Origin of the sequence: Rubricoccus marinus (genome assembly GCF_002257665.1) — a bacterium.
GTDB classification, from domain to species: domain Bacteria; phylum Bacteroidota; class Rhodothermia; order Rhodothermales; family Rubricoccaceae; genus Rubricoccus; species Rubricoccus marinus.
Genome location: NZ_MQWB01000011.1, coordinates 1 through 57671, shown reverse-complemented (window position 1 = coordinate 57671; position 57671 = coordinate 1). Strand labels below are relative to the sequence as shown.

The window sequence follows — 57671 nt, the reverse complement described above, 5'->3', positions numbered from 1 at the left end:
GCCGCGTCACCTCGGGCGTCACCATTGCCCCCCGTCCCGACAGCGACTCACAGAGCGTGGTCTTCCCCGAGGACGTCGTCCCCGTAATCAGGCACCAGTTCGTGTCACGTCGGTCCACAGAAGGCATGAGAGTTCAGCGGTCAGCTCATCGAAGGCCAGCGCGTGGCTGTCCCTCTCCGCAGAGCGAACCTACCATTGCCTGTCAGGGATCGTATCGGAAGAGGAGAGCCTGGCCACACGACGAGAAGCGATGCGCCGCTTGCTCTGATGCCTGCGTGGGCGGCAGCGGCCGCCAGACGTGGTAAGGGGGGGGGCGGTCAGGCCCTGCCGGACCTGGCGGGTCTCCCTGCCGGTCCGCTGGCCGCACACCGGCAGGAGGGGCGGGGTGGTGGCAGCGGTTTTCAGCAAGCTAGGCGACGGCCGGACAGCGTCAAGGTCGTCGCCCCCGTGCTCGCGCTGCGACGACCAAATCGGAAGACCGATTTGCCCGACGGTCCCTCCGCGCGAGGGCGCTCCACCTTGACTCAACCGCGCGGGCGAGCCGCGCTGTCCGGCCTTACGCCTGCTGGCAAGGATCAAGCCGCTGGCTAGCGGGGGCCACTCGGGTCCTCGGGCACAGCGGCCCTCACGATCCCAAGAGGTCCCGTTATGCCCCGCACGTACTCCCGTCCGCACTACGCTCAGGCCCGTACCTGGTACCGGTTCGCCTGCTGGCTCCGGCGCGCGTCCTGCCCCCAGTTCCATCCGCACCTCATGAAGGAAGACGCCCTGCGTGAGAGCTTCCGGCTCGGTAGCCGGTCAATCATTCTCCCATCGCGCCTCCAAGACTGCGAGGCCGCTGGGCTGGCCCGGCTCGCGGCCCGAGCTTCTGGCGGAGACACGTACCCGGAACTGGTTGCCAGAATCGCCCAGGTCGATCCCGATGATCCGACGGCCGACGAGGTCCACCTCTTCCTCGAAGTCGCCGACCGGACGGGCACGCACACCCGGAAGCACCTGCTCGGCAAGCTGCCGCCGGAGGACGCCCTGTGGGTGGCCCCTCTGATCCGGCTGGAGTCGGACGCCTACGGGACCGGCACCGTCCTTCGGTACCACGTGACCGGAGGCATCCCGGCCGACGATGGCCGGGCCGAGGAGGTCCACATTGCGATCAGCCGGGCGCACCAAGCGGCGGCGGCCTGGCTCGATTGGGCCGACGACCGGAAGGCCTGGGCGGAGGCCCACGCCGTCGCCGACGAGAGCCCGTACGCCTACCGGGCCACGTACCGAGACACCGTCGCGCCCGGCTCCTTCGGAGCCTCGGACTACGGAAGCCTCCTCTACACGACCGATGCGTACTCCGAAACGGACTGGGGCGATGCGTAGCCCCCATCCTCAGCCCGGCGACCGCGTGGTCGCCGGGCTTCTTTTTTTTGCCGCAACAGGAGGGGGGCAACAGGGAGCACAAGGCACCCCCGCCGACCGCGAGTGCGCGTCGGCCGACGGGGGCGCTCCCACCGCGGGCGACGTGAGACCGTGCGGAGCGACCCGCAGGCCGAGCGTCTGCTGAGTCATCATGGCGACCCCGAACCCGGATGGACTGACGCACCCAGGCGGCGTCACGGCCCTCAATCTCCGCGTGCTTCGCGACATCGAGGCCAGGATGTCCGAAGGCGGCGACCGCTACGATGGCGCGCCCGTCGTGCCCCAGCCCGCGCTCGACCGCCGCGAGCGGTACCACGCGAGCCGCCTCGCCGCGCGCGGTCGTCTCCGCCGCGTCGAGACCGACGCGCCGTGGTTCGCCCGTCGAACCGTGCTGTACGGCTCGGTGCCTGAGCCTCTGGCAGATCGCCCTCATTCCGTCGTTCGAGAGCCTGCCCACGCGCTCCGCCAGTCTGAGGCGCACGTCGAGGGCACCGTCCACGGCGCCTACCGCGACGCGCTGTTCTCCGGCGTCCCGCTCTACACCACCCGGCTCGTGCGCGAGCGGACGTTCACGTTCCCGACGCGCGACCAGGTCCGCTCACCCGCCGACGCCGCGGCGGTCCTCGCCGAGTACTTCTCCGACCGCGACCGCGAGGAGTTCGTCGTCGCCTTCCTCGACACGGCCAACACGCTGACTGGGCTCCACGTGGCGTCCGTCGGCGGGCTCGCAGCGAGCATCGTCGAGCCGAGGCAGGTGTTCAAGGCCGCCGTGCTGGCGAACGCAGCGGCCATCCTCCTCGCGCACAACCACCCCTCGGGCAACCCGGAGCCCAGCCGGGAGGACGTGGCCGTCACGCGCCAGCTCGTCGAGGCGGGCAAGGTCATGGGCATACCCGTCCACGATCACCTCATCATCGTCCCGTCTACGGGGACGACGGACCTGAGCGACGACGGGGCGCCGTCCTACACGAGCCTGGCCGAGCGTGGGCTGGTGTAGGGGGCTGAGACGAGGCCGCCGGGCTCTCCCGGCGCGGGGGCGTCGAGGGACGAACGCCCCCACGCCGGGGGACCCCTCCGAACCAGCCTCTCCACTGCAATGGCTGCACCCGCTCCCGCGAGCACGCGCTCGCGCGCCGCCCGCTTCCCGCTCGGTCACGTCGTCGCTACGCCCGGCGCGCTCGACCTCGTCCGCACGCACGGGCTCGACGTGATCGCCCTCGTCGGTCGCCACGCGGGTGGCGACTGGGGCGACGTCTCCGAGCACGACGCCCAGGCCAACGACCGCTCGGTCGAAGGCGGGACCCGAGTCCTCTCGGCCTACGAGACCAAGGGCGGCAAGCTCTGGGTCCTCACCGAGGCCGACCGCTCCGCCACGACGGTGCTTCTCCCCTCGGACTACTGACCCATGCGCCCGCCCCTCCAGGCACTCCTCCAGCACATCGAACCGCACGACTGCCATGACCCGTATCGCCATCCTCCTCGCTCTCACGCTCGTCTCGCTCCTGGCCGCGCCCACCGCCGCCGCGCAGCGCGACCAGCCCTACAACCTCACGGGTGCCACCATCCAAGAGTGGCAGGACAAGCCTCTCACGTGGCGCAGCTACGGCGGCGGCACGCTCTCGGCCACCGCCACGATCTACGGCAACGCAAGCCGCCACGACAGTGACGAGCGGTCGTACAGCGTCGTTCTGGTCCAGGGCGAGGGCAACCGCGCGCCCATCACCGAAGACGCGAAGTACCTCGCCGAGATCATCGGCCGCGACCTCGGTGTGTCGCCCACCCGGCTGGCCTTCCTCTTCCGCTTCGCCGTCGAGGGCACCGACCGACCGCTCACGATCCGGGCCACGTTCCGGCTCTCGTCGTCGGGCAACCTCGTCTCGCCGTCGTGGCGGGTCCTCTCGACCGAGGAGGTCGAGGACTACACCGACCGCCAGCTCCGGTAGCCGCTATGAGGAGGCACACCCAGAAAGTCACGTGGAGCCGGTTCGTCTACGCGCTCACCCGCGCCTGCCGGAGGTTCTCGCGTCGCTACGAGCACACCCCGGCGCAGGCCCGCGCCTTCGTGGCCACGCTCGCGCTCCCGGCGCTGCGCGCTCGCGCGCTCGCCGCCGCCGATGCGTGCGGCTACGCGGACCCGGCCGACCATCTCTTCGTCATCGAGGCCGTCGCCTTCGTCCTGGCCGAGCGGTTCGACGTCTGGCATCGGGCCGAGTCCGCACACCCCAACGTGGCCGAGGGCGACCCCGACAACCCGCTCGTGGCCGCGGTCTACCGCCACCGTCCGGGCCGAGAAGGGGAGACGGAGAGCCTGTACATCGCCACCTTCACCGCGGCCGTGAGCGGCTATGGATGGGGACGGAGCCGCATGGGAGAACTGGTGGGCTTCCGCGCCGTCGAGCCCGACCTGGAGCTCGACCCGCGCCGCATCGGGTACGTCAACAACAGCCCTCGGACCCGCGCCAGCCGGGGGTTCTTCGCCCGGACGTGGATCAAGGCGCTCCTCCCACCTGAGGCACGCCGCGCCGTAGGGCAGGCGCGGCGAGCGCGCCGCCAGCGCAAGGCCGTGCTCGCCGGGCTCCCGTCCCGTCTCGTCCGACTCGACGGCCAACCCGGGCGGCCGACGCACAGCGTCCAGCCTGAGGGGCACGTCGAGCCGCTGCCTACGGGCTTCCACGCCACCACCAAGCGGGACCTGTTCCTCGCCTCCCTCGACCCGGCGACGCTCGCCCTCATCGAGCACTACGTCGGCCCGAGCGACTTCTGGCGGATCGCGACGGGCGACCTCTACCCCGACGAGCTCGCGGCCACGCTGCGCGTGCCGACCACGGGACCGGGAGGCATCGAGGAGCCGGGCGGGATCGCCCGGCACCGAGCGCTCGCGCGTCGCCGTGCTGACCGCCAGCGCCGCGAGGCCCACGGCCAGACCGATTTGTTCGTGTAGCCGCGTCACTGACGCCGCAGGCGAGAGCCTCTGGCGCGAGATCGACCGGGTCCATCTCGGTCGCACAGACACCGGCTCCGCCCGGCGCGCCACTCCGCGTCCCCCTCCGCTCGGCTCTGTCCGCTCGCCAGGACCGAGAACGGTCCACTCGCTCCCGACGCCTCCCGTCGGGGTCCGCTTCGGACCCGCCCGGCTCCGCCTCCCCGGCATCATGATCCCCAGCCGCAGGCCGACGGCGGCCAGCGGCTGCCCCTGTCGGGGAAAGGGGAACTGCACAGGCCCTCGCCCCTCGATCCGCTCAGCCGAGGCCGACGGAGCCTGCGGGCAGCACCGAGAGGCGCCTGCCCGCAGGCTCCACCGACCCACCCAGCATGGCCCACGGCTCCATGAGCTCTACCCCAGACGTCCCCCTCGCCGATCTCCCTGAACGGTACCGACCGCTCCTCACGCGCTTCGACGCCGTCCGGCCCGACTGCGCCCGCGTCGCCCGGCTCGCGGTCGCCCGAGGCGAGAGGACAGGCAAGCCGTACGACCTCGCGTTTCTCCGGACTCTCGTCGAGCGCGCCGAGCGCCAGACGCCCGCCGACCCGTCCCGGCGCTCGCCGGTCGAGCCCGAGCCCTACACCGAGGCCGACCTCCGCCGCCACGTCGAAGGGACCTTCCGCCGCTCGGAAGGACTGTGGGACGCCTTGCGCGAGGCCGAGCCCCACGTCGTCCCCGCCGTGCTGGAACTGGTCGCCCGGCTCGTCGGCCGCCTGGCGTCGTGGGGGCTCCACGGCCGCGACGTGCGCGCCTCGACGCGCGGACCCGAGGGCGAGCAGCCACCCAGCGACTACGGCCGCGCCGTCGGTCGGCTCACGACCGGCGCCGCCCGGCTGGCGAAGGACCTCGCCGATCGGGACGCTGGTCGCGACCCCGAGGGCACCGCGCGCCGTCTGGCCCGCGACCAGGCCGCGTTCGCGAGCGCCGTCGAGGCCGCGCGCAGGCTTCTGAGTGGTGGCCCGCTCGTGCTCCCGACGCCGCCGCCCGAGCGCGTTGGCGACTACCGCTCTTGGTGGGCCGTCACCGGAGGCCCCGGCACACCACGCGGAAAGCGGTTCGGCATCAAGCACGGCTCCGTCTCGAAGCGCTTCGCCGACCGTGACAACGTGCTCGGTCCCTTCCCAACGAAGCGGGCGGCCACCGACGCGGCGAAGCGCGCCGTCGCTACCCCGGAGGACCGCCGGGTCGGCCTGTTCGCAGTCCGCTAGATCGGTACTCGTACAGCGTGCGCCGCCATCGTGCGGCGCAGCCTTTTCCAGCGACGGATGCTCTGACGATCCCCACCAGGGGCTCCGGCTCACATCGCACCAGCGAACCTGCCCATCCGCTCGGATTCGAGCTCCCGTCGATCCGCTTCGAGCCGCTCGCGCCCTTCGACGACCGCGGCCTCCCACTCGCGAACCGCCCTTTTTTGATGCTCGAGAGCCTCGTTTTCGTGCTTTAGCGCTTCTTGCCGCGCCTCTAGCGCACGGCGCTCCGCTTCCAGCGCCGACCGCGCTTGGGTCAGGTCGGCCCACCCTGCGGTGTCGTCCGACCCTACGACCGCTCGAGTCGCCGCCCGCCCCTCTAAGGTTGGTGCGTACGTCACGCCGTCGTCGTTCTCCGCCCGAGCGAGCATTTCATGCCGGGCCAGCGCCTCCAGCGCCTCGTTCGCCGACGCTAGGCGGCCGGGGTAGAACCCCGCCTCCCGCACGTCCGACGCGGTGAACGGGCCACGCCGACGGCAGGCCCATGCCATCACGGCACGCCACCGCTTCCGGCGTGCGCCCGAGAGCGCACCCACGTCCCGAGCCGCGTTGTTCGACCGGAGGTACACCCCAATCACACGACCTAGCTCGAGCACTTTCACGGCGAACCGAGCGTCCGTCGACAGCCCCGACAGAAGCACGGGTCCGAGCCCAGCCCCCGACAACGCCGTGCGCAGAGCATCCAGGAGCCCGTTGAGGGACTCCCGGTCCCCGGCCCCCATCCAGTTGAGTGCCAGGCGTGTGCTCTCGTGGACCAGCGCGTCGGCCGTCGAGTCTGCTACGTCCCCCTCCCGCAACGCGGAAAGGATATCGCCGACGGTCGCTCCCACGACCGCAGGGTCAGAGGGGAGCTCCAGAACGCGCTCAGAGAGCGAAGGGGCGGGGGCCTGCGGGGTGGTGAGAGCTTCCATGAGTTGAGGGGGCAAGGGTGCCAATACGAACAGCGGACAGGTATCGTATGGGCTCCACCCGTTTTTATCGTACACGCAGCGTAAGGTACGGATGTTTCATCGTACAGTCAGCGTAAAACTTAAATTGCCTCGCTAGAGCCCCCTTCTCGACCTACCGAGCGCCCCCGCTGAACCAGTCGAGCGTAGGGAGGGGGACCTCCACCAGCACCCGGCCGCTGTCGGGAGGGGCGCTCACTCGCGAGGTCTCCGCTTCGTCTCGTCCCTCATGGCCAGACGGGAAACGGGCGTGCCCGCCTGCGTCCTCCGGCTCAGTGGTCAGTCCGCCGACCCGGTACGGGAGGGACCAAAACGCGACATCGACGCCATCATCCGCCACCCACGCCGCGTTCACGTAGTAAGTCGCCGTCTCGTGGTGGCGGCCGGACTCCTCGGCCTGCCCCCAAAACCACGCCGCTGCGCTCCCATTCATCGAGGGGATCACCACGTGGTCGGCCGACCGGTACGCCTTCGTTCGGATGTCGCCGAAAGGCCCATCTGCTCCCAGTACGAGCGCGTCCTTGCAGATCAAGACCGAGAACGCCCCCACAGGCGTGGGTACCACCCGGACCCGCCCACCTGGCTGGATGTGCTCTCGGACGGCTGTGCAGCTCTCCGCTTCTGCCCGCTGCTGGATGTCGCCGCCCAACCCCGCCGGTCCGGTCGTGATCGGCTCCGTCTTCTCGACGGTGCACACCGGGACCGCCACCCCCTCGACGACGGCCCACACGGGGGACCCGTTCGCTACGGCGTCGGCGTCGCGCTCTGAGGCCACGTGGAAGCTCCCGGCCACCACGAGGCAGAGCGAACCGGGCGTGGACTCGATCGCGTCCCGGAGCGCTGTCCTGCCGGCCTCGTCCACGGCCAATTCGGGGAATGCCAGCACGTGGACACCCCGCTCGACGGCCCAGGCGACCGCCTCGCGCAGCGGAGCACACTCCCCGGACGGATCGTCCACGGACATCCCCCGGAAGCCAAGCGTGTCGAGGTCGACTACCTCTGTGGCCTCGAACGCCGTCGGCCCGCTGCCCGGAAGTGCACAGAGGCCCACTCGCAACGCCCCGTCGAGCAGGGCGGACCCGAAGGCCTCTGTCACCGCCCTCTCCTCGACCCACTCCTCGCGGTGGAGCACCCCGCGAGCGAGATGAGGGAACGGCTCTTGAATCGTGAACGGGCGGCGGGGCCGCGAGGCGACCGCCCCCCACCACCGCTGGCCGACGAGCCGAATCCGCTCGCCCTCGCCGTCTACGGGTTGGAGCGGCTGGCCTCCAAAGTGGATGTCGAGGGCGTGAAGAACCGCCTGGAGGTGGACCACGCGCCCTCGCTCGTCCAGGTCCCCTTCGCGTTCCGCCCACCAGGCCAGCGCTTCGGTCACCGCTCCCTTCCCCTGGATTCGCTCCCGCACCTCGACAGACAACTCATCTCGGTCGGGGTCCGGCTCCATCGACAGCATCGTCGGATCGTCCTCCGCCAGCGCCCGCCAGGCGTTGAGGAGAGGGTCGAGCTGGGAGAGGACCGTGGGCATGCGCTTTTGGAGTGGTGCAAGCTACCGGCCACTGACCCACCATACCCGGGGTCGCTCCACACCGACTGCAGCAGCGGCCCCAAGGGGGGCGCAGAGTCGGGCAGGGGAGAGGGCCTCGGGCGACCCCGCGTTTACCTACGATCACCACTCGTTATCCTGCCGCCTCGATCCACCTCACGTCGACTTCGGCCATCGGCTGCCCGCCCGGCCCCATCAACGGGAACGTCGCAGGCTTCACCAGCCCGCTCACGTCCGCCAGTCGGACCCGGTAGCGCGCCACCACATCGTCCTCAGCCACGTCGTCGTCGTAGACCTCGATCCACATCACGTCCTCCATTCCGACCCGAACGCCAGAGACCGCCCACGGCAGCGGGTACTGGCTCGGGACCGCGTTCGCCACTACCGAGCCGTTGTAGAGGACGGCCCCGTTCTCGGCTCGGATCACGACGAATGGGTCCGCTCCACCGCTCAGGTCCCATGCCGAGCCGTCCGGCTTCGACGGAGGAAGCGTGAGGAGCGTCACTGCGGTCACGTCTCCGCCTGAGTACGTCGGGAAGGCTTCGTCGAGCGCTTCTGCAAGTCCGGCGCAGCCGGAAAGGGGGAGAGCAAATAGGGACAGCAGGGCGAGAAGACGCATCGGGGAGAGGTGAGATAGGTGTGGGTTAGGGTTCGACAGGTTGCCGCAGTTCTTAAACCCTGGGGGCTCTCGTCACCCTGAGCTCCCTCGTGTCACTCCCGAACCTGTCACCGCACGGTGCATGACCATGAACTGCCGCGCCAGCCCCTCGTCTTCGGAGACGATCTCCTGACCATCGAGCCCCAGCCGCACGTAGTCCATGTTGACCCACCCCGCGTTCAGCACCTCGTCGCCGTACACCTCACCAAGCGCCGCAGCCAGATCCGCCGGGTCCAGGTACGCCGAGGCCGACTCGTATGCGTCGCGGTCGTACTTCGCGGGGTACGGCTCCGTCTCGTTCATCTCCTGCGTCATCGGCACCTGGGCGCGCAGCAGGGGAACTGACTCTCCGGGTGCTGCGGTCAGCCTCTGGCGGATGTAGGCCGCGACCTCCTCCTTCGACCGGTGCCGCGCCCAGGTCCGGTACCGACTCCCCGCATTCACTCCCGTGGCGAGGTGCGGCGCCTGATCGGCGGACTCCGAGATCACCCGGTCAGCGACGAGCGACTCGAGGCGGGCGAGCGCTGGCTCATCGATTAGCGGACCCTTCTCGCCAGCCGACTCGGGTCGGAACGCCCGCAGTGCTGACATCGCTTCCTCAACACTCGGGTAGGCCTGCTCCGGGACAAGGCATCGTCATCACCTGCCAGCACGTCGAGGCGGGCAAGGTCATGGGCATCCCCGTCCACGCCACCTCATCCTGAGGGACCACGAACTCCCGAGCCTTGCGGAGCGCGGCCTGTTGCAAGCGTAGGTCTCATGGTGCGAGAAAGCTCCCATCGTCTGTCCGTGCGAACCCGTCCACATCCGATTCTCGGAGGATGTGGTGGGCGCCCGGTCTGAACCTGGCTAGACGTCCCCGGACCACGAAAGGGAGAACAGCTCTCGAGGGGTCAGGGCCCGGCCGAACCCGGAGTCCAGGACTGTACACGGGCAGGTCCCATAGTCGCCGCCGCACCCATGGCACTCGATCCCGTCGATCAGCCATGCCAGGGTGACGCCGAGGGCCCCCGTCTCCAGCGCCTCGGCGAGGACGCTCCACCCCGCGTCTGCGTAGACGCCGGAGGGGCGGGTGAAGGAAGCCGCCCATCTCTCGGCCTCCTCGTCGTACCTCGGCCGCGGCGAAAGAGCTGCCGGGATTGGTGTGCGCTCGAGGAACAACCCGCTTGGCGTCAGCAGGTCGAGAACGGTCGGCGGGGCGTGCCCCTGCCCAGCGTAGTGGGATGCCACCTCACCCGACCACTCGGCCGCTTCGGCCCGAGAGCGAGGCAGAGCCGGCACCGCATCGAGCCACGCAACGAGGTCGGCTGCAGAGCCGGCCGCCGACACCCGCACCACCCGGTTCTCGACCGGATACGCGACCGTGAGCGTGAGGGCAGTCGTCGGCCCGGACCCCAAACACGACGCCGCGTAGGCTTGGAGGCCGGCGAGAGTCTCCTCCACGAGGCCGGCGTCCTCGGTCCCGTGTACAAGCGGGCACAGGTTGACGATGCCGTCGCGGTAGTGCACGTATTGCGTGCTCGGCGGGAGCACGACCTCCCCGCCGCTATGGTCCAGAATCTTCTTGAGGTCCAGCGTTCCGAGCTCGAGCAGGGGGGCTGGGGCGTAAGGCTCGGGACTCGGGAGGAACGTGAACGGGCGGAACCACCGCTCCGGGGTCGGGTCCTGCGATCGGGGGTGGAACGACAGGCACGCGCGGACTCCGCTGCCAGAGCGCAGGGTGGGCGAGGCGAGTCGGTCCCGCAAATGCTCCACGGTACTCGCCTCCCTCAGGGCCGGTAGGACGCCAGCGCCGTCATTGGCTTGACTAGTGGGGCCAGGTGGGGCCGTGGGTACACCCACGAGCGCAGCCCGCTCGCTCCCGTCGCTCCCTGCCAGGTACTCACCGACCAGGTAGTTGTCTCGGTAGTAGTCGTGGACTAGCCGCTTCCACATGGCGAGAGGCAGCGGGTCGTCCGTCCTCCACAGCTTCGTGTAGTCGGTCTGGCGTGTGGCCCGGTTCAAGTGCAGGTCGAGCCGTTCGACCATCTGCGTTTCGTCGTACACCCGCACGGCGCCGTCCAGATGCTCAACGGTCCCCGTCTCCCCGTCGACGATCGAGTGCACGTAGCGGCACCCGTAGCGGTCCCCGAGTGCAGCAGAAGGCCAATCCCTCACCTCCTCCACCTCGAGCGTGAAGGCCCCGTTCCGCTCGTACCAGTGGAAGTCGGTGTGGATCACCTGGCTAAATAGGTGGTGCCGCTCGTCGCTCCCATGACGGACAGGCCCCGCCTCGATGGACGACAGGTCGTCCGTGAACGGCGGGCCGAACCAATACTGGAACTCGTAGGGCTGACGGTATGTCGCGGCCAGCCCCACGAGGTCGGGGTCGAGTGCCACTCGCACAACGACCCCCGCTTCCACGGCTTCGCGAAGCGTGTCGAAGAAGGCGCCGTTCAGCGTGTTGTAGCGGGAGAACGACCGGCGAAACATGGGGTGGCCGAACACGACGAGGTCGCCGCTCTGAAACGCTCCCCCACCCAGTGGGACTAGGCCCGCGAGCTCGATTAGGCCGTCTCCGTCTTCGGTCCCGTAAAGCCCGGGGAGCGCCTCGCGGACGAGGCCAGGTCGGAGCAGGCACGCGGCCCCGGCGTAGAACAGCTCTGCGGTCTCGCCAGCCACTGGGAGCGCGCGGCGCAGCTCCGCCTCGTGTGGACGGCACTCTCGCTCGACCCTCTCCGCGAACAGCGCCGCGAGCCGTTCCCGGAGGGCATCCCGTTCCTCCTCTGTCTCGGCCAACTCGGCCACACCGTACGCCGAGGTCAGCCCGGGGTCGAAGCACAGCGCATACGGGCGGCCCCACCCCTCCAGGCGCTCGTGGTCGTGCGATACCAAACGCGGCAGTCCCTCCTCCCATGCGGTCCACATCGACCCCGCATGGGCACCGGCCGTCACCCGGATCCTATACCGGTTGACGGCGTCGCTCCCGAGCGGGACGAGGTGCCGCTCCACCGGGGCTACGGCTGAGGACCACTCGAGGTTGGTCCGCGTCGCTTCCTCGACCTCGCACCGACCCGACCCGCCTTGAAGCCGGACCGGACGGAAGTTGACGTACACCTGAAGCCGGACGTGGGCTTCGTCTTCACCTTGAGGTCGTGAGTGGGCATAACGGTGGAGCTATCCGACCTTAGCGTCAGGATAGGGGAAGGCGCCCGCTGGAAGCGATGGGTCCACGTGCGCGCGGAGGGCCGCGTCGCACACGGCGTACCCCCAGTTGATCAGCCGCTCCTGACGCACGTCCGACAGTCGCTTCAAGCGAGTCGGCGTCTCGGCCAGCCGCACTGTCTCCGGGGCAGGGCAGGGGAGGGCGTCCCCGAGCCCGTACCTCGCGATGTCCGTCCGGATTCCCCAGTACGCCCCCCTCTTCCGGCCCGAGGCGAACGCGCCGATCGTCTGGCGCTTCCGGAGGTTCCGGACCTGACTGTCGATCACGCCCAGCACGCGGACCGAATGGCGCGCCCAATCGCTCGGCGGGTCCGGGTCGGGCTCGAACGCCCCGCCACCGTCGGAGACCAGGACCGTCCCGTGACGCTTCCAGGCGGTCTCCAGTCCGAGGTTGTCATACACGCCCCCGTCGCTTAGGACGACCTCTTCCCTGTATGCGCGCCCGGTCAAGCCGTCCCCCGTGCTCGCGTCGAAGTCGGACGAGTCGAGGTCGAGCACAACTGGGGAGAGCACTGGCGGGAACGCCGACGACGCGGCGACCGCCCGGGCGAGCGGCACCGACGGTTCGCGGACGATACCCACCCGCCAGTCGCCCATGTACGGCCGCGAGAACCTCCACAGCTTCCCGCTTTGGAGGTTCGTGGCGTTGATGACGAAACGGGGCGCGTCCCCGGCCGAGTCGTCCGGAAGGTCCTGGAGCGTCGCGTCCCCGAACAGGTACCGCGCGTACGCCGCCGCAACCTTGTCGCCAACGGACCCCGGCAGGAGCACACCCGTGAGCACCGCGCCCGCGTCGAGCGTCCGGCTTGCCAGCACCCGAACGGGGTCCGCTACGCGAGTCTCGAACTGTGTCGCGACTCCACCGGCCCACCCCAGGTCGTCCCATGCGAGCGCCAGCACGCCGGCCGTGATCGAGCCGCCCGACACGCTCGACACGCGCGCGAGCGTTCGGAGCATCCCAGCCTCGTTGAGCCGCCACAGCGAGCCGACGTGGAACAGCATCGCGCGGTAGCCACCGCCGGACAAGCAGAGGGCTACGTCGCTCGCGGCTCCAGCGAGCGCTTCAGCGTCGGGCTCGGGATCGTAGTCGTGGATCGGGTCGGCGGGGTCTGGGAGCGTCTCCATCGGCTTCTGTGAAACGGAGATCCAAGGAACGGGTGCGCGTTCAAACCTGCAACTGCGAAGACGATACATGATTAAACGTGTGATCGGTGCATGGGGACAGGTAGATCGGTACGCGTCTGGATCGTAGAATCCTCGCTGTCGCCACCGACGATCATGTCCAACTACCCCGCCCCCCCTCGCCGCCGTCTTCGGGCCTTCGCGTTCGACCCTGGTCGGTCCACTCGCCTCGACACGGCCGCCATCAACGAGGTCACGATCCCCGTCCGCTGGGAGACCGACCTCTCTCCAGGCCCTGTCGGCGAGTACCTCGAAGTCGTCGACGTCGACCCGGCGTCGAACCGGCTCTACCGACCTGTCGACCTCAACGACCCCCACCTCCTCGCCCAGGACGGCCTCGCCCCATCGCTCGGAACCCCCCAGTTCCACCAGCAGATGATCTACGCCGTCGCGATGACGACGATCGAGCGGTTCGAGGAGGCCCTCGGGCGGCGCGCCCTCTGGGCCGCCGGTCGCTACGTCGGCGCCGACGGACGGACCAAGTACGTCGAGTTCGTCCAGCGCCTCCGCGTCTACCCCCACGCTCTACGCGAGGCCAACGCCTACTACAGCCCGGCGAAGAAGGCCCTCCTCTTCGGGTACTTCCCGGCCGCCCCGGCCCGCCGCGACGGCGCGCTCCCGGGAGGCCTCGTCTTCACCTGCCTCTCCCACGACGTCGTCGCGCACGAGACGACCCACGCCCTCCTCGACGGGATGCACCGGCGGTTCGCCGAGCCGTCCAACCCCGACGTCCTCGCCTTCCACGAGGCCTTCGCCGACCTCGTCGCTCTATTCCAGCACTTCTCGTTCCCGGAAGCGCTCCGCCACCAGATCGCGCGGACCCGTGGCGATCTCGGCGCTGAGTCGCTCCTCGCTCAGCTCGCCCAGGAGTTCGGCCGAGCGGCCGGGGGGCACGGCGCGCTCCGCGACGCGCTCGGCGGCCCCAGCGACGACGGCCGCTGGCGGCCCCGCCGGCCAGACCCCCACGCCCTCGAACGCGCCCTGGAGCCCCACGACCGCGGGTCCGTCCTCGTCGCTGCGGTCTTCGGCGCCTTCGTCGCGATCTACCGCGAGCGGACGGCGCGCCTCGTCCGCATAGCCACCGGGGGATCTGGCATCCTCCCGGAGGGGGCGCTCCCGCACGACCTCGTCGACGCGCTCGCGGACCAGGCTGCCAAGGCCGCCTCGCACCTCCTGCGGATGTGTATTCGGGCGCTCGACTACTGCCCGCCCGTCGACGTCACCTTCGGCGAGTACCTCCGCGCGCTCATCACTGCCGATCGGGACCTCGTCCCGGACGACGCGCACGGCTACCGCGTCGCCCTCGTCGAGTCGTTCCGGGCTTGGGGGATCTATCCCGACGGTGTCCGGAGCCTCTCCGAGGAGGCACTCCTCTGGCGAGCTCCGCGCGGCGAGGAGGCCGACGCCATCCGGCGCGCGCTCGGCGACGCGGAGGCCATCCGGGAGCGGTTCGTCCCCGACTGGGGCCTCCGAACGGACCGCGAGGCCGTCAGCGACGCCGCAAACGAAGCCTGCGAGGAGGTCAACAAAGCGCTCATGAGCGGCCCGCACTACGACGCCGCGGAGGCGCTCGGTCTGACCCTCCGTCCCGACGCGCCGGGGTCGATCTCGAGGTCCTCCTACTGGTCAAGGACGCACCCCAATAGCCCAGCCCTGGAGATCCACGCCGTCCGACCCGCCCGGCGTGTCGCCCCTTCCGGCGAAATCCACACCGACCTCGTCGCCGTGGCCACCCAGCGCCGGTTCGGGTTCTTCGACTCGGACCGCCAGGCGGCGGCCGACGCGGGAACCATGAAGGACGTGGAGGAGCAAGCCGACTTTGTTTTCCGTGCCGGCGCCACCCTCCTCATCGACCTCGCGACCGGACGTCCCCGGTACCTCATCGGGAAGCGGATCGATGACGACGCCCGCCTCGACCGGCAGCGCCGCTACCTCCGTGACCGGTTCAATCCAGCTCTCCAGGGGGTCTATTTCGGGGCGCGATCCGCTGCCGATCCTGCCCCCGAACCCTTCGCCCTCCTCCACCGCGCCGCCCCGTCCCCATGAGCACCCTCAGCGCACCCCCCGGTGGCGCCGTCGTCCGGATGTACGACCCCGGCGGACTAGGCGACTGCTTCCTCCTCGCGTTCCCTGGTCCCGGTGGCGACGACCGGCCCGCTCGTTACGTCCTCGTCGATTGCGGCGTGTTCAACGGGACCCGCGGGGGCTCGAAGCAGATGCGGAACGTCGCCGCCGACGTTGTCGCGGTGACCGGAGGGCGAATCGACGTCCTCGTCCTCTCGCACGAGCACTGGGACCACCTCTCGGGCTTCCAATGGGCGCGGGAGACGTTCGAGAACGACCTCCAGATCGACGAGGTCTGGGCCGCCTGGACCGAGGACCCCGCCGATCCCGACGCCGTCCGCCTCCAGCGAGAGCTCGACGCCGACTTCGGCACGCTCCAGCTCGCGGCCAGCCGCCTCCGGGAGGCTCGCGACCCCCACCTCCGCGCTCGCGCGGACGAGATCGGCGGGGTCCTCGGCTTCCTCGGTGTTGGTGCCTCGAAAGCGGCGCTCCGGACGCTCGCCGCCGTGCCGGACCGGTTCGCAGCCAAGCGGAGCCGCGGGACGGCCAAGCAAATGGACCTCGCGCTCTCGCTTGGCGATCACGCCCGGTACCTCTCTCCGGGTGAGGCTCCGGTCCCCGTCGCTCCGGGCGTCCGCGCGTTCGTTCTCGGGCCTCCTCGGAATGAGGCCCTTCTCCGGCGCTCCGACCCGCGCCGGCACAGCGGCGAGGTCTACGAGCACGCGGCAGCCGAGACCGCCCGGACCCGCGACGGGCTTGCCGACGCCCTCGCCGACGACGACCCTTCGGCTCCGTTCGGCCCGGACACCGGGGTTCCGCTCGGCGACGCGTCTACGGGCGACCTCGCCGACTTCGTCCTCGACCACTACGGCGGCGACGAGCCCCCCCCCGAACTCGCCTGGCGGCGGATCGACGAGGACTGGCTGGGGACCGCGGAGGCCCTCGCGCTCCAACTCGACGGCGACGTCAACAACACGAGCCTCGCCCTCGCCTTCGAGCTCGCCGACGGCCGCGTCCTCCTCTTCCCTGGCGACGCCCAGGTCGGCAACTGGCTCTCGTGGCACGAGCTCTCGTGGGACGACGACGGCCAGCTGGTCACAGCCGAGACCCTCCTCGGCCAGACCGTCCTCTACAAAGTCGGCCACCACGCCAGCCACAACGCGACCCTCCGCGACCTCGGCCTCGAGCTCATGAGCCATCCCGACCTCACCGCGCTCGTCCCCGTCAACGAGGCCCAGGCACGCAAGAAAAAGTGGGCCATGCCCTTCGCGCCGCTCGACGCCCGGCTCCAGGAGCGGTGCAGCGGCCGCGTCCTCCGCGCCGACACCAAGGTCCCCGACCGACCCGCTGGCGTCTCTCAACGCACCTGGCAGTCGTTCCTCGGCCGGGTCTCGACGGACCCCGACGGCCTCTGGGTCCAAGTCGAGATCGAGTAGTCTCGTTTCGGTCCTAGCGAGCCCCTACGGGTCGAGAATCAGGCTCAGGGTGGCGTCGAGAGACGGCATCGCGAGGCAGTCCTCGTACACGTCCGCCGACGGGTCGAGGTCATCGTCTGAGAACCACGCGGTCACAGGCGTCGGCTCCGGCCCGCGACTCGTGGCTCCGCTCGAAAACGCCTCCCCCGCCCCCGAATAGGGGTGGACCGCCCGACCCCGCTCGACGTACCGGCACGAGAACGACGGGCTGATCAACGACCATTCCACTCGGCCGCCGACGCAGAACACGAGCGCGCTCGGGGCGACGTCGAGGTGGACGAACCGGAACGCCGCCGCTGTCAGAGACGCCCGGTACGCATCGGCCACCTCCCCGACCGACGCCAGCGACCGCGCTCCGTGCGCGTCGGCGCAGAAGGCGGCCTTCGGCATCAGGAGCTCAGCGGCGAACCGATTCGCCTCCGTCTCCTGAGGGCGGCGACGGTGCCAGTCGAGGAAGTCCCTCCCGTCGCAGACAAACACGGGCGCGTCTCGGTGGAGCTCGTGGTGCCCGAGCTCGTGCGCCGCGACGAACCGGCGCTTTCCGTCGTGGCGGATCGCCGAGTCCACTGTCGCGATCGACCACTCGTTCCGCCGGATGAGCCGGCCCTCGGACCCCCGGATGGGGGCCGCCCGGAGCACGAGCTTCCTGTCGAACGCGAGGTCACGGAGGTCGATGTCGGCCGCCCGCGTGATTCCGTACGCCTTTAACATCTGACGGGCGTGGGACTCAGCCCGAGCGGAGGCGAGATCGAGTCGAGGGCGCGCCGTCACTCGTCCGCCTCGCCCTCGTCTAGCAGACGGAGAAGCTCGGCCTCGGTGAGCATGTCGGCCACGTCGGCCTCGTCGAGGTGATCCACGTTCCGAAAGTGGACCTGTAGCTCGCCCTCCGGCGTGCCCAGAAGGTCCGCCAGCGCCGACACCAGGTCGACCCCCCGTGCGCGGGCTTCGCGGAGCTTCGCCGCCGCGACTTCTTTCATTCCGGTCAGGCGCGAGGCCGTCGCCTCTCTCGCCATGGCCGCCGACCGGAGCCGGGCGCGACCAAGCAGGGGAGCTATGAATGCCGCGCCCGCAGCACGGACGGCCTCGGGGTCACGCCCATCCCCGCGGTGGGTTTCGTCCGCGAGTGCGTCGTCGCGGAGCGCAGCCTCGGCGAGGCCGTCTAGGAGGCGGAGATGCGGGTCGTCGGACGGAGCCATCAGCGGGAGCGGTTGGGTGTCCCAACGTCGGACCAGCACGGGTGCGCCGCAAGCGCCTTCCGCATCCGCCGGACGAACGTCTTGGTCATCGCATACACCTCCTTCACCGTCGTCCCGATCATCTCGGCCACGACCGACCGGCTCTCGCCGTCCTCGATCCCCATCCGGACCGCCTCGTACCGATCGTCGTCCCCGACCACCTCCGCACAGATCGCCTCCAGTGCGTCCGCGCACTCCCCGTCGGCCAAGGCCGTCTCGGGGTCGGCCTCGGCGACGACCACGCCGCCGATCCGGTCCTCAACAGTCTCTGGTACCCGGTGTCTGTGCTCCGCCCGCTGGATGAGATTCGACGTGATGCTGTCGACGGCGGCCCGCAGGTGATCCACGAGGTCGGGGTATGTCTCCGGGTCCCACGCCCGCGACCCCTCGATCGTTTGGGCAATCGCTTGTTGCACGACGTCCTCCGGTCGGCGTCCAAGCGGGAGCAGACCGGTCCCCGAAATGCGGAGCCGGGCCGCCTTCCAGGTCGCGTACGCTTCCAGTCGACTATAGATCGAGGGCCAGTCCGCGTCGTCGAGGGGAGTAGGGGAGGGGGGCGGCAAAAAAAGTCGAAGGGGTGTGACGAATCGGGGGGCGACCCCAGCAGGATGTTCTAGGGAGCCTCTGCTCCCTCTACTTCTGACCTCCAAGTTTACATACGCCCCCCATGCCCACGATCACCTGCTTCCCGCTCGACAACGCCGATTGCTCGCGGATCGACCTCGACGATGGTCGCTCCATCCTCGTCGACTTCGCGGCCGTCGCCACCGACGACCCCTCTGACAAGCGCGTAGACCTCCCGGCTGAACTCCGCGCCCACCTCAGCCGCAACAAGAAGGACGGCTACGAGGCCGTCGCCTTCACTCACTTCGACAATGATCACATCTGCGGGGCTAGCGACTTCTTCTGGTTCGACCGCTACGAAAAGTACCAAGGCGAGGGGCGAGCCAAAATCGGGACCCTTATGGTCCCGGCCGTCGCCATCCTTGAGACCGGCAACACCGGGGACTCCCGGTTGATCCGGGACGAGGCACGGCACCGCCTCGTGAAGGGGTACGGGATCCGGGTCTTTTCAACGCCCGGACTCCTCACCGACTGGCTCCGCGACCGCGGCATCGACCCAGCCACGCGCGCCCATCTCTTCACCGACGCCGGAGAACTCGTCCCGGAGTTCACACTAGAGCGGGACCGCTTCGAGATGTTCGCGCACTCACCGTTCGCCACGCGCTCCGAGCAGGGCCTCAAGCCCAACCGCAACGGTGACTGCCTCGGCTTCCAGGCCGTCTTCGACGTGAACGGCCGCCTCACGCGCGCTCTCTTCCTCGCCGACCTCCGGGCCAACGAAATCGACCAGATCGTCGCCATCACCGAGTGGCACGCGAAGAACCCCGATCATCCCGACCCGTCGCGCTTCGATCGACTGCGCTGGGATGTCTTCCACCTCCCACACCACTCGTCCTACCTCTCGCTCCATCCCTCCGAGCGTGGCTCGCGCAAAACAACCCCGCTGCCCAACGTAGCCCGCCTGTTCGAGGACTATGGTGAGCCCCAGTCAATCCTGATCTCTCCGAGCCGCCCTGTTCGCCGCTATAAGGACAACGATCCACCGCATCCCGAGGCCGCGGCGTACTACAAGGATGTTGCCGAGGGTCACGGCAACCGGAGGAACTACGTCGTGACCATGGAGCACCCCACGCCGGGCCAGCCCAAGCCGCTCGTCATCGCCATTACTGTCAACGGCGCGACCGTGGCCAACGCCACGCCTCCCGGCTGGGGCGCCGGCCCCGTTGTCGGGGGCGCCACACCTTCCTCCAGCGCCATCGATCACGGCTGAGCCTTTCATGTCACCCGCCGACCTACCCCTCGCGCTTGCCACGGCACTAGCAGAGGCCCGCGAGATCGAGGCCGCCTCCGGGGGGGGCTTCTCTATCGTGGGCATCCGCTATGACGCCGGAAGCCTGACGATTGACGTCGACCTCGACGCCCGGACGTTTATTGCCGCGCACACTCCTGGTGGTCTCCTCTTCGAACCGACCGAGCACGTCAGCATTACGCTTCCGCCGACGTTCCCCGTGGGGTATCCCCGTGCGTCCGTCGCTCACACACGGTTCGCCGGTTACGAGAACGTCCTCCGAGGCGACGGTCTCTGCCTCTTCAGATCCCCGTCGACTGACTGGGACCCGAAAATGGGCCTGTCGGGCTACGTCCTCGAACGGCTCTGGACGTGGTTCGACCGGGTAGCCCGGAACGACGTCGAACAACAGGGGGGGGCGTTCCACGCGCCTACCCTTTCTCGGGTGCTGCCCGTCCCCGCCGCGGTCGTCGCCGAGGCGTCTGAGCCCGACGCCACACGGCCGTGGATGGGATACACGCGCCTGACGGTTGCACCTCCCAAAGCGATCGACCATGCACGGGCGAGCACGCCCGACCGCGTGGTCATCAAGGGGTGGGACACGTCTACGGCGAGACACATCCGCGGTCAGCGCTTTGGGGCTGCGGTCCTCGTCGGTGGTCGGCTCGGATTCGAATTCCCGGACACCCTCGGGTCCCTTCTCCGCTCCCTCGAGTCCACTGGACTCGAGCCCCGAACAGTCGTAAAGCACCTCGGCCGCGTCGCGCGCGCCGGAGTCCGGGGCCACCCCCTTTACTTCACCATCGGGACCTCGATGGGGATAGACGACTCACGTCACTTCTTGACAACGCTGTTCCTTCCTCGGCCCCTTTCAGAGGCTCTATGGGAAGCTGGTGGGACGCGTCGAAAAGAGGAGGCCATCGACCGGGTCCTTACCGAGGGCGATGGGCTGCCGCTGCTCGTCTGTCGATCGCACGAGGCCCGACCTACTGTCGCCGTGCGCCGCGATCAGGGCGCCCCTATGTCATGGTTCGAGGGTCGGGAGGTCGCGATCTGGGGGTGTGGCGCAGTCGGTGGTCCCATTGCTATCGCCATTGCGAGAGCCGGGGCCGCACGGCTCGTCCTCCGAGACAAAGGCGTCGTCTCACCAGGACTCCTCGCCCGCCAACCCTACGAAGCTGACGACGTCGGTCTCGCCAAGGTGGACGCACTCCGCCATCGGATCCGAGGGATCCGCCCTGACCTCAGGGTCGAGGCGGACATCAACGATGTCACTCGGATTCCACCGGGCACTGACTGGAGCGACGGCGCCGAGATCGTCATCGATGCGACCGCTGCAATCCCCGTCCGAGCGTTCCTCGACCTCCGCCGTAGTACGCCGGCGGTCCCGATCCTGACCGTTGGGGTCGACGCTAGAGCCGAACGCGTGTTCGCCCGTCTACTCACAGGAAGTGACCCGGGGAGCCTCGGCGACCTCGAGCGTGACGTCCGGCTCCAACTCGCCGAGCGTGAGGGAGGCCGCGAATACCTGGACGGCTTCTTTCCGTCCCGCCCACGGGACTCTACGGACCCCTTCTACCCCGAGCCCGGCTGTTCAGAGAGTACCTTCGTCGGTTCTGCAGCCGACATGAATGCCCTGTCCGCGATGGCACTCAATTGGAGTGCTCGGCGTCTCGTCCAGTCACAGGGAACGAGTGCGGCCCTCCTCGCCTGCCAGCCGTACCTCGCACTCGAAGACACTGATCGGCTCGCCTCCGTCCAGTTCGGCGCTCGGCCCTACTGTCATCTCAAAGACCCCAGGCTCGGATTTACAGTTCACCTTGGAGAAGGCGTGACCAGTCAGCTTTCGCGCGCGATCGCGGACGCTCGGGAGCGCCTCGGACCCGATGTAGAAACGGGGGGGGCACTTTTTGGCGACTGGGATTCCGTCCGCAGGGTCGTCTGGATCGACCGCGCTGGCCCCCCTCCCCTCGACAGCATCGAGGCCGTGGATCGATTTACGTGCGGAGTAGAAGGGCTGGCCGCCGAGACCGAACGGCTCGCCACCGCCTCGCATGGGGCGGTAGGGTTTATAGGAACGTGGCACACGCACCCCAGACATCCCCCGGAACCCAGCGGGCGCGATCTCGCTAGCCTCGCCGACGTGTTCTCGCGCCCCGAACGGCTGCCCCGTGTGTTTACGATGCTCATCGTGGGGTCCCCCCACACGGCCCCCGAGCTACATCCCCACGTGTTTTCCAAGGGCGAATTCCGTGGGATACCCGCCCCTTGAATACGCATCAGCCATGCCAGACGAGGTCGCCCTGCATGTGGGTGAAGTGGACGGATCGTGCGATCCGGCCGAGCTCGGGCTTCACCTTGGGCCACAGGCGGTCGCCTACTGAAACCTCAACCCGGTTGCCCCTCAACTTGAACATCTCCCGGTTCCACTTTGTCCCGTGGTGGGGCGCGACGATGACGTCGAAGTCGATCAGGCCCTCACCGACGAGGTACGAGAGGGCCCCCGTCAGCGCTCGCCCCTCGAGGTCGCCCAGGCAAAGTACGCGGCGGTCCAGCACGAACGCGAGCCCCAGGGAGTTCGCGGCGTCCCGGAGAGCGCGGTTGACCTCGCGCAGCTCCTCATCGGGGAGCATGTCGTCAAGGCTCTCGTAGTGGTCTGGGTCCAACGGCTCATGCTGCCGCCTCGGCCGTCCCTCTCGCTCCCACGGGTCGATTCGGTCCCGGTTTCGTACGGGAGCTTTGTCACCATCGGCGTAGGCCTCCACGGACTCCGTCGCCTCGTAGAGCTCTCGGAGGCGGGTGTGCCGATCGAGGGCATCATGGAACTTCCGAACGGCGCCCTCGATGGTCTCGCTGAGCGCCCCCTGGATATGGTGGGGAGGCCAGATCACATGGAGTTCCCCGGCAGACGTCTGTACCCTCCGTCCCTGCTCAAGGGGTACTCGCACGACAGGCCGCCGGCTCAGACGTGCCACCCGGTGCCAGAGGTCGATCTCCATGCTTCCCGTGCCGGAGCCCAGCGCGAAGAGGGCGAACGTCGCTCGGAGCAAGTCGACAGCTCCCGGCGTCGGGAGCCGCGGGTGGTACAGCGTGGAGAGGTACGGGAGGGGAGGGACGCTCCCCGCGTCGGACGCGTACACCCACCCGTTGTAGTGGTCGGTGTGGTAGTGCGTAATGAGAAACGCGTCCGTACGCCATCGTTCCTCCGCAGAGCACCCGTTCACCCACCGGCTGGCGGCGAACGCGCCGCCCGACTGGGACCCGCAATCAACGTGGAGCCCCGCCCACCCGCAAGAGGCGTACATCGAGAGGCCGTCACCGACGGCCAGCAGGCGTCGCGTCATGAGGCGCATGAGGTAACGGTCTAGAGAGGTTGGCGCCCGGTGAGAGTCCAACGAGGCAGGATCGTGATTGCACTGCAACGGAATGTTACATGTCGCGCTCCAATTGCCGTGCCCACGGTCGTCCACGACACCACCTTTCTCACGGCCTCCATGGTCGCCGACCTCGTGGGCATCTCCCGCCAGTCGCTATGGCGCTGGAAGAAGGCTGGGCTCGTCCCCGCCGGTCGGCGCTACCGCGGTCGGGAGCTCTTCTACACCCGCGACGAGGTCGAGGCCATCTACGCGCACGCCCACAGCCTCGAGCCCGAGGACGCCGCCGCTCATGTTGACCAACTCGATCTTTTCTCCTCCCGCACCCCCTGACTCTGCACGAGTACCAGTGTGCCTATGCGCTCGCTCCCATCCAGCGAATGCATCATCAACGCGCCGGAGATATGCCGGGGATCGCCGAGCCGCTCGATCGATAGGCCCAGCGCATCGGATGTCGGAACGTCTTCCCCCTCGAGCCGAGAAGGGTAGAGGCATTGAAGGCCGGATCTACCTCATTAGACCGACTACCCTAAGAGCCACTGCGTCAAGCTGAGACAGAGGAATACGCAGGACCACGACATGAGCGTCCTAAAGCGCCATCCTGAGCGGCTCAGTCCTTCATCCGTCGTACGGCACATCCAGCCGTGAGGCCGCTTGCTCCTTTGCCCGCTCCCCCCGCCGGTCGTACCCCGCCGTCGTCGTCGGGCTCGCGTGGCCGGCCAACTGCTGTGCGACGGACAGGTCCGCGCCCTCGTCTAAGAGGTCGCCGACGTAGCTCCGCCGCAAGTCATGCGGGCTGAATGAATCCACACCCGCCTCCTCCGCCCGCGTCTTGAGCACGTGGTAGACCGCCTGCCCCGTGAGCGACGCGGCCGTGCGGTCGAGCCGGCCGCCACGGCGCGCCCGGACGAAGAGCGGGGTGTCGCTATATATAGGTGAGAGAAGAGAGGGCTCGCCTCTGGCGCCGACGAGCCCCTCAACGCGGACGGTGAGGTAGTCCCGGAGCGCGTGGAACGCCCCCGGCGGGATTGGCACGACTCGCTCCTTGTTGCCCTTTCCGCGCACGACGACGCGCCGCTGCACCAAGTCGAGGTTGCCCACCATGAGCGTCGCCAGCTCGTCCCGTCGCAGACCGCACCCGTAGCCGAGCGCCACGAGCGCCGCGTCGCGTTGTCCTTTCTCGGTCACGATCGGAGCATCACCCTTCCGAGGCGATACCGGTGTAAGACACGCCTCGATGAGCGCGCGCAGCTCGCCTCGGGCGAGCGACCGGCCTGTGGCCGCCGAAGCCGACGATCCTTTGACCGCGCGGACCGCCGCTGCCCGGTGGTAGTGCTCGGTCTCCATGAGCCCGAGCTCCCACGCCTCGCGGAGCACGCCTCGTAGCGCGGAGAGCGTCTTGTTCACCGTCGTGTACTTGAACCGCTCCGCCAGCGCGGCGCGGACGGCCTTGGCGTGCTCGGCGCGGAACGACCCCCACGGGAACGCCTCTGGCGCCGGAGGCGGGGCAGCGTCGGGCACGCAGATCGCGGCGACCGTCGCGAGCGCGCCGCGCATGGTCCGACGGGACCCGGGCGCCAAGCGCGCGAGGTAGACCGTCGCCGGGTTGGGACCGGGCCGGGGGCTCGCGACCTCGACGGGCGAGAGGGCTGGGACGGGAAGGGTCGGCTCGTTCATTCCGTTATTGCAATTTCACTTCATTCACTGGCCGATGCCGCCGAGCGGTCGGAGGGTCGCGTCGCGGAAGCTACGCCTATCGAGAACCGTCATTCTCATAAGTCATATCCCAACGCCGAGATTCCGCTCACGCCCGGGAAACTCCGCTCATCGGGCGCCAGGAAAGGAGGCACATCGATACTAATTGCCAACGCGCCGCGTACATTGCCAATCCAACCTCCGCCCGCGCCATGACCGTCACCATCGACAAGTTCGGCCGCGTCCTCATTCCCAAGCCGCTCCGCGACCGCGTCGGCCTCGCCGCCGGCGCCGTGCCCGACGCGCCTCCGCTCGTTCGCAAGAACGGGCGCCTCGTCTACACCGGCGCCATCAACGGCGGCCAGGACGTCGTGGCGTTCATCCAAGCTGGCGGCTCACGCGGACCCGCCAGCTTGCGGGCATGGAGATCCCCGACGCCAAGGACACCGCCTCTGAGGGTGACGACGCGGTCGCCGAGTCCCCAGGCGCGTGAGGGTCCTCGCCGACACGTCCGTCCTTATCCCGGCCCTCATCGAAGCGCACCCCCACCTTGCGCGCACAGCCCCGACCCTTGACGGGGGTACCTCGGGATACGTGCAAAATGTCATCATAGCGCTTTGGAATCGACCAACGCTAGGCGGGGAGGCTGATCTCGGAGCGACGAGCTAATCACCCTGGCCCCGACTGTCCGGAAAGGTTCACCTTCCGGGACGGCAACCGACCAACCCTGAGAGCACGCAGAGGCCGTTTTGCGTTGGCTCTCGGCAGCACCCTTTCGGGACAGGCCCGCTAACGTGACATCCGACACGTATCCCGAAGGTGCCCCTTGACCGCGCCGCCTCTGGCGAGATCGATCTCGTCGTCGCCGCGCACGCGCTCGCCGAGACCTACGCGACGCTCACGGCCCTGAGGCCCCGCCTCACGCCGACGGCCGTCCTCCGCCTGATTGAGGAGGGGGCGCTCCAGTTCGCCGAGGTCGTCCCGCTGGGCGCCGACGACTACCGCGCCGTGCTCGACCTGCTGACGGCCCTCGACCTGCTGACGGCCCTCGACCTGCTGACGGCCCTCGACCTGCTGACGGCCCTCGACCTGCTGACGGCCCTTGACCTGCTGACGGCCCTCGACCTGCTGAGCGGCGCCGTCTACGATGGCCTCCACGTCCGCGCGGCGGAGAAGGCCGGAGTCGACGAGCTCCACACCGTCAACGGCCGCACACCCTACCCAAGTTCGACGGTGACTCTCCCGAGGAGTTGCCAAGGTGTGCGACACCCCTCGCTAGAGCGTCTCGAACAGGTACCCACGCCCTCGGACTGTTACGACCGCCTCGCTCAACCCCACCGTCCGAAGCGCACGCCGTAAGTAATGCACGTACACGTCTACAGCGTTCGTCTGAGGGTCAAAATCCAGCCCCCAAACGCCAGAAAGCAGCGCTTCTCGCCCCACCACCTCGCCCTCCCGACGGGCGAGAAACGTGAGGAGGTCAAAGAGCCGCGGTGTTAGCGTCACCACGGTACCATCCACGGTCGCCCGCGCCCGCCGGGTGTCGATAGCCAGCCGGCCAACCGTCAGGATCCCGTGGTCTTTCGGACCCTCGCGGGCCTCCGTGAGCCGACGGTAGGCGATCAGTCCTGCCTGGACCTCTCGCCACGGATACGGCGCCAGGAGCGCGCGGTCGGCTCCCGCGACGATCGCAGCCAGAGCGTCGTCCCGGTCCGCGCACATAGCAACGGCGGGCACCCCCGACTCACGGTAGGCATGACACACCGCACCGAAAAGCGGCGCGCGGAGTACGTCCCACTCGATGAGGGCGAGGTCCGTCGGCAAGCGCACCGCCCACGCTCCAGACGCAGCCAGCGTTTCCGGGAACGACGACACCCGCGCCACTGCATCTGGATGCCAACGCGACGACCAGTCCTGCGTCGTGTCATCGGTGACGATGTCCAGGCGGAGGGGACGCGGCATGAGCAGTGGGGCTGTACAAGAAATGAGGCACGAATGCCATAGGTCTGGTGCGCCTTTCGGCCCACATATCCAGGGGGCAGCATCGGTCCGTCGAAGCTAGGGCCGTAACGGGTTTTTAACCATACCCCAACCCTCTCCTAAGCCATCTCTAGGGGGCTGCTAAAGCATCCTACAAATGCTATCGGGACCTTAGCGCCCTGCACCACTCCATGTCGCATGACGCTCCCGCTGCCTCGCACCTTCGGCCGCACCGCCGCGCTCACCCTCTTGTCCCTACTCGCGTGTGGAAGCCCCAGTGCGCAGGCGGTGCTCAACCAGTATGGCAGCCAGCCCGAAGTGACGCACCCCGTCGGTCCGGACGCGGCCGGCGTCTCTGCCAAGGGGGACCTCAACCTCTCTATCCCGGTGCTGACGGTCCCAGGTCGAGGAATCGACGTGCCGATTGTCCTCCAATACAACTCCTCCGTGTCCACCCAATCCCGCGCGACGTGGGTCGGGCTCGGATGGAGCTACGACCCCGGCTCCCTCACGCGAGAGGTGAAAGGTGGAGCGTACCTCAGCGGGTCCTATAGGGGTGTAGACGTTCAAGACGCTTCGACCTACTACCACACCAATCCCGCCGACACCCGCTCGAGCGGATTTAATGGAGGCGGGTTAAGTGGGAGCGGGTTCACACCAGACACGACCGGCGGCGGTACAACGGCGCAGACCGCCCCGTGTGAGTTCGTAGAGTGCCCACCCTCTGGCGGTGGGGACCCCCCACCGTCTGGCCCGCCACCACCGCTGCAGCCTCGCCCCGACGGACCTGGACTCACGATCGGGTACCCCCTATGGGCCCCCGACACGTATCACCTGTCGCTCCCCGGCGGCGGCGGCGGCACGGTCGTGCAGGCGAACGGGCGCAACACTCAGGGCAACTTCCTAACGCCCTGCCCCATCGACAAGGGGAAGTGCCTCCCCGCAGTCGACCCGCTCAACTTCTTCACGCTTGAGCGCCACCCATGGAGGATCCACGCTTACGGTGCCGCCTCCGTGACGGCCGGGTCCGGCTCGCCATCGGAATCCGGCGGCACGACGCTCGGAGGCTCGTATTCCACCAGTCGGATCCCATACGGCTCTACCGGGACGACCAAGCCCGACTTCTACCGCTTCGTCGTCACCACGGAGGACGGGACCCGGCATGTGTACGAGGCCCCCACACTATCGTCGTTCAACGGCCTGGAGTCGACCCCCACCGGAGCCGTTCCCATGAGCCAGTACCACGTGGACTCGTGGCGGCTGATCGCCAGCCTCGGTCCCACCTACACCCAACCCATTCCTGAGCGCGGCGTGGTGCCCTACTCCGGCTCTGGGCAGTACGCCTCTGGCGCCGTCTGGCCTGCCGACGACGACCCCGGCGCCTGGGTCCGGTACGAGTACTCCGACGTCGCGTCCAAGCACGTCATCCGTTACGTCAACGCCGAGGGGGGGGCACAAGTGACCTGGGACGAGCTCCGGCAGCGACGCGTCCTGTCGAAGATCGTGACGCCTACCCACACGGCCACCTTCACCGCGGGCGTCGACTACACCCAGGACCCCTTCGGTACCCCCACGCTCACGTCTATCACGCTTACGAGCCGGCTCGGCGGAGCCGCCCAAACCGTCCAGACGGTGCACCTCGAGAGCGACGGTAAAATGGGACCGCGTTCGGGAGGCATGCGCCGTCTCGATCGCGTCCGGACGGAGGGCCACACGGCGTCGGCGACGACCAACGCCGGCACCTACGTGTTTTCCTACCACAACGGGTCGGTCATGACCGACGGATCGGGAGCCATCTACAACCCCCCGATCGGGAGCGGACCCATCGACCAGTTCGGGTACTACCGAGAAGGGATCCCGAACTCGTACTCGTCCACCGGTCTCCCCCCCTGGACGTGGGCCCTTTCTCAGGTGCAATACCCTACGGGCGCTTCAGAGACGTTCGAGTACGAGTCCGATCGCATAACGAACGCGGTCAGCTTTGGGTACGGGGAACAGGTCCGGAACTCCGTCAACGGCACGTACACCTTCAGCGGCGCGTCGCGCGTGTACAGCCTCAGCGGGGCTGCTGCCTACAACCAAGGAGGCAGCCGGCTCCTCTCGAGGACCGCGTCGGACGGCCTCGGTACGAGCCACATCAGGACGTACACGTACGGCGCCGGAAACCTCTCTGGGATCCCCTCCCTCTATTGGCGAACGGCCACCCAGGTCAGCGCGCAGCTCTACCCTGGCGACTTCGGGGAGGCGGCCGTCTACTACGAGACGGTCACGGTCACCCACGCCGACGGTAGCAAATCCACCACCTCGTATACCTCCCCGACGAGCGGTCACGACGGCCTCGTGAGGCCTCAATACGCGGTCCAGACGTACGACAACCTCTACCGGGCCATCCTATCCAGCCCTGAGGCGTGGTCGTGGGGCCTTCCGTACCACACCGATGAGGCGAAGGGGGACGGGAAGCCGCTCCGCTCCTCCCATACGTACCTCCAATACGTCATAAACCGTGGCCTGGATACCAGCACCAGCCACTCCTTCGCTCCTGTCGACGTCTTCCCTGCCCTCCTGGCGTCCGATGGCAGCGAGATCAAGCCACGCATTCGCGCCAACTGGGTCGAGGTCCGTAGCGCAAGCACGTCGAGCAAGGAGTACGACGACCGCGGAGGATACTCTACGACCACGACGCTCTCGGTCAACACCTACGACGACGTCACGGGGCTCGTGCGGTCCGCCTACTCCCAAATCAACGGGGGAGGCGGACAAACCCTGTCGCACAAACAGGAGACGGTTTGGGCTTGGGAGTTGTACCGCAAGGGCGGGGCCTACGCGCGCATGCTCGATCGCAACCTCCTCACGACTCCCGCCCTCCAAACCATGAAGGGCTCCGGGATGGACGCGTCTGCGGCGGTGACGACGTTCTCGCAGTTCCGGCCGTCCTCCGAGGACACCGAGATGACCCTCGCCGACGCCTCGAGTCCGTGCTCTGCACAGACGGCCATCGAGTGCGTGTACCTCCCCCACCGCGCGTTTGCCTACCGCGGCGCTGACTCTGATATCACCGGAGGCGCCGGCACGACCGACGACGACTTCGGGGCCTGGCTACGGGATCAGACCCCTACGGCAGACTGGATCCGCACCTCGACCACGGACGCCTACAACGTAGACGGAAGCCCGACCCGGACGACGGACGCCACGGGCCTCGTCGTCGACCTCTTCTACGGCTCGTCGGGCACCGGATCTGCACCCACGAACTCCCTTCAGTTCTCCAACGCTACGAGCGCCCACAAACGCTCTCGGCTCACCGGCGTCCGCACCACCGCCGATGGCGTCACCCTCCAGCGCGCCATCGACTACGACTCGCGGAACGGGCTGGTCTCCCGCCTCTGGGACGCCAACAACCGAAAGACATCGTTCGCCTACGACGGCATCGGCCGCCTCACGACCGCCACCAACGACGCCAACCAGACCGTCGCGGCGTACGCCTACTCTCTCCTGACGGGCAGTACCCCGAACCGCGTCATCACCACCTCATATGGGACGCCGACGCGGAAGTCGTACGCCTACTTCGACGGATGGGGGCGCCAGGTCCAGGCGCAGTCGCAGGAATCCGGTACCACCTACCTCGTCACCGGAACCGAGTACGACCTCCACAGCCGACCCGTCGTCGCGTACCCCGCCGCTCGAGTGGCCTCGAACGGCGCCTACCAGACCACTCCCAACCTCCAGGCCGCCGTCCGGACCGCGTACGCCTCTGGCGCGGGGTCTACCCCCTGGACGCGCACGACCTTCGAGGACGCCCCCAGCGGGCGCCCCATCCGCATCGACAACCCCTCCGGTACCGGCACCGCGGCCACCTCCATCACCCTCCGCTACGCGCTCGCAGGGCTCGCCGACACCAGCCCCGACACGCCTGCGGTAGGCACCGCCCCCCCCCCAGGGTTCGCCAGCAGCCCGGCCCCCGGTGGCCTCGATGACGCCATGATGGCTCAAGGAGACGAACCGCTAGACCCCGACGGCGGGACCGACACCTCGAACCTCGAGGACGGCCCCGGAGCCATCCCCCGCTACCGACGCGTCACGACCATCGACGAGACGGGCCTCTACTCACAGGTGTACGTCGACGGGGCCGACCAGCCGTTCCTGCAGCGCAGCCCCAGGGCGCTCAACGACCCGGCGCCGCTGATGGAAACCCGCACCACCTACGACGGCGCGGGCCGCGTCCTCACGACGACAACCCCCGAAGGGCGCGTGTCGGCCTACCAGTACAACCGCCTCGGACAACTCACGCGGTCGGTTACGCCCGACCTCGACGGCGACGGCACGGGCGGCCCCACCAACGAGACGCTCGCCGGCACACCCGACGTGGAGGTCGTCTATGACGACGCTGGACGCCCCCGTTTCACCGTCGACCCCGTCCGCCGAGGCACGTCCAAGCTCCTCTACACCACCTACGACGCCTTCGGACGCGTCAAAGCCGAGGGCGTCGCTTCCTCCACCGGCTCGGTGCTCACCGATCCCACCAAGATCAACAGCTCCACATGGCCCGGGACCGCAGGGACGGAGCGGACGGAGTACGAATACGACACCGCCACGCCGTCGAAGTCCACCGGCGGGCTCGCCGTCACCAACCCCCTCGGGCGGCTCGTCCAGGTCGCCTTCAACAGCGCCTCGGCGTCGGCGCCCAACGACGGCTATTACCAGTACAGCTACGACAACTTCGGCAACGTCACCGGCTACAACGCCTACCTTGAAGGGCTCGGCATCAAGCGCGCCACCTACGCCTACGACCGGCTCGGCACCCTCCTCACGACCGCCTACCAGCACGGCGTGACCGCGGACCGGCAGTACTTCGGCGCCACCTACGACGCCCTCGGACGCGCCGTCTCCTCTTGGGGCAACGAGACGACGAGCAGCCCCACCTCTGGTGTTCCGTACCCCATCGCCTCCGCCACCTTCGACGCCGCAGGACGCGCCACGCAGACCGTCACCCTCGGCACCGTCACCAATACGCTCACCTACGATGTCCGCAGCCGCCTCACCGGCATCACGGCCACCCGCGGTGGCGCCACGGTCTTTAGCGAATCCGTCGGCTATGCCCTAAACTCCCGCATCACCGACGCCACCTTCTTCCAACCCCTCCTCCCCACCGGGCAGCCTCTGGCGCACAAGTACGCCTATACCTACGACGCCACCGGGCGCCTCACAGGGGCGGACTACTTCTCCGGCACCTCTCCTGGCTCCCTGCAGAACACCACCACCCACGACCTCCAGGGCGTGAGCTACGACCGCGACGGCAACATCAAAACGCTCCAACGTCAGCGCTCCGGTCTCGAGAACTACACCTACAACTACACTGCGGGTTCTGGACGCCTCAACACCGTCACAGGCAGCGGACCCGCCGGAGGCATCTTCTTCTACGACCGCAACGGCGCGATGACCGGAGCAGAAGTCGGGCAAGACATCGCCTCCTACAGCATGGGCCGCAACGGACTACCCTTTCAAGTCACCAACGACGTAGGCACCACGCGTTACCTCTACGACGGCGTCGGCCAGCGCGTCTACGCCTCGGCCTCTGGCGGGCGGTACACCGTCCGAGGTGCCCACGGCGAGGACCTCGCGGAGTACACCGGCGCAGGCGCGCTCGTCTCCCACTCGCTCGGCGGCGGGCGGCGGGAGGCCTCTGGCGCGCGCGTGGCGTACGTCACGGACCACCTCGGAAGCGTCCGGCTCGCCGTCGATACCGTGGGGCAGACGCGAGCGGTGACGGACTACTACCCCTTCGGCCTCCAGATGCCCGGCCGCGTCTACGTCCAGGGGACGCCCACGAGGGAGGACTTCACCGGGCACGAGTTGGACCAGGAGACGAACCTCCACTACGCCGGGGCAAGGTACTACAGCGCGGCGCTCGGTCGCTTCACGTCCACGGACCCGCACGCCGCCAGCTATCCGGGGTGGAGCCCATATCACTACGCAGCCAACAATCCAGTCTCTGTCATTGACCCGGCTGGGACAGATTGGGTGTGTGCCACCGACGACGAAGGAGAATGTACCTCATACGAGTGGCGAGACGGCGTAGGCTCACAGGAGGATTTGGGCGGAAGCTGGGAGGAGACAGGTTATTCGTATATAGGTACTAGCGGAACATACACCACGTTTGGGGGGATTAGTGTTAGCCTGATTACAGTATATGGAGTGAATGGGGATCATGTGGCTGGTGATTGGCACTACACGGGAAGTGGGACCAAGATGCTGGCTGTGGCTCCCCTCTCGGAGCGGTATGCGGGCCAGAGTGGAGCGGTTGAAGAGGTAACGCTGGATCTGATTTTGCTGGCGGGGGCAATGCGGTCAGCATATACTCTAGGGACCGCTGCCACCCGGGGTATTTATGCCCGGATGACGGCAAGTAATACTTCGAACTCAACGCTGATCCAAACGACATTCGTTGGTAGGGCGACTCCATCACCTACGGGATATGTTCCCAACTCTACTTATATCAGAACTGTGGGTGATGAGGCAAATTGGGTAAGAAACAAATACTTTTATAATCAGAACGGGAACCAGATTGGCCGAGTTGACTTTGGTCAGAGAGCCGACCCGGCTGCGTTTCACAGATTTCCCGCTGGTGAGCCCTTCCGTGGGATGCATAATTCAATTCCTGAGTCGGCCCTCAAAGATTTGAGGATCTTCGATTTGCCGCCAGGTTTGGCTCGTCGCCCAAGCAGATTTTAACATGAGGTATCGAGGCAGTGAATCATACTTTGGCAAAATAGATATATATAACTCGCTAATCGAAAAATATGAAACTATATACCAATACGTAGACGGAAAGTCTAGCTATGAAGCAAGACTTATCATAAAACTGTGGAGGCCCGGGGTGGCAAATAATGAATACATAATAATTGAAACGATAAATTTGATAAATCATAGTTTAATTTACGATAGTAAAAAAGATTACACCGTACTGTATAATGATGTGATTATTGATGAGGATGAAAATTTGTTAACAATCAGGCTGCTGGGAGAATACGATGATGCAGAAAATAACATGATGAGAATAGTGTGTCATGATTTTGAATACCGATATGTTTTGTCGGATCGTGAACTGGCTGAATGGTGAGAGGCAGGGCTCGCCCTGCATGGAGGGAACTGACGATAAAAAGGCCTCTGGCGCTCATTCTTCCAGCATAGCGGCAGACGCCGTAGAAGCATAAGCCGCGCCGCTGAACCTCCGTGGCAGTTGGCAAAGCTGGCAAGAGTGGCAACATCGGCGGTTTCACCCAGCCAACGCCGCCACTCCTGCTACTCAGGCCAGAACTCGAAAGGGAAGTCCGGCTCCATCGTCTTCGGCCTTGAACTCGGTGATCTGGCGGTCAAAGTCATTGAGGGGTTGACCGGGGTGGGTTGTATGTGGCTCCTGCATCCCCGTGGAGGGCTGTGGCTCCAGTGACTCACGGGGAGCAGTAGCTGCGTATGTGCTCATAAGCGCTCTCGTCTCCCAGTTCTCCTGCTTTGCTCAGGTGCTGGCACCCTACCTCGGTATCGCCTCTCACGTCGATCCTCAGCACACCGGCCAGCGTGTAGCACTCGGGGCATCGGTCGCCTGCTGCATAGGCGGCAGTCTCTGAAGCCACAAGGGCTGCCCCGTGGTTTCCAGACTGCCAGTATGCCGCCGTGAGCAGTTTGTACGCTCTGAAGTCGTGCGGTGCCAGTTCTACCACTCGGTTCAGGTCCTGCTTGGAGCCCAGGAGGTCCCCCAACTGGAGCTTCACGGCTGATCTGACCCCTCTGGAGCGGACACTCGGTTAAGGTCAAGCGGCTAGAAGTTCGGGCTGCCGGGCGCGGTACTGCCGCTCATACTCGTCGGGCGTCTGGTAGCCCAGCGACGAGTGCCGGCGGCGGCGGTTGTAGAAGATCTCGATGTAGTCAAAAAGCGCCGCGCGCGCCTCGGCGTGGGTGGCGAAGCGCTGGCCCCGGAGGTCTGACTTGAGCGAGGCGAAGAAGCTCTCCGCCGGCGCGTTGTCGTGGCAATTGCCCCGCCGGCTCATCGACGCGATCAGACCATGACGCCGGAGTGCCGCGCGGTAATCGTCGGACGTGTACTGCGAGCCCTGATCCGAGTGCGCGACCAGGCCTGCGGCCGGACGGCGGTCGCGGATCGCTGACGTGAGCGCCGCGAGCGGGCCGTTGCGCGAGAGTGATGGCTGCGCCGACCAGCCGACCACGCGGCGGGAGTACAGATCGAGCACGACCGAGAGGTAGAGCCAGCCCTCGTCGGTGGCGATGTAGGTCATGTCTGAGGCCCACACGCGGTCGGGCGCGTCGGGCTCGAAGGCGCGGTCGAGCACATTGGCCGCGACGGGCGTCAGCGGCGTGGTCGGGGTCGCCGTGGGCGGACGCCGCTTCGGTCGGCGAGCGCGGACGTCGTGCTCGCGCATGAGCCGGGCGACTCGGTTCTTGCCGCAGGTGACGCCCCGAGCGCGCAGCTCGGCGTGGACCCGGAGCGCGCCGTACGTCTGTCGGCTCTCGCGGTGGACGGCCCGGATCTCGACGAGCAAGCGCCGGTCGGCCCGCGCCCGCTCGCTCTCCGGACGCGAGCGCCAGGCGTAGTACGCGCTCGGCGTCGCGCCGATCGCCTCGCACATCGCTCGCACCGAACTTCGGCCGTGCTCCTCCTCGATCATGCGGGATCTCACAGGGAGGGCGAGCTGACGATACCGACAGCTTTTTTTAGGATCGCCACCTGCTCCTGCGACCGACGAAGCTCTCGCTTCAAGCGGGCGATCTCCTCGTCGCGTGGGTTGCCGTTGCCGGGGAACGCTCGCGATCCGTCCTCGCGGAGCTGCCGTCGCCTCCGGTGGATCAGATTAGCGCTGATGCCGAGGTCGCGTGCGGCTTGAGATGAGTTGCCGAGGTCGTCAGCGAGGCAGACGGCCTCGCGTTTGTACTCGGGCGTGAACTGGCGTCTGGAAGCGGACATAGGTCCGGGGTCTTGGGTCAGAGTAAACCCTTAACTCCGTGTCCGTCAGGCCAGGGTCAGATCACTCCCAAACTGCGCGCCTCTAGCGGTCAGCTATAGGGCGTCCTCTCTCCGCAGGACGGCCCGAACTCGGATGGCGGATGGTTGGGAAAGCTGGGCGTAGAGGGTGCGATCTGATGTACTCAGCAGCTAGGACGTTCTAACCCCTGCGTGGAGCATCTCTAACCTGCTTGTAATGCGGTCGCTTTCGAGCGAGGCGCACATTGGTTTCTACACCCACAGCCTCTGGCGCGGTCTCAGAAACCTCATATATGATCTCCACCCTCGCACCTCCTCCCGATGCGCTCCGGCGTCTCCGTGCGGTGTCTCTCCCGGGCGAGAGTGGATCGCTCCGGGTGGCGTGCCCCGAGGGCACCGAGGAGGCGGTCATTCGGGATCTCGCCTTCCTCACGGGACTCTCGGTAGAAGCCGTTGGCACTCCTGAGCACGAGCTTCGAGACCTACTGTCTACGGAGGCTTCTGGCGAGACCACATCCCAGACCCTACGACCAGCAGGACTCCTCACAGTCCCATCGGGATCTGCCGTTCAGGTTGTAGACGCGTTCCTCCGTGGCGCAGCAGAGCGCGCTGCTAGCGACATCCACTTGGAGCCCTCTGAGGCAGGCCTCGCCGTCCGCTTCCGCCTGGATGGCGTCCTCCACGCCGCCGCCGACCTCCCTCCGCACCGCCGCGACGAGGTTATCGCCCGCGTCAAGGTCCTCGCTGGCCTCGATATCGCCGAGAAGCGCCGTCCCCAGGACGGACGCCTTCGTTTCACCCCGTCCGGGCGACGACCCGTCGACGTTCGCGTCTCCACCATCCCGACCACCTCGGGCGAGAAGGTCGTCCTCCGCCTCCTCGACCGCGACCGTGTCCGCCTCGACCTCGCCACCCTCGGCCACGAGCCTTACGTCCTCGGCGCCCTCCGCGAGGCCATCGTACGCCCCCACGGCATGGTCCTCGTCACCGGCCCCACCGGCAGCGGCAAGACCACCACGCTCTACGCCGCCCTCCACGAGATCGACCGGCAGGCCCTCAACGTCACCACCGTAGAAGACCCCGTCGAGTTCGAGATCGAGGGCGTCGCGCAGGTCCCCGTCCGGCCCGAGATCGGCTTCTCCTTCGCCGAGGCCCTCCGCGCCTTCCTCCGCCAAGACCCCGATGTCGTCATGGTCGGCGAGATCCGAGACCGCGAGACGGCCGAGGTCGCCGTCCGCGCCGCCCTCACCGGGCACCTCGTCCTCTCCACCCTCCACACCAACGACGCCGCCTCCGCCGTCACGCGCCTCGTCGATATGGGCGTCGAGCCCTACCTCGTCGCGGCCTCGCTCCGTTTCGTTCTCGCGCAACGCCTCGTCCGCCGCACCTGCCCCGAGTGCCGGGCCCCGCTCGCGCCGGAAGACCTTCTCCCCGAAGAACGCCCCTTCGCCACGCCAGAACGTCCCGTCTGGCGAGGCTACGGCTGCACCGCGTGCGCCCACACCGGCTACGCAGGCCGCATCGCCGTCGCCGAGGCCCTTCCCATCAGCGACGCCATCGCCGCGCTCATCACCGACGGCGCCGGTCCTGGAGCGATCCGTCAGGCCGCTGCCGCAGACGGCTGGCGCTCCCTGCGCGAAAACGCCGAGCGCGCCCTCTATTCCGGTCACACGACCGCATCCGAGGTGCTTCGCCACACCCTCGCGTAACCCCCTCACGTGACACCCATATCGCTCGCAGCCCGACACCGGCTGCAGCCGTCTCCAGACGAACAGCGCGCCCTCACCGCCACGTTTCTCGCCTACGCCGAGGCCTGGGCCTGGATCGCCGAGCAGGGACGTGCCTCTGGCGTCTCGTCCCTCGCTGGCCTCCACACCCTGGGTTACCGCGTCGCCCGCGACCGTTTCGGGCTCGGCGCCAACCTCGCCGTCCGCGCCGTCGGCCGCGCAGCCCACGAGATCCGCGCAGCAGCACCCGACGCTCCACCCCTTCCCTCTCTCGACCTCGATGTCCGCACCTTCCGCTTCCTCCCGGACGCCGACGCCGTCAGCCTTGCGTCCGTCCATGGGCGACTCCGCGCCATACCCATCGGCCCGTCCGTCCCGACGCACCAGCCGCTCGTGAGCGCCGCCACGCTCCGCGCCGAGCCCGACGGACACTACGACCTCTACGTCCGCACTCCTGTTCTCCAAGGTACCGGTCAGCTCGTGCGCACCCTCCTCGTCGGCCTCCTCTTCCTTCTCCTCGCGCTCCCCGCCTCCGCGCAGATCGACCGGAGCGCGCTCCCACCCGCCCTCCTCGCACCCCTGGACGAGGTCAATGTCCGTGACGCCGACCTCCGCGACGTCCTCCGCGCCATCGGCGCTCAGCAAGGCATCAACCTCGTCGTCGACGACCGCATCGAGCGGCGCGTCACCGTCCAGCTCGTCGGCCTCCCCGTCATCGACGCCCTCGCGTCCCTCGCCGACCAGTACGGCCTCGTCCTCGACCAGTCCGGCCCGCTCCTCCGCATCCGTCCCGCCCTCGGCCCCGGCGAAGGCCGCGCCCTCGACGTCCGGAGCGCCGATGGCCTCCTTTCTCTCGACCTCGACGATGCCGACCTCGGCGCTGCCATGCGCGCCGTCGCCCGCGCCACAGGCCTCAACGTCCTCGTCCCGCCCGAACTCTCCGGAACGGTCTCCGGCCGCCTCCAAGACGCCCCCGCCGAGTCTGGCCTCCGCGCCCTCCTCGCCACCAACGGCTACGAGCTTCGCATCCGCGATGACATCTACCTCGTCGCCCGTGCCACCCCCGGCGGCCCCGATCCCGCAGATCCGTACGGTCCACCCGCTCCCGGCGTCGCCCTTTGGGTCCAGGTCCAAAACGGTCTCGTCAGCGTCGACGCTCAGTCGGCCCCTGTCGCCCGCGTCTTGGATGAGATCGCGGCGCAAGCAGGCCTGAGCGTCGTCGCCTATGGCACGCTCGACGGGACCCTGACGGCCAGGTGGAGTCGCATCCCCCTCGCACAGGCCGTCGGCTACGCCCTCCGTGGCACCTCGCTCGGCTACCGCCTCGATGGCCCCGTCCTCGTCGTCGGTGACCGCACGCGTGGCGGCATCAACGGCGTCGAGCTCATCCGCCTCCGCCACGTCCGCTCCACAGACGCCATCGGTCGCCTACCCGAGTCCCTCCGGCAGCGGGCGGTCATGCAGGATCAGCGCGAGCAAAACGGCATCCTCGTTACCGGCTCCGCCGACGCGGTCGATGAGGTCCGCCAGGTCCTCTCGGCCATCGACATCCCCGTCCCCCAGGTTCTTATCGAAGCCCTCGTCGTGGATTTCTCCACCTCGGACCTCTCCCAACTCGGCCTCTCGTTTGGCGTCGACGGCGACCCGACCCGCAGCGGCGAGCGCACCGGGGCCTTCGGCAGCCCACCTCTGGGCGGAGGCTTCGACGTCACGCTCGGCGCCGACGCCGCCCGTGACGTCGTCGACCTTCTGGGGCTCGGCTCTATCGGTCGCCTCCCCGCCGACTTCTACATCCAGCTCCAGGCCCTCGTTCAAGAGGGCAAGGCCACCGTCCGCTCCCGCCCGCAGATCGCCACGCTCAGCGGCCACACGGCCTCCATCACGGTCGGCACCAGCCAGTACTACCTCCTCAAGTCCATCGTCCCCACCACCGGAACCGGCCTCGGCGTCGAGACCGAGCGCTTCGAGAAGGTCGACGCCAACGTCAGCCTCGTCATCACCCCGTGGGTCGGGGCCTCCGGCGACGTCACCGCCGAGATCAAGCCCGAGTTCTCCAGCCCCGTCGGCGCCTTCGAGGCCGGCGTCCCCCCCACCATCAACAGCCGCACCGTCGACACCACCGTCCGGCTGCGAGACGGCGAGACCATCATCATCGGCGGCCTCATCCAGGAGTCTCAGGCGGCCACCTACAACAAGGTCCCGCTCCTCGGCAGCATCCCCCTCCTCGGCCGCCTCTTCCGCAACCGCCGCGAGACCGCCCAACGCTCCGAGCTCGTCATCTTCATCACGCCCCACGTTTTCTACGGCGACGAGACCGACGGCGAGCGCACCGACCGCCTGAACCAGCGCCTCGGCCTGCCCCCCCTTCCAGCCGCTCCCCGCTACCTTGCGCCCGCGCTCGCCCCTCCACCACAGGAGGACCGTCCATGACGCCCCCCCTCGCCGCGCGGCCCCGCGTCGTCGGGGTGCACATTGAGCCTACCGCCGTCCGCTGGGCCGAACTCGCTCACGAACGCGGAGGCGTCTCCATCCGCCGGACCGTCTCCGTCCCCATCGAGAGCGGCGACGTGCCGGCCGCCCTGCGCGTCGCCGCTGGGCGCAGCATTCCGCGGCTCGTGTACGTCCACGCCCCCGCGTCAGCGCTTCGCCTCACCGTCGTAGACGGCCCCGAGCCGCCGCTGACGCCCGGATGGGCCGAGGGCGTCCTCGGCAGCCAACTCCCCGAGGGCATCGACCTCGGCGCGTTCGCCGTTCGCGCCGCGCCGGTACGCGTCTCGGACACCGCCTCGCGCTGGTACGTCGCCGCCATCCGCAACGCCGCCGTCGACAGCCTGTGTGACCTCTTCCGCACCGCGGGCATCCCCCTTGCGGGCGTCCTCCCGTTCGGTCCCGACCTGGACGTGGTCGCTCCCTCGAACGGCGCCGTCGCGTATGCGGGCTCAGCCGAGGGCGTGGCCCTCGTCCGCGACGACAGCGGCACCCTCGCCGTCGAGTACTACGCTGGACCGTCTGCACCCGGAGACGCGCTCCGCGAGGCTTCTCGGCTGGGCGAGCCCGCCCTTGTCACCGGCCCCAACGCTCCAGATACGTCGCGAGGCCTGGCAGACTCCTCTCCTGCCTTCGCGGCTTCGGTCGCACTCGCCATCCTCGCCGCGTCCGGCGGAGCGGACTCGCTCAACCTTCTCGCTCCTGAAATCGCGCACGAGGGCGCCTCCGCACCCGTTCGCGACGCCGCCCTCCGGCGCGTCCTCGCCATCGCGGCTCTCACGTTCGTTGTTCTCGCAGTCTCTCTGGCCCTCGCTCCCACACCAGCCGAGGACGTCGTGACAGCCCCGGCGCCCGTCGCCGCACGCGCCGCGTCCAGCGCACGCCTCGCGCCCTCGCTCGACCGCATCGGACGCGCCATCCCTCCCGGCGTCTGGCTCCGCTCGCTCCGCCTTGATCCCACGTCGGATGACTCGGTCATCCTCACAGGCGTATCACTCAGCCCCGACGGTCTCTCGGACGTTCTCAGCGGCCTGCAGCGCGACGCACGCCTCCTAGACGCGCGGCTCACCGACGCTTCCGCACAGGGCCAGCCCGGCTCCCCCTTCCGGTTCGAGGTCTCCGCACGGTTCGCACCATGACCCAGACACGCCTCCATCTTTGGGAATGGGCACCCATCGCCACGGCGGTGGGTGCAGTCCTCGTCCTGTGGTCCGTCGCGATTCCTCGCCTCACGGCCGCTGCCGACGCCGACCGCGCAATTCCCCCCGAGACTCCGACCATCACTGCAGCGCCACCATCACGCCCTGCCGAGCCCGGTGCCCTGCTCGACGGCGTCCGAGCCGCATCGGCGACAACTGGAGTTGGCCTCTCCAGGTGGCGCCCCTCGGGTCCCAGCGATGGGTCCGACGCATCCTTCGAAGCCGTCGTGCAGGGCAGCTTCCCATCCATCGGGCGCTTCGTCGACACCATCGAAGCCCAAGCATCCGTGCGGTCGGTCGATATCCGCGCCACTGACGATGCCTCAGCCGCTGCCGAGGCCGTCATCATACTCTCTGGCGCTCCATCACGTCCATGACCGCTTCTCCTCCACGCACTGAGCGCAAAGGGCCCCTCGTGTTCCTGACCGTCACCGCCCTCGCGCTCTGGGGATACAACGCCAGCCTCGTCGCTCGGGGCCTCTCTGCCTCTGCCGACGATGAGGTCGCCGCGCCTCCTGTCCCGGTCCATCAGCGCAGTTCGCGCCCCCTCTTCGGCGTGGGGTACCCCGACCCGTTCGAGCCGCTGGCCTTCTCCTCGCCAGACCACACGGTCACCTGGGATCCCACCACCAGCGGGGCGAACGTCTCGCCTGGCGGCACGGCCCCTGGTGCAGACACGCCCCCTCAAGCCTCTCCGGCGACCCCGTCGTACGAGCCGCCCTTCGGCTGGCAGCCCGAGCCGTACGCCGAGCCCCCGCCGCCGCTAGCGCTTCGCGGCGTCGTCGGCCGCCGTGCACTCATCGCGGACATGGAAGGGACGGTTCACCTCCTCGCACCGGGCGACACCCTCGCTGGGGCCACGCTCCAGCGCGTCGGCGACGGCGAAGCCCATCTCACCTTCAGCGGCTCCCCTTTCACGCTCTCCCTCTAACCCCGTGACCACTCCCCCCCGCTCTCACGACACCCCCGAAGCCGGGTTCTCTCTCACCGAGCTGATGGTCGTCCTCGTGATCGTCGGCATCCTCGCCCTTCTGGCCATCCCCCGGTTCATGAACGTCACGGCAGACGCCAAGAAGACCGAGGCCAAACTGATGCTCAAGCAGGTCTACTCCCTCGAACAGGGCTACCTCTACCAGAACGACGTGTACGCCTCGTCTCCTGGCCTCATCGGCTTCGAGCAGACCCCCCTCGTCTCTCAGGGAGGCTCCGCACGCTACGTCATCGCGGTCGAGCGCGCCGACGACCGCGGCTTCACCGCCACCGCCACCTCCGTCGTCGACTTCGACAAGGACGGCACGTTCAACGTGTGGGAGGTCAGCGAATCGGGCGTCGTCCGCGAGCGCGTCCCCGACTGATGGCGCCGGCTCTCGCCAGCGTGGCCGTGCTCGGCCTCGTCTTCGGCAGCTTCCTCAACGTCGCCGCCTACCGGCTTCCACAGCGGCGCTCCCTGTCGCCACGCTCCGCGTGCCCCGCCTGCAGCCATGCCCTCGCGTGGCGAGACCTCATCCCTCTCGTCAGCTACGGCCTTCTCCGCGGCAGGTGTAGGCACTGCGATGCGCGAGTCCCGCTCCAGTACCCATTCGTCGAGGTCGCTGCAGCTCTGGCGTTCGTGGCAGTCGCATCGCGCGCGGCGTCGCTAGCCCCCCTCCTCCCCACGGTCTCCAGCACCGGTCCCGTCGGGGGGGGCGCCTTCGTCTGGGCGGTCGTCGCGTTTATCGGCTTCGCGGCCACGCTCGTTGCCACCGTTACCGATCTCCGCCACGGCACCGTTCCAGACCGACTCTCGCTCTCGGCAGGGGCTCTCGTTCTCATCGTTCTGGTCGCTTTGGCACCGGCGTGGCTACCAAGCCGCCTCGTCGCGGCCGTCGCCGCCGCGGCCGTCGCCCTCGCCCTTCGTGGGCTCGGGAGCATCGCGTTCGGCCGACCGGGGTTCGGGCTCGGTGACGCCAAGCTCCTCGCCGTTCTCGGGCTCGCCCTCGGTTGGTACGCGTTGTGGGCCCTCTACCTGGGCATCCTCGTCGCAGGCCTCGCCGGAGCCGTCGGGCTCGCCACCGGTCGGCTGTCGCGCCATCAGCCCGTTCCGTTCGTGCCCTCCCTCCTGGTCGGCGCCACCCTGTGGATCGCCGTGTGGCCGCACGGACCCTTCCCGTGAGCCCCCCTATCGCGGACTCCGAAGCCGGTTTCGGTCTCCCCAGCGTCCTCCTTCTCATCACGCTCCTGTCGCTCTTGGTCGGAAGCGTTCTCGTCGTCGACCTTGCCGGTCGTCAGGCCTCCGTCCAACGGTCCGACCGGCTCCAGGCCCGCTACGCCGCCGAGGCGGCCCTGGACCTCGCGTACGCCGAGGCGACGCCTGACCAGCCGACAGACTCGTTCGAGGTGCCCCTCGGGCCGCGCATCCGCTCGCGCGCGACCCTCGAACCCTTCGGGGTGTTTCTCCTCGTCAACGCCTCAGGCCAGACGGGCCGCGCGAGGTCCCAGGTCCGCTCGCTCATCGGTGCCCCGCCTGGCGAGGCGACCCGGTACGCCCTCGTCCTCGGTGACCCCTCCACCCCGCTCGTCCTCGCCGGTGATGCTGTCGTCGAGGGCACCATCCTCACCGGCCCCGCGGGCATCCAGTACGGCGACCTCCCACGCCGCCCCAATGCCCCTCGTCATGACGGAGCCGCAGAGACGACCACGACCGCGCGGCCCATTACCCTCCCGGTGGCGTCAGCGACGCAACAGCGACTCGAAGCCGTTCTCCACGGCGCTACCCCATCGTCCGATGGGGACTCGGCTCTCGTCCTCTCGTCCTTCGGCGACCTCACGATTCGTGCACGAGACCTACCCCGCTCCGACTCGCGCGACCTATGGATCGTCGCGGGCGGCGACGTCGACATCGTCGGGCCTCTCACGCTGCCTCCGTACGTGCGTATCGCCGCAGGTGGAGAGGTGAGACTGACAGGCCCCATCGCTGGAGGCCCTGCCCTCGCCTACGGCCGACAGTCCGCGACGACCCGAGGCGCCGTCACCGCGTCGCTCCATCTCCTCGCAGGGCGCTCGGTCCGGGTCGGTCCAGGTGCGGCGCTTCGCTACCCCTCCTCCGCCGTCGCTCTGGGCGTGGTAGACGCCGAGGTGGAAATCGGCGACGGATCCACGCTCGACGGCGTCGCCGCCTACGCTCCAGATGGTCCCGGCCGTGGAACGGTCGCGGTCTCGCCGCGCGCCCACGTACGAGGCGGCGTGTACAGCGCCGACCGTGCCGACATCCAAGGCACCATAACCGGCCCCACCGTCGTGTGGCAACTCCGCTTCTACGACTCCCCCGCTACCTATGTCAACTGGCTCCGCTCGGGGCGCTTCGACGCGCGTTCCCTTCCGCCCCGCGCCGTCCCGTTCGGCGTCGCCGCCCCCGGCACGGCTGTCGCCCTCACCGCCGACCGCCGCTCACTCCCCGACGACCCACAGTCTGAGCGATCCCGAGGCAGGCTTTACTCTGACCGAGGCCGCGGTCTCCCTCGCGCTTCTCGCCATCGCGCTCCTCCCGCTCGGCGCCGCGTTCTCGTGGTCCGTCGCCCGCGCCGACGGTCAGGACCGGACGGCCGCCCTCGCGCTCGCACAATCCATCACCGAAGAGGCTCGGTTCATGGCCGACTCTCTGCCTTACTCAGCTGCGCACGCGCCCTCAGAACTGAAAGACGGCTGGATCATCTCGACGGTGACCACGACACAAGGTCCTCTTCTCATTACGCACGTCCGCGTGTGGAAGGCGCCACGAGGCGCGGGGCGTACAGGGCTCTCCCCCAATGCCCCCCCCGGTACCCCACCCCTCGCCGACCTCTCGGCAGCCCGGCCGCTCAGTCCGACGCCGGCTTCTCTCTCGTCGAGCTCTCCGTCGGCGCCTCGCTCACCCTCCTCACCGTCTCGATCGCCGTAGCCATCGTCGTCACCCTCTCACAGCAGGCCGCCACGTGGCGCGACAACACCGAGCTCGCCTCCACCGCCGCGACCACGCTCGAGATGGTATCGGCGGACCTCATGGTATCGACGGAACTCCCGCTCACCCACCTCGGAGGCACTCGCCTCCATATCGCTACGCCAGACGACTCGGCCCGCACGGTCGAGTACCACCTGTCGGACGGCGTCCTCCTCCGCGAGGGCCGGAAGGTCAACGGACCGGGTGTTTCCATCGAAGGGCTGCGCTTCGCCCCCAGGGGCTCCTTTTGTACCGACGTGGCGCTCACGGTCGCGTCGGTGCGCACCCGATCGCGGCGACTCACCGTCGGTACAACGGCCTGCATCCGGGCATCGACTGCCAGCCTGGGCCCATCACACCCATGAGCAGACCCGTCATCGCGCTGCCGTCCGCTCGGGCCGTCGTCGCCACAGCCTCTAAGGTCGCCCCTCCCACCGCCTCATGGCGGCGTCGGCCATCACCGAAATCCGTCGCCGATTTCAGCCGAGGGCTCGCGGTCATGGTGACCGCCCGCCTCCCGATCACGGACGCCCTACGAACCCTTGAGGACCAATTCACCGGCACCCTCCAGGGGGCTGCCCGAGGCGTGCGAGAGGGGGTCGAGAGTGGAGCCGGGCTCGCGGCCAGTTTCGCCCGGTACCCGCTCGTGTTCGACCCGCTCTACGTTCAACTCGTGCGCGTCGGTGAAACGGCGGGCGTGCTCCCCGATGTGCTGAACCGCCTCGCAGGGTATCTCGAACGCGCCGCTGCCCTCCGTCGCCGCGTCCGCTTGGCCCTCGTCTACCCCGCCGTCGTGCTCGTCGTCGCGGGGGGAGCCGTCGGCTTCCTGCTCGCGTTCGTCGTCCCCACCTTCGCAGCCATGTTCGCCGACTTCGGCGCAGAGTTACCCGGTCCCACGCGGTTCGTCCTGGCCGCGAGCCAGGCCCTCATTACTGGAGGGCCTTGGCTCATCGCAGCGGGTATGGGCCTCGCCGTCGCGGGGCAGCGCTGGGCACGAACGCCTGCGGGAGATCGCACCATCGAGGGGCTCCTCCTACGCCTTCCTGTCCTCGGTCCCCTCCTACGAGGAGCCCTCATCGCGCGCTTCTGCCGCACCGTCGGCACGCTCGTGCGCGGCGGGGTCCCACTCGTCGAAGCCCTCGACCTCGCGGCAGGGCCAGGAGCCCCGCCCCGATCCGCCGATGCGGCGCAAGCCCTAGCTGACGGACTGAGGAAGGGAGGCCGACTCCGAGACTCTCTCCTCCGTGAGTCCCTCTTCCCTCCTCTCGTGATCCAACTCCTCTCCGCGGGGGAAGAAGCTGCTCGCTTGGACGACGTGCTCCTCATCCTCGCCGCCAAATACGAGGAGGAGACCGATGGGGCGGTCGACGCGCTCGCCGCCATCGTCGAGCCGGTGCTCATCGTCCTCCTCGGCCTCGTAGTCGGTGGAATCCTCGTCGCGATGTACCTGCCCATGTTCGACCTCGCGAGCACCGTCCACTAGCCGGGGCGATCGTCGGACGGAGCTCCAAGATGATCAGTACCGCTCCGTTTCCATAAGGCTGCGCTCATTCTCATGGGTCATATCTGACTTAGAAAAATCGGCTCGCGCCCGGTAAACCTCGCTCATCGGGCGCCAGGAAAGGAGGCACATCGAGACTAATTGCCAACGCGGCACGTACATTGCCAATCCAACCCCCGCCCGCGCCATGACCGTCACCATCGACAAGTTCGGCCGCGTCCTCATTCCCAAGCCGCTCCGCGACCGCCTCGGCCTGAGCGCCGGCGCCGAGATCTCGCTCGACGTCCACACCGGCGGCGACGGCGCGCCCTCGCTCGAGCTCCGCGCCGTGCCCGACGCGCCGCCGCTCGTTCGCAAGAACGGGCGCCTCGTCTACACCGGCGCCATCGACCCGCACGGCCAAGACATCGTGGCGTTTATCCGGGAGCAGCGCCTCGCGCGGACGGGCCACCTCGCCGGCGTGGACATCCCTGACGCCGACGACTCGGAAGCCGAGGGCCGGGACGCGTGAGGGTCCTCGCTGACACGTCCGTCCTCGTCCCTGGCCTCATCGAAGCGCACCCCCACCACGGGCGCGCGGCCCCGACTCTCGACCGCGCCGCCTCTGGCGAGATCGATCTCGTCGTCGCCGCGCACGCGCTCGCCGAGACCTACGCGACGCTCACGGCCCTGAGGCCCCGCCTCACGCCGACGGCCGTCCTCCGCCTGATTGAGGAGGGGGCGCTCCAGTTCGCCGAGGTCGTCCCGCTGGGCGCCGACGACTACCGCGCCGTGCTCGACCGGATGGCGGCCCTCGACCTGCTGAGCGGCGCCGTCTACGACGGGCTCCACGTCCGCGCGGCGGAGAAGGCCGGCGCCGACGAGCTGCGCACGTTCAACGACCGCGACTTCCGGCGGATGCCGCCCGAGGCTCCCTGCAGGCTCGTCGTCGTGTAGCATCGGCTCACGCCCACCAGAGACCGTTTGTCTCCAGAAGGCTTCTGGCGACCCGCTATCCCTCGCGCGACGCGCCGACTTCCGCTTCGACTTCCGTGCTGAACGTCCCGTAGGAGACGCCGAGCCCCTGCGCCAGCTGCCACAGCACCAGCCCCGACGCGTTCCGCCGCCCGGCCTCGATCGCGCGCACGTGGGTCACGTGAACCGCCGACGCCGCCTCCAGACGCTCCTGCGTCATCCCGACCGCTTCCCGCCGCCGACGGACGACCGTCCCCACCGCCTTGAGGAACAGGCGGTGGACGTCGGGATCCGTGGCTCGGGGGGGTGGCATCGGCGATGGGAGGTCGCCGAGCAGGTTCCGGGGAACGGCCGCCGCAGAACAGAGCGGATCCGCTCTGTAACGGTATGTAGGTCAGTGTGCACATTTATCCGCACCGGCGATGCCCACAGGACTTAAGCGTTTTCACTTGGGCATCATGGCCGTCCAAACCTGCTCACAGATCTCGACAGCCATGCGCCGCAGGCCCACCATCCGGGTGTTCCTCCACGAGCACCGCTACGTCGCCCGCTTCTCCTCCCCCGACGTCCTGAAGACGTTCGAGCAGGACACGCTCCCGACCGCCTACGCCGCCGGCGCGAACCCGCTCGACGTTCTGAGGAGCGTCGCGCGCGACAACCCCAGGGCCGAGGTGATCCTGGCCCCCTCCTCGTCCACGCGGCCCGACAGGCCCACGACCGAGGGACTCCGCGACCAGCCGACGACGAACTGACGCCGTGAGCTGGAAGGCCGTGCCTTTACTCCTCCGCCTTCGGCGACGCCGCTTTCGGCGTCCAGCGCTTCGGGATGTGACGCTCGAACGCGTCGCAGTCCGTCTCCGGGACGGGTACCGAGGTCACCATGTAGTCGCGGACGAACAAGCCGCCCGCGCTCTTGATGTGCGGAAACTCCTCGCGCAGCGGCCCCGACGCGGCCCGGCGAAGCTCGCGCACGATCTTGTGGGGCGACAGCGTCGGTGGGGCGTGGATGTGGATCGTGACCGTGGCCGGGTTCACGTCGATGGACTCGACGCCCAAGCCCATCCGCTCGGCCTCCAGTCTCAGCAGCTCCTTCAGCCTGGCCGCCGCAGCCGCGCCCTCGAACAGGGGCCGCCGCCGCCGCGTGACGAGCAGGACGTAGTAGGTCAGCGCGTGGACCGAGGGTCCGGTGCGCCGGTACGCGGGCGAGGCCCCGCTCGTCGGCTGGAAGCCGTCAGAGTCGGCGATGGGTTCGGACGTGGACACGACCAGGAAAGGATGGCTCAGAGGGGGGTCCGCGGGCCGCTCGCAGGGCGACACAACCTTGACCGTGTCGTAGCGCGAGCACTCTGTCGGCGGACTGACAAGCTAGACCTAGACGGCACCGCACGAGGGCGGAGACGGTGCACGCCCAGCCCACCCGCGACCAGGGCTCGCCTCCTCGATGCGCTCCTCGACCACACGCGCACCCCATCCATCACCGCCCCACCGAACACCCCAATCCTCAACCAGAGAGAATAGACGCCCTTTCGAAAGCGCAGAGCCGGCCCTCTTTGCAGAGAGAGCCGGCCCTACTTCATCCGAGTCACGACCGGGGTCCGGTGACGAATCGGCTGCACAGCCTCAAAGATAGGAGACTTAGAGGTTCGCTCGTTCGCTCACCGACGCTCGGCTGGCTCTCAGCCCGAGCCTCTATGAGCGAGACGCCCCACGCCAAGCCCTCCCCCGGTGACCGGACACCATCGCGGCCATCCAGAGCCGAACTGGCAGCCCAGACGCGCCGCGACAACCGCAACCGACGGGTGACCCACATCCTCTCGCAACGGCCCGAGGACGCCGGGGCCATCGCCATGAACCCGACGACGTTCGTGCAGGCGATGCTGCCTCACAAAGAGCGCTACCTCCTCGGCGCCGACGGCGAGCGCGTCACCATCCATGGCGTGGGTGGCAAGCCCCAACCGCTCCTGGCGACGACCTACGCCGCCACGAATGGCAGCTTTACGCTCACCATCCGCGCGGGGACGAAGCGCGGCCCGAACCACGTCCACCCCGAGGTGTCGCGTGGCATCCCGTTCGGCGGCCTGGCGCGGCTGCTGCTGTGCTACATCATCACCGAGGCCCAGATCAAGAAGCGGCGCACGATCGACCTCGGGACCACGCTGACGGACTTCTGCGAGCGCGTCGACATCACGCCGTCGGGCGGCGAGCACGGACGCATCGCCTACGTCATCGACCAGCTCCAACGCCTGTCGACGGCCGTCGTGGACTACCGCTGGGACACGTTCGAGGGACCGCACGCCCACCAGCGCGGCGAGAGCATCCTGTTCGTCGACAGCTACCACTTCTGGCACTGCGCGGCCACCCCTACGAGCGAGCCCGCCGACGGCGGGACGATCACGCTCTCGGACCGCTTCTGGCACGAGATCGTCGTCGGCTCCTGTTTCCCTATCGACTTCCGCAAGGCACAGCTCTTCCGCGCGCGGCCGACGGCGTACGACCTCTACCTGTGGCTCACGTACCGCCTGAGCGGACTCGAACGGACGGGTCGGCCCGAGGTCGTCGTGAACTACGACCAGCTCCACGCCCAGCTTGGCAGCCACTACAAGACCGACGAGCACGGCAAGCTCACCGCTTCGGCCAAGAAGAACTTCGGCTACAAGGTGCGCGACGCCATCCGCGCGATCGCGGCCGTCTGGCCCGAGCTCCACGTCGAGTTTCCCCGTGGCCGTGTCGTCGTCCGGTCCACGGGTCCTGACGTCCAGACCCGGCAGGCCAAAAGGGCGAAATAGAGACGACACCGACACACCGCCTTACGCCGCCTCTGAGGAGTGCCCCCAGGGACGGTGGCTTGCCGTGTCGAAGCGTCGCGGGCGATCTGTTTTACCTCCGCTCGGCCCCAGTCCGGGTCCGACAAGCAACAGAACCATTGTGAACGGTTGGCGAGGACCACCAACCGGTTAGGACGCCCATGAGCACGCTGCGCGCTGTTCACAGACCTCTCGGAACCGGCTGACAGCTCTCGACTCATCGGTGTCACGGCCTCACGACCGCCTCAGAGCCCAGATAAGGACGTTCGTGGTCGGTTACCGGACAATTCTACGCGTTTAATTGTCGGACCCCATGGTCTGCGTATCAGGCTGATCACATCTAGATAATGAAGTCACCGCCTCGATGGCGGCTCCTATTCGAGCGGTCTCCCGTATCGTGCGGTCAGCCACAACCGCTCCCAGCATGCCTGTCACAGGAGATACGCAAGGACTGCACGACGAGGTTCTCACACGCCTGAAGCGGATATCGAAGCGTCTCGGCAAAGACGTCGTGGTCACCTCCGGCAAGCGGCCGGGATCCCCGAGCGATAGTGCCCACAACTCTGGGATCGCGGCCGACGCGAGGGTCGATGGGCTGACATCCGTCGCGTTCGCCGACGAGTTGGTCAAAGAGGGCTTCACGGGGGTCGGGGAGTACTACACGGAGGGCGGCGCCGAGGAACGGTTCGCCCACGGCGATCTACGGGGCCTCCCGGCCGCGGCCAACGCCGGTCCCTACGCCCCCGGCGGCTCCAAGTCCAAGCCGCTCTGTTGGTACCGCGTCGGGACCGCATACACTTATGGCTCGCGAAAATCAGGCCACTCCTGCCCCCAATAGTCCCTCCATCGAGCCCGCTCTGACATGCCGTCTTACCCCCTCCTGGTTGGTTTCACGCGGGGCATCGAGGCTTATTCTCTTTCCTACGACTCTGACAAAGCCCAGTTTGTAGTAACACGGGAGGCAGCCGTAGAGTCGCTCGACGGGCTTGCTCTCCTCGCGCGTCCCGGCAGTCAGATCGATGATTCTAGGCCGCTCGTCTGGATCCCGATCGTCCCCGACGCGAGCACGTCGCTTCCCGCTGAAGTCGGCTCACCCATGCAGGACCTCGAGGTTCAGTTCAGAACTCGATGCGCGCTCCACAACGCGGGTTCTCTGAGATTCTCTGCCCGACTTGTGGGTGGTAGCTCCCCCGCTGACCCACCAGCACTAGACCAAGCGCGATGGGCGGGACTGGGAGAGAGAACATCCGTTCGGCTCGACCAATCCGTTTTCGAGTCCGAGTTTTCGTGGAGGTCTAATGCCTCTGGCGTGGCCGATCAAATCCATGCTAGTCGCTTCGTCCGAGAAGAGGTCGGTTTAGAGTTACCTGGCGTGTATGACTCGGGGAGGCCGGACTTGTCTATAGGCGTGAGCGACGGCCGGCTCAACTTCAATCTCTCCGCCACGGTACGGGAGGCAAAGATCGGCGCACGCCCGCGAGTCGCGTTTACGGCAAGATTTCCTCAGAGCCTGTCGGGGCTGAAAGCTCGGGGCGAAATCGGCATCGACTCGAAGCCGTTTAAGGTGCTCCTCCGTCAGCGAGCGGCACGCCCAACGGCTGACGTGCAGGGCCTGCCCCGATGGTTCGTGGATACGGACGTGCCCACATGGCAACTCGCGCGACCGAGGACGAGCAACCACCCTGCAACTCTGATTGATGGCGAACGACTTGCAGAGTGGATCAACCGCTACGTGAGCGAGCCGATGCTCCACTCATTGCGGACCGCGCGGGACGGGCACCCCCTGACCCTCCTCCCCGTCGTGGACAAGGCTTGGGCGTACGGCAAGGGGCACTGGGCCGCCACGTTCGCCATGGACGACCTCGGGCCGGCGCCCACGGCCCAGCTCCTCTACCTCTCCCCAGGCTACGGGGAGGGCGGCGGCCTCGCGGGGTACGCCGTGGCAGCCCGCTTCCCCGGGTTCCAGACGTCGGACGGAGACGGCCGCGGGCTACGACGCACCCTCTTCCTACACAACATCAACGACGCGAACGAGCCCGAGGACGGGCTGGACCTCCGGTTCGTCGAGCCCCACCTCCGGTTCGCGGTCTCGGAGGTGTCGGTCTCCCCTTCGTCACAGGACCCCCAGGAGGTCCGGCTGGGCGCCGTCGCCCTCCGCTTCGGCCCGGCCACAGACACGGTTTCCGATATTAGGAGGGGGGACCTCGCAGACTCCCCCGGCGCCCTGTACGTCCGGCGGTCGACGACCGGCGACGCCCGCTCGGGAGGGCCCGTCGTCCAGCGCCTCGACCTCCAACTCGGTCTCGACGGGCTCTCGCCCGGTGGACAGGACCCCGCCGCTGGCGACGAGTACGCGCGCGCCGAGGAGCGCTATGGGGAGGCCCGCTCCGACCCCCACGCCCCGTTCACGCGCGAGCCGCCCCTCATCCTTGAGCTGCCACCTCCCGCGGAGGGGGCAGAGCCGAAGCCTGCGACGGAGTCTCCCGGACGCGTCCGGGTCCAGGAGAGCGCCCTCTCCACGCTCTCCCAGACCGTCCGCCTGACGGTCAGCCGACCCGGGTCCCCCCCGCCCGGAGGTCCGGCCACCAAGTCCCTCCTGGTCCTCGACCGCGACCCCTTTCTCGTCGCCCAGGTCCGGTACAAGGACCCCCTCGGCGACGCGCGGTCAGACACCCTCGCGACCTACCACCCCACGAGCGGGTGGTCCTTCCGATTCGCCCCGTCCGGCATGGACCTCGTCCTCCAGACGCAGGCCGTCGGCGAGGCCATGGAGAAGCAGCGATCGGTCGAAGGGCTCGACCCCGACCTCGCGGAGAAGACGCCCGCCGCCTACCGCTTTGCCCCTCCCACCCGGCTCCGCATCCAGCCCGAGGGCGAGGCCCGTTGGAATCTCCGCCAGCTCCTCGAGAGTCCCGGTCAACGCGAGCCCGGCGTGCAGCTCCTCTCGGCGGTGTTCGAGATGTTCTACGGCATGACGGGGCGCATCGAGCGTGACGACCTGTGGCTCGCGGAAATCGGGGCGTGGATGGGGTCGCTACCTGCGGAGATCGGCCCCGCACCCCTCACCCTGACCCCCGGCCAGGCCGCCCGGTGGGACCGCGCAGCCGAGCGGTGGAGGCGGTGGCACCCCCTCCACCGGGGACGCCTGGCGCTCCTCGAGCCCCGGCGCCTCGGCCAGGGCGCGGCCCCGCTCTATATCAGGGAAGGGGTGTCCTACTCGCTGCGGCCGAACGCCCGCCTCCGGCTCCCCGTCTCTACGTCGAACCCGGAGCGCCGGGTCCCCCACGTCCCGCCCGACACGTACCGGGCCGCCCCGGAGACCACGGTCAACCCCGGTCCTCCACTCCCCGGCGGCTTCGCCTGGCCCTTCGAGTCTCTCAATCTCTACGACCGCCTCTGGCAGGCCGGCACGTCCGACACCGGCGAGCTCCACAGCGCGGCGTTCTCGGCCTTGGGCGGGTGGGGCGATCAGGTCGCCACCTTCGCCGACGGGCTCTTCCGCATCTCGTCCTCGACTACCATGGGTCGGACCCACGAGGTCACCCTCGAGGTGTTCGGCCGCATCAGCGTCGGGTGGCACCGCGCCAAGCTCGTCATCGTCTACGAGCGAACCGTCGCGCCCACCGTCCAGTTCGCCGAGGTCCAGGACACGCTCCTCGGGCGCCCCGCGCTCCGGAAGGTCCGCGAGTACGTCGAGATCCTGGAGCCCGAGCGCTCGTTCCGGGACGAGGGCGGACCGGAGGCCAACGCAGGCCCGGTCGTCGGGATGCGGTTCCATCGAGACCAGCGCCAGATCAACGTCTCGTCGGCGTGGGGCGAGGACGTGGGCTCGCCGGGCGGCCCGGCCACCGAGGCCATCGGGTTCAAGGTCCCCCTGTGGAGGCCCGATGCCACCCCCGCCTCGGTTTACCCCCGCCCGCACATCTCAATCCTCTGCGCGCTAGCAAAGGACGGCGAGCCGGCCCCCGTGACCCTCGCGGAGCCCGAGAAGCTGTACTTCTACACCAGCACTCGGGTGAATCAGCCCTCGGACCCCCACCTCTGGCCCGCCGTCCAGGGCATCGACTACGCGTGGCCGACGCGCGGGGCCATGGAGCCCTCGGATATTCCTGCACACTGGAAGAGGGGAGTCGTCGAGCCCGAGGGAGCGCCCGACCCCGACCCCCCCGCGAAGGGGGGACTCGGCCCTTTCACGTTCCGCCTTGATCCGCTCCCTGAGCCCATCGACGTCGTCGCGGGGCGGGCGGCGGAGGCGGTCGGCGCCCGCCTCCGCAACGTGACACTCATGCGGGGGACCTCCTCCCCCCCGAAGCGTCTTCGCGAAGGGGCCTCCAGTATCGAGGAGACGTTCTTGGACTACCGGGACCGGGTGCGAACGGAGTGGTCCGAGATCGTCGAGGATCTCCGACTGGCGGAGTCTATCCCCCTGGGGAGTAAGGAGGTCGAGAAGTACGTCGAGCGTCTCCGAAAGCGGGTACGCCGTATCCCCTTCAGAACCCTTGGCGACAAACTCCTCGAGATTCCCCTCCCGTCCCAGGGCGAGGTTTGTGGGGCGGTCGAGTCCCAGGCCCGTCGGTCCCTGGCCCCCTTGGCCGTGCTGGCCCGCTCGGCCGAGAACCAGATCCTCGGAGCCATCGCGTCTCTCACCGAAGGGACTATCCCGCAGAAAGAGACCTTCCTAGAAGGCCTCGACGGTCTCCTCGCCCGCATCAGCTGGCTCCAAGAGCAGCTTGAGTCCGAGGCGTCGTCCCCGCTCCGGCGGGCAGTCGACTTCTTCTCGGAGCAGAGCAGGGACGCCCTCGGCCGACTCCGTCCGGGCTTCGGACCGCTCAAGGACGCCATCAAGGATCTTACCACCGCAGCCGACGGCGCTCTCGCGGCGTGGACGCGCGCCCGTGCCCAGCTAGGGACGCTCGTTGGCGGTGCGGAAAGCGCTCTCGCCGAGATCGAGGGGGCCATCGACGGGGCGGCTCGAGTGTTCACGGGAGGCCTGTACAGCACGCCTTCCGAGACGGTAAGGCGCGCGACTCGGGCGGTACGCTCCAAGCTGAGAGGCTTCGAGCGCTCCAAGGCTTTCGTCGACGTCGAGGAGGCCGTCCGAGCGGGCAAGGAGGTCACCTCCGTGATGACCGAGGCCGCTGTCGATGCAATCGAGGCGACCGATGAGGAGGTCGAGGCCTTGATCGGTACCGTCGATACCACCGTGGCCGAGACCGCGCGAATGCTCAAGAGCGGCGTCGTAAGCACTGTGGAGCAGCCTCTCAAGAAGGCCCTGAGAGACGTCCTGTCTGAGATCCAAACGGACGTAGGAACCATCCGGGATAGCATTGACGACGAGTCGGATTCACTCAAGAGGGCGCTCAGCACGCTCCGGAAGCTGGGCGATGACCTCGCGAAGCGGATGCGGGAGGACACCGAAGCGACGATCGATGCCGCGGTTGCAACCGCGCGGGGTCAATGTGAGCAGCTCGTGCCATCCGAGGAGGACGTAAAGAAGGCCATCCAGGATGCGCTCGGCGAGAAACCCGGCGCCTACCTAGAGGGGTGGCTCGACGACGCGCTCGCGGTCGTGCCCGCACCCGACCAGCTCTCGCGACGGCTGGCGACGCTCGGGAAGGAGGTCGACACCCTCATCGACCGCCTCGAGGCACAGGCGGCGCACAAGGCCGGCAGCCTCCTCAAGGAGATCGCCGCCCCCGTCCTCGCCCCCGCCGACGCCGCCCTCCGCACAGTCCGGGCGTTTGGGGAGCTGCCCCGCCTCCCCTCGCTCCGGTTTCAGCTCCCCGACCCGGACGTCCCCCCGGAGCTGGCGCGGGTCGCCTACTACTACCACGCCCTGGGCGACGCGGGCCGGGCCCTCGCAGTCCGGCCGGAGACGACCCTCACCCCCATCCTCGCCCAGCTCGACACCCAGGCCCGGGACGCCCTCCAGGCCGTCGGGAGCCGCCTCCCCATCGCCTCGCTCACCGAGCGCCTCGTCCCGATCGACCTCGAGGCCTTCGACCTCAACCAGATCTTCCCGTCCTTCGCCGGGCTCCGTCTCGAGGACCTCTTCCCCGCCCTCCGCCTCCCCCTCGGGGCCTCGGACCGGATCCGCGTGGCCCACGGGGTCGACCCCGACTCCCGGAAGGCGTGGGTCCAGGTCGGCGTCGACGAGCGGATCGGCGGCGGGGCCGAGGTCTTCTCGCTCGCCGGGTTCGGCCTCCACCTCCGCTCGGCCCGTTTCCAGGCGGAGTCGCGCTTCGAGGTTGAAGCCGGCCGCCCAGGCCGCTCGGTCGTCACGGCCGACATTCAGGGCACCTGGGAGGTCCAGATGGGCGGCACCACCCTCGTCGAGTTCCTAGACACCACGCTCCGCCTCCGCGACGAGCGCCTCTCTTTCGACATCCGGCCGGATCGCGTCCGGCTCCCGGGCCCCCTCCAGTTCCTCTCCGACCTCATCCGGGGGTTCTCGCGCTCGGAGGACGGCGTCACGCTCCGGGTCACCCCGACCGGCGCCGAGGCCACCCTCGCCCTCCCGCTCCCCGACGTCTCCGCCGGGTCGTTCGCTCTCTCCAACCTCTCCCTGGGCGCCCACTTCGGGCTCGACGTCGCGGGCGCCTTCGTCGTGCGAGGCGGCGTCAACCTCGCCTCACCGCAGGCCCCCTTCACGCTCGTCGTCGGCGCGCTCGGGGGAGCGGGGTGGTTCGTCTCCACCTTCGAGTACACCCCGGAGTCGAAGCAGCTCGCGGCCTCGGTCGACGTCGGCATCATGGCGGCGGCGGCGGTCGAGGTTCGCCTCGGTCCCATCTCAGGCGGCGTCCAGATCTACTTCGGCATCACGGCCCGGTACGCCGTCGAGCCCGGCCGCGCGTCCCGCCTCCGGCTCGCCCTCGTCCTCCGCGTCGTCGGGCGCGTCTCCATCCTCGGTATAGCCACGGCCCACCTCGAGATCGGGCTCACTGCGGAGTACTCGAGCGACGGCGCCCTCGTCGGGCGCGGATACGTCAGCGTCAAGATCAAGATCTGCTGGTGCTTCACCCTCCGCGTCCGGTCCACCGTCCGCTACACCTTCCGCAAGGGGAAGGGCGCCCCAGATCGCCGGACACTGAAACGAGGGGGGGCCACCGTGCCCAATGCGTTGGAGCGGGGGGGCGATGCGGACCTCGCGCGGACGCTCGCGACACATGACACCGCGCCTCCCCTCCCGGACACCGACCCGGCCCCCAC

The 57671-nt window shown here is 68.4% G+C and carries 43 protein-coding genes and 2 pseudogenes (1 of these 45 running past the window's edge); 29 read left to right on the top strand and 16 right to left on the bottom strand.

Annotation, left to right across the window (positions count from 1 at the left end; all coding sequences use genetic code 11):
- Nucleotides 1–118 carry the 5' end (the start) of an ATP/GTP-binding protein gene (locus BSZ36_RS17705; RefSeq protein WP_218827752.1) on the bottom strand. Its footprint begins 542 nt before the window's first position, so the window shows 118 of its 660 coding nt (coding positions 1–118); its start codon is at nucleotides 116–118; its stop codon lies beyond the left edge, outside the window.
- A 530-nt stretch (nucleotides 119–648) separates the two neighbouring features.
- On the opposite strand from BSZ36_RS17705, the gene BSZ36_RS17700 reads away from it, so the two are divergent.
- The 6 genes from BSZ36_RS17700 to BSZ36_RS17675 all read left to right on the top strand — a co-directional run bounded on the left by BSZ36_RS17700 (nucleotide 649) and on the right by BSZ36_RS17675 (nucleotide 5595).
- Nucleotides 649–1365 (top strand): hypothetical protein, encoded by a 717-nt coding sequence (locus tag BSZ36_RS17700; RefSeq protein WP_143536984.1) that lies wholly within the window; start codon nucleotides 649–651, stop codon nucleotides 1363–1365.
- Between the two features lie 190 nt (nucleotides 1366–1555).
- Nucleotides 1556–2401 (top strand): JAB domain-containing protein, encoded by an 846-nt coding sequence (locus BSZ36_RS17695; protein ID WP_218827751.1) that lies wholly within the window; start codon nucleotides 1556–1558, stop codon nucleotides 2399–2401.
- Between the two features lie 99 nt (nucleotides 2402–2500).
- The gene (locus BSZ36_RS17690; RefSeq protein WP_094551770.1) at nucleotides 2501–2806 is read left to right on the top strand and encodes a hypothetical protein; all 306 of its coding nucleotides are present in this window, start codon (nucleotides 2501–2503) and stop codon (nucleotides 2804–2806) included.
- Between the two features lie 55 nt (nucleotides 2807–2861).
- Nucleotides 2862–3347 carry a hypothetical protein gene (locus BSZ36_RS17685; RefSeq protein WP_094551768.1) on the top strand — a complete coding sequence of 162 codons (486 nt, stop codon included), beginning with the start codon at nucleotides 2862–2864 and terminating at the stop codon, nucleotides 3345–3347.
- Nucleotides 3348–3352: 5 nt separating this feature from the next.
- Nucleotides 3353–4345 carry a hypothetical protein gene (locus tag BSZ36_RS17680; protein ID WP_094551766.1) on the top strand — a complete coding sequence of 331 codons (993 nt, stop codon included), beginning with the start codon at nucleotides 3353–3355 and terminating at the stop codon, nucleotides 4343–4345.
- Nucleotides 4346–4731: 386 nt separating this feature from the next.
- Nucleotides 4732–5595 carry a hypothetical protein gene (locus tag BSZ36_RS17675; RefSeq protein ID WP_143536983.1) on the top strand — a complete coding sequence of 288 codons (864 nt, stop codon included), beginning with the start codon at nucleotides 4732–4734 and terminating at the stop codon, nucleotides 5593–5595.
- A gap of 89 nt (nucleotides 5596–5684) precedes the next feature.
- On the opposite strand, the gene BSZ36_RS17670 is transcribed toward BSZ36_RS17675, so the two are convergent.
- The 6 genes from BSZ36_RS17670 to BSZ36_RS17645 form a co-directional block, all read right to left on the bottom strand.
- Entirely contained in the window at nucleotides 5685–6545 is an 861-nt protein-coding gene (locus BSZ36_RS17670; RefSeq protein ID WP_094551762.1) for a hypothetical protein, read from the bottom strand.
- Nucleotides 6546–6696: 151 nt separating this feature from the next.
- On the bottom strand, nucleotides 6697–8106 hold the full coding sequence (locus tag BSZ36_RS17665; protein WP_094551760.1) for a hypothetical protein: 1410 nt from the start codon (nucleotides 8104–8106) through the stop codon (nucleotides 6697–6699).
- A gap of 151 nt (nucleotides 8107–8257) precedes the next feature.
- Nucleotides 8258–8743: a hypothetical protein gene (locus BSZ36_RS17660; protein WP_094551758.1), complete on the bottom strand. Its 486-nt coding sequence runs from the start codon at nucleotides 8741–8743 to the stop codon at nucleotides 8258–8260.
- A gap of 72 nt (nucleotides 8744–8815) precedes the next feature.
- Entirely contained in the window at nucleotides 8816–9373 is a 558-nt protein-coding gene (locus tag BSZ36_RS17655) for a hypothetical protein (protein WP_094551756.1), read from the bottom strand.
- Nucleotides 9374–9631: 258 nt separating this feature from the next.
- Nucleotides 9632–11773, bottom strand: coding sequence for a hypothetical protein (locus tag BSZ36_RS17650; RefSeq protein ID WP_143536982.1), 2142 nt, complete (start codon nucleotides 11771–11773; stop codon nucleotides 9632–9634).
- Nucleotides 11774–11938: 165 nt separating this feature from the next.
- Nucleotides 11939–13111 (bottom strand): patatin-like phospholipase family protein, encoded by a 1173-nt coding sequence (locus BSZ36_RS17645; RefSeq protein ID WP_094551752.1) that lies wholly within the window; start codon nucleotides 13109–13111, stop codon nucleotides 11939–11941.
- Nucleotides 13112–13264: 153 nt separating this feature from the next.
- Between BSZ36_RS17645 and BSZ36_RS17640 the strand changes: the two genes are divergently transcribed.
- Nucleotides 13265–15214 carry a gluzincin family metallopeptidase gene (locus tag BSZ36_RS17640; RefSeq protein ID WP_094551750.1) on the top strand — a complete coding sequence of 650 codons (1950 nt, stop codon included), beginning with the start codon at nucleotides 13265–13267 and terminating at the stop codon, nucleotides 15212–15214.
- Nucleotides 15211–16668: an MBL fold metallo-hydrolase gene (locus BSZ36_RS17635; protein WP_094551748.1), complete on the top strand. Its 1458-nt coding sequence runs from the start codon at nucleotides 15211–15213 to the stop codon at nucleotides 16666–16668. The genes BSZ36_RS17640 and BSZ36_RS17635 overlap by 4 nt, the downstream gene beginning before the upstream one ends.
- 24 nt (nucleotides 16669–16692) lie before the next feature.
- On the opposite strand, the gene BSZ36_RS17630 is transcribed toward BSZ36_RS17635, so the two are convergent.
- The 3 genes from BSZ36_RS17630 to BSZ36_RS17620 are packed head-to-tail and all read right to left on the bottom strand — an operon-like array spanning nucleotide 16693 to nucleotide 18358.
- Nucleotides 16693–17418, bottom strand: a complete 726-nt coding sequence (locus tag BSZ36_RS17630) for an ImmA/IrrE family metallo-endopeptidase (protein ID WP_094551746.1) — start codon at nucleotides 17416–17418, stop codon at nucleotides 16693–16695.
- Between the two features lie 56 nt (nucleotides 17419–17474).
- Nucleotides 17475–17903, bottom strand: coding sequence for a hypothetical protein (locus BSZ36_RS17625; protein ID WP_094551744.1), 429 nt, complete (start codon nucleotides 17901–17903; stop codon nucleotides 17475–17477).
- Nucleotides 17903–18358: a hypothetical protein gene (locus BSZ36_RS17620; protein WP_094551742.1), complete on the bottom strand. Its 456-nt coding sequence runs from the start codon at nucleotides 18356–18358 to the stop codon at nucleotides 17903–17905. The genes BSZ36_RS17625 and BSZ36_RS17620 overlap by 1 nt, the downstream gene beginning before the upstream one ends.
- Before the next feature lie 251 nt (nucleotides 18359–18609).
- Here BSZ36_RS17620 and BSZ36_RS17615 point away from each other — a divergent pair, with 251 nt between their 5' ends.
- Nucleotides 18610–19776, top strand: coding sequence for an anti-phage 6A-MBL system MBL-fold protein (locus BSZ36_RS17615; RefSeq protein ID WP_094551740.1), 1167 nt, complete (start codon nucleotides 18610–18612; stop codon nucleotides 19774–19776).
- Between the two features lie 7 nt (nucleotides 19777–19783).
- Nucleotides 19784–22066 (top strand): ThiF family adenylyltransferase, encoded by a 2283-nt coding sequence (locus tag BSZ36_RS17610; protein WP_094551738.1) that lies wholly within the window; start codon nucleotides 19784–19786, stop codon nucleotides 22064–22066.
- Between the two features lie 7 nt (nucleotides 22067–22073).
- On the opposite strand, the gene BSZ36_RS17605 is transcribed toward BSZ36_RS17610, so the two are convergent.
- Nucleotides 22074–23138 (bottom strand): MBL fold metallo-hydrolase, encoded by a 1065-nt coding sequence (locus BSZ36_RS17605; RefSeq protein WP_143536981.1) that lies wholly within the window; start codon nucleotides 23136–23138, stop codon nucleotides 22074–22076.
- A 108-nt stretch (nucleotides 23139–23246) separates the two neighbouring features.
- Here BSZ36_RS17605 and BSZ36_RS17600 point away from each other — a divergent pair, with 108 nt between their 5' ends.
- On the top strand, nucleotides 23247–23501 hold the full coding sequence (locus BSZ36_RS17600) for a helix-turn-helix transcriptional regulator (protein WP_094551734.1): 255 nt from the start codon (nucleotides 23247–23249) through the stop codon (nucleotides 23499–23501).
- Nucleotides 23502–23786: 285 nt separating this feature from the next.
- Here BSZ36_RS17600 and BSZ36_RS17595 read toward each other — a convergent pair whose 3' ends face one another.
- Complete coding sequence (locus BSZ36_RS17595) at nucleotides 23787–24845, bottom strand: tyrosine-type recombinase/integrase (RefSeq protein ID WP_094551732.1); 1059 nt, start codon at nucleotides 24843–24845, stop codon at nucleotides 23787–23789.
- Between the two features lie 837 nt (nucleotides 24846–25682).
- Here BSZ36_RS17595 and BSZ36_RS19125 point away from each other — a divergent pair.
- Complete coding sequence (locus tag BSZ36_RS19125; protein ID WP_143536979.1) at nucleotides 25683–26222, top strand: PIN domain-containing protein; 540 nt, start codon at nucleotides 25683–25685, stop codon at nucleotides 26220–26222.
- Here the strand turns inward: BSZ36_RS19125 and BSZ36_RS17585 are convergent.
- Entirely contained in the window at nucleotides 26139–26825 is a 687-nt protein-coding gene (locus BSZ36_RS17585) for a response regulator transcription factor (RefSeq protein WP_094551728.1), read from the bottom strand. The genes BSZ36_RS19125 and BSZ36_RS17585 overlap by 84 nt on opposite strands.
- Before the next feature lie 216 nt (nucleotides 26826–27041).
- Between BSZ36_RS17585 and BSZ36_RS17580 the strand changes: the two genes are divergently transcribed.
- Together BSZ36_RS17580 and BSZ36_RS19120 are read left to right on the top strand one after the other, a co-directional pair.
- On the top strand, nucleotides 27042–33569 hold the full coding sequence (locus BSZ36_RS17580; protein ID WP_094551726.1) for an RHS repeat domain-containing protein: 6528 nt from the start codon (nucleotides 27042–27044) through the stop codon (nucleotides 33567–33569).
- A 1-nt stretch (nucleotide 33570) separates the two neighbouring features.
- A complete protein-coding gene (locus tag BSZ36_RS19120; protein ID WP_143536978.1) occupies nucleotides 33571–33957 on the top strand; it encodes a hypothetical protein in 387 nt (128 codons plus the stop codon).
- A gap of 691 nt (nucleotides 33958–34648) precedes the next feature.
- Here the strand turns inward: BSZ36_RS19120 and BSZ36_RS17575 are convergent.
- Nucleotides 34649–35817, bottom strand: a pseudogene (locus tag BSZ36_RS17575) (IS3 family transposase).
- A 311-nt stretch (nucleotides 35818–36128) separates the two neighbouring features.
- Here BSZ36_RS17575 and BSZ36_RS17565 point away from each other — a divergent pair.
- The 11 genes from BSZ36_RS17565 to BSZ36_RS17515 all read left to right on the top strand — a co-directional run bounded on the left by BSZ36_RS17565 (nucleotide 36129) and on the right by BSZ36_RS17515 (nucleotide 47640).
- Nucleotides 36129–37544: a GspE/PulE family protein gene (locus BSZ36_RS17565; RefSeq protein WP_094551720.1), complete on the top strand. Its 1416-nt coding sequence runs from the start codon at nucleotides 36129–36131 to the stop codon at nucleotides 37542–37544.
- Nucleotides 37545–37553: 9 nt separating this feature from the next.
- Nucleotides 37554–39992: a secretin N-terminal domain-containing protein gene (locus BSZ36_RS17560; RefSeq protein WP_094551718.1), complete on the top strand. Its 2439-nt coding sequence runs from the start codon at nucleotides 37554–37556 to the stop codon at nucleotides 39990–39992.
- Nucleotides 39989–41188, top strand: a complete 1200-nt coding sequence (locus BSZ36_RS17555) for a PilN domain-containing protein (protein ID WP_094551716.1) — start codon at nucleotides 39989–39991, stop codon at nucleotides 41186–41188. The genes BSZ36_RS17560 and BSZ36_RS17555 overlap by 4 nt, the downstream gene beginning before the upstream one ends.
- A complete protein-coding gene (locus tag BSZ36_RS19115; RefSeq protein WP_143536977.1) occupies nucleotides 41185–41625 on the top strand; it encodes a hypothetical protein in 441 nt (146 codons plus the stop codon). Before BSZ36_RS17555 ends, BSZ36_RS19115 begins: the two co-directional genes overlap by 4 nt.
- Nucleotides 41622–42179 (top strand): hypothetical protein, encoded by a 558-nt coding sequence (locus BSZ36_RS19605; protein WP_179271280.1) that lies wholly within the window; start codon nucleotides 41622–41624, stop codon nucleotides 42177–42179. The genes BSZ36_RS19115 and BSZ36_RS19605 overlap by 4 nt, the downstream gene beginning before the upstream one ends.
- 4 nt (nucleotides 42180–42183) lie before the next feature.
- Nucleotides 42184–42603, top strand: a complete 420-nt coding sequence (locus tag BSZ36_RS20075) for a type IV pilin protein (protein ID WP_094551712.1) — start codon at nucleotides 42184–42186, stop codon at nucleotides 42601–42603.
- On the top strand, nucleotides 42603–43400 hold the full coding sequence (locus tag BSZ36_RS17540) for a prepilin peptidase (RefSeq protein WP_094551710.1): 798 nt from the start codon (nucleotides 42603–42605) through the stop codon (nucleotides 43398–43400). Before BSZ36_RS20075 ends, BSZ36_RS17540 begins: the two co-directional genes overlap by 1 nt.
- Nucleotides 43401–44561: 1161 nt before the next feature.
- Nucleotides 44562–45164, top strand: a complete 603-nt coding sequence (locus tag BSZ36_RS20215) for a prepilin-type N-terminal cleavage/methylation domain-containing protein (protein ID WP_483880257.1) — start codon at nucleotides 44562–44564, stop codon at nucleotides 45162–45164.
- Between the two features lie 400 nt (nucleotides 45165–45564).
- Nucleotides 45565–46686, top strand: a complete 1122-nt coding sequence (locus BSZ36_RS17525) for a type II secretion system F family protein (RefSeq protein WP_179271278.1) — start codon at nucleotides 45565–45567, stop codon at nucleotides 46684–46686.
- A 205-nt stretch (nucleotides 46687–46891) separates the two neighbouring features.
- Nucleotides 46892–47215: an AbrB/MazE/SpoVT family DNA-binding domain-containing protein gene (locus tag BSZ36_RS17520; RefSeq protein WP_094551702.1), complete on the top strand. Its 324-nt coding sequence runs from the start codon at nucleotides 46892–46894 to the stop codon at nucleotides 47213–47215.
- Nucleotides 47212–47640, top strand: coding sequence for a type II toxin-antitoxin system VapC family toxin (locus BSZ36_RS17515; protein ID WP_094551700.1), 429 nt, complete (start codon nucleotides 47212–47214; stop codon nucleotides 47638–47640). Before BSZ36_RS17520 ends, BSZ36_RS17515 begins: the two co-directional genes overlap by 4 nt.
- Before the next feature lie 55 nt (nucleotides 47641–47695).
- Here the strand turns inward: BSZ36_RS17515 and BSZ36_RS17510 are convergent, their stop codons facing one another.
- On the bottom strand, nucleotides 47696–47971 hold the full coding sequence (locus BSZ36_RS17510; RefSeq protein ID WP_094551698.1) for a helix-turn-helix domain-containing protein: 276 nt from the start codon (nucleotides 47969–47971) through the stop codon (nucleotides 47696–47698).
- Nucleotides 47972–48152: 181 nt separating this feature from the next.
- Between BSZ36_RS17510 and BSZ36_RS17505 the strand changes: the two genes are divergently transcribed.
- Nucleotides 48153–48410 carry a hypothetical protein gene (locus tag BSZ36_RS17505; RefSeq protein WP_143536975.1) on the top strand — a complete coding sequence of 86 codons (258 nt, stop codon included), beginning with the start codon at nucleotides 48153–48155 and terminating at the stop codon, nucleotides 48408–48410.
- A 25-nt stretch (nucleotides 48411–48435) separates the two neighbouring features.
- On the opposite strand, the gene BSZ36_RS17500 is transcribed toward BSZ36_RS17505, so the two are convergent.
- Nucleotides 48436–48921, bottom strand: a complete 486-nt coding sequence (locus BSZ36_RS17500; protein WP_179271277.1) for a transposase — start codon at nucleotides 48919–48921, stop codon at nucleotides 48436–48438.
- Nucleotides 48922–49457: 536 nt separating this feature from the next.
- Between BSZ36_RS17500 and BSZ36_RS17495 the strand changes: the two genes are divergently transcribed.
- From BSZ36_RS17495 to BSZ36_RS17485, 3 genes and pseudogenes are all read left to right on the top strand, one after another.
- Nucleotides 49458–50444 carry a replication protein RepA gene (locus BSZ36_RS17495; RefSeq protein WP_179271276.1) on the top strand — a complete coding sequence of 329 codons (987 nt, stop codon included), beginning with the start codon at nucleotides 49458–49460 and terminating at the stop codon, nucleotides 50442–50444.
- Nucleotides 50445–50886: 442 nt separating this feature from the next.
- Nucleotides 50887–51300, top strand: a complete 414-nt coding sequence (locus BSZ36_RS17490; protein ID WP_094551690.1) for a hypothetical protein — start codon at nucleotides 50887–50889, stop codon at nucleotides 51298–51300.
- 765 nt (nucleotides 51301–52065) lie between these two features.
- Nucleotides 52066–57671: pseudogene (locus BSZ36_RS17485) on the top strand (hypothetical protein); the annotation flags it as partial.

Coding starts and splice junctions, on each gene's coding strand:
- BSZ36_RS17700 (WP_143536984.1), top strand. CDS start 649: ATGCCCCGCACGTACTCCCGTCCGCACTACGCTCAGGCCCGTACCTGG.
- BSZ36_RS17695 (WP_218827751.1), top strand. CDS start 1,556: ATGGCGACCCCGAACCCGGATGGACTGACGCACCCAGGCGGCGTCACG.
- BSZ36_RS17690 (WP_094551770.1), top strand. CDS start 2,501: ATGGCTGCACCCGCTCCCGCGAGCACGCGCTCGCGCGCCGCCCGCTTC.
- BSZ36_RS17685 (WP_094551768.1), top strand. CDS start 2,862: ATGACCCGTATCGCCATCCTCCTCGCTCTCACGCTCGTCTCGCTCCTG.
- BSZ36_RS17680 (WP_094551766.1), top strand. CDS start 3,353: ATGAGGAGGCACACCCAGAAAGTCACGTGGAGCCGGTTCGTCTACGCG.
- BSZ36_RS17675 (WP_143536983.1), top strand. CDS start 4,732: ATGAGCTCTACCCCAGACGTCCCCCTCGCCGATCTCCCTGAACGGTAC.
- BSZ36_RS17670 (WP_094551762.1), bottom strand. CDS start 6,545: ATGGAAGCTCTCACCACCCCGCAGGCCCCCGCCCCTTCGCTCTCTGAG.
- BSZ36_RS17665 (WP_094551760.1), bottom strand. CDS start 8,106: ATGCCCACGGTCCTCTCCCAGCTCGACCCTCTCCTCAACGCCTGGCGG.
- BSZ36_RS17660 (WP_094551758.1), bottom strand. CDS start 8,743: ATGCGTCTTCTCGCCCTGCTGTCCCTATTTGCTCTCCCCCTTTCCGGC.
- BSZ36_RS17655 (WP_094551756.1), bottom strand. CDS start 9,373: ATGTCAGCACTGCGGGCGTTCCGACCCGAGTCGGCTGGCGAGAAGGGT.
- BSZ36_RS17645 (WP_094551752.1), bottom strand. CDS start 13,111: ATGGAGACGCTCCCAGACCCCGCCGACCCGATCCACGACTACGATCCC.
- BSZ36_RS17640 (WP_094551750.1), top strand. CDS start 13,265: ATGTCCAACTACCCCGCCCCCCCTCGCCGCCGTCTTCGGGCCTTCGCG.
- BSZ36_RS17635 (WP_094551748.1), top strand. CDS start 15,211: ATGAGCACCCTCAGCGCACCCCCCGGTGGCGCCGTCGTCCGGATGTAC.
- BSZ36_RS17630 (WP_094551746.1), bottom strand. CDS start 17,418: ATGTTAAAGGCGTACGGAATCACGCGGGCGGCCGACATCGACCTCCGT.
- BSZ36_RS17625 (WP_094551744.1), bottom strand. CDS start 17,903: ATGGCTCCGTCCGACGACCCGCATCTCCGCCTCCTAGACGGCCTCGCC.
- BSZ36_RS17615 (WP_094551740.1), top strand. CDS start 18,610: ATGCCCACGATCACCTGCTTCCCGCTCGACAACGCCGATTGCTCGCGG.
- BSZ36_RS17610 (WP_094551738.1), top strand. CDS start 19,784: ATGTCACCCGCCGACCTACCCCTCGCGCTTGCCACGGCACTAGCAGAG.
- BSZ36_RS17605 (WP_143536981.1), bottom strand. CDS start 23,138: ATGACGCGACGCCTGCTGGCCGTCGGTGACGGCCTCTCGATGTACGCC.
- BSZ36_RS17595 (WP_094551732.1), bottom strand. CDS start 24,845: ATGAACGAGCCGACCCTTCCCGTCCCAGCCCTCTCGCCCGTCGAGGTC.
- BSZ36_RS17585 (WP_094551728.1), bottom strand. CDS start 26,825: ATGCCGCGTCCCCTCCGCCTGGACATCGTCACCGATGACACGACGCAG.
- BSZ36_RS17580 (WP_094551726.1), top strand. CDS start 27,042: ATGACGCTCCCGCTGCCTCGCACCTTCGGCCGCACCGCCGCGCTCACC.
- BSZ36_RS19120 (WP_143536978.1), top strand. CDS start 33,571: ATGAGGTATCGAGGCAGTGAATCATACTTTGGCAAAATAGATATATAT.
- BSZ36_RS17565 (WP_094551720.1), top strand. CDS start 36,129: ATGATCTCCACCCTCGCACCTCCTCCCGATGCGCTCCGGCGTCTCCGT.
- BSZ36_RS17555 (WP_094551716.1), top strand. CDS start 39,989: ATGACGCCCCCCCTCGCCGCGCGGCCCCGCGTCGTCGGGGTGCACATT.
- BSZ36_RS19115 (WP_143536977.1), top strand. CDS start 41,185: ATGACCCAGACACGCCTCCATCTTTGGGAATGGGCACCCATCGCCACG.
- BSZ36_RS19605 (WP_179271280.1), top strand. CDS start 41,622: ATGACCGCTTCTCCTCCACGCACTGAGCGCAAAGGGCCCCTCGTGTTC.
- BSZ36_RS17540 (WP_094551710.1), top strand. CDS start 42,603: ATGGCGCCGGCTCTCGCCAGCGTGGCCGTGCTCGGCCTCGTCTTCGGC.
- BSZ36_RS20215 (WP_483880257.1), top strand. CDS start 44,562: ATGTCAACTGGCTCCGCTCGGGGCGCTTCGACGCGCGTTCCCTTCCGC.
- BSZ36_RS17525 (WP_179271278.1), top strand. CDS start 45,565: ATGAGCAGACCCGTCATCGCGCTGCCGTCCGCTCGGGCCGTCGTCGCC.
- BSZ36_RS17520 (WP_094551702.1), top strand. CDS start 46,892: ATGACCGTCACCATCGACAAGTTCGGCCGCGTCCTCATTCCCAAGCCG.
- BSZ36_RS17510 (WP_094551698.1), bottom strand. CDS start 47,971: ATGCCACCCCCCCGAGCCACGGATCCCGACGTCCACCGCCTGTTCCTC.
- BSZ36_RS17505 (WP_143536975.1), top strand. CDS start 48,153: ATGCGCCGCAGGCCCACCATCCGGGTGTTCCTCCACGAGCACCGCTAC.
- BSZ36_RS17490 (WP_094551690.1), top strand. CDS start 50,887: ATGCCTGTCACAGGAGATACGCAAGGACTGCACGACGAGGTTCTCACA.